This window comes from Roseovarius halotolerans (assembly GCF_900172255.1).
Lineage (GTDB): Bacteria > Pseudomonadota > Alphaproteobacteria > Rhodobacterales > Rhodobacteraceae > Roseovarius > Roseovarius halotolerans.
In genome coordinates this window covers 954596-1010410 of record NZ_FWFU01000001.1, presented here as the reverse complement: position 1 = coordinate 1010410, position 55815 = coordinate 954596, and the positions used below count along the sequence as shown (strand labels likewise).

The window sequence follows — 55815 nt, the reverse complement described above, 5'->3', positions numbered from 1 at the left end:
TACATCCGGAATTTCGCGCAGATTCTGGGCGAGAACGGCCAGATTCCGATATTGCTCGCCGCCTGGGCTCCGGCTGTGGCCTCTTTTTTGCTGGCATTCGGAATTTTGCTGCATATGGAGGAAGGATGAACCGTCTTGCGCTCCTGTTTGCCGCTGCTCTTGCGCTGATCGCCGCGCCGCTCGTTGCGCCGGTGGGCGCACGCGCACAAGGCGCCGAGGATTCCGGCGCCGCGCCGTCACGGGTTGCGGGCGGGGATGGCGCCTTCCTTGTCGCGGATGACGTGCGGCTGATGCCCGACGACGTGCTGGTCGCGACCGGGAATGTCGAGGTGATCCACGAGGGTCGGCGCCTTCAGGCCAACTCGATCACCTATGACGGCGAGACCGAACACCTGTCCATCGAGGGCCCGATCACCCTGCGCGAAGGCGAAACCACCCTGATCCTGGCCGATGACGCCGAGCTCGACCGAGACATGCGCAACGGCCTGCTGACCGGCGCGCGGGTGGTGCTGGCATCTCAGCTTCAGCTCGCCGCCAATGCCATGACGCGGGTCGAGGGCCGCTACTCGCAGCTTTACAAGACCGCCGTCAGTTCCTGCCGCATCTGCGAGACCGGACGTCCGCCGCTCTGGCAGATACGCTCCCGCCGCCTGATCCACGACGAAGAGGAACGCCAGCTCTATTTCCATGACGCCCAGCTTCGGGTGCTCGACGTGCCGGTGTTCTACCTGCCCCGCCTGCGGCTGCCCGACCCGACGCTTGAACGCGCCACCGGGTTCCTTTTCCCGACAATCTACAATTCCAGCCTGCTGGGGTTCGGCGTGAAGGTCCCTTACTTCATACGCATGGGCGATCACCGCGACCTCACACTGACGCCCTTCCTGACCACCAACACCCGAACGCTCGAATTCCGCTACCGGCAGGCTTTCGTGAATGGCGGCATCAGCATTCTCGGCGCGGTCTCGAACGATGAACTGACCAACGATGAGATACGCGGCTACATGTTCGCCGAGGGCTCATTCAACCTGCGCAACGATTTTAAGCTGACCTTCGACCTCGAGGTCGCCAGCGACGATTCATACCTTTACGACTATAACTATACCTTCAAGGATCGTCTCGACAGCGAGATCGCTCTCGAACGGGTCCGTCGTGACGAGTTCATCCGCGGTTCCGCCACCTATTTCCACGCCTTGCGGGCCCGCGACCCCAATCCGACCCTGGCCTCGCTGGTCGGCCGGGCCGATTATGAACGGCGCATCTATCCCGGCTTCGGCGGTGAGCTTCGCTTTTCGGCGCAGGCGCACAGCCACCGGCGCTCATCTGATCTCAATATCGACGGCCCCGATGCCGACCCCTGGGCCGATGGCCGCGATGTGACCCGCTTTTCCCTGAGTGCCGATTGGCTGCGCAACTGGACATTCGGGTCGGGCCTGCTGGCGGAATTCCGCGCAGGTCTTGCCGCCGACAGCTTCCATATCGCGCAATCCGGCGCTCTCAGCAGCTCCTCCGCCGCCCAGATCACGCCGTCGACCTCGATGCGGCTGCGCTGGCCGCTGCTCAAGAGAACCCAGACCGGTGTCACCCATCTGATCGAGCCCGTCGCACAGCTGTCCTGGGTCGGGGGATCGAACCTCGACATTCCCAATGACGAGAACACGCGCGTCGAGTTCGACGAAGGCAACCTGTTTGCCGTGTCGCGCTTCTCGGGGCCTGACCGGCGCGAACGCGGCCTCAATGCTGCCTATGGCATCCAGTGGACCCGGCTGGCCCCGAAAGGCTGGGAGACCGCGCTCGCTGTCGGCCAGGTGGTGCGCGACGAGCAGGAGCTCGAACCCACCGGCATTCCCAGCCTCAGCCGCAGTTCCGGCTTGCGCGATGAATTCTCGGACGTGCTGCTGGCGGGGCAGCTGCGCACGCCGGGCGGCTTCATCCTGACCGGGCGCGGCCTGTTCGACGAGAACTTCGAAGCCAACAAGGCCGAAGCGCGTGCCAGCTGGCGGAACTACCGTACGTCGCTGTCGGCCACCTACATCTGGTTGCGCAACGACCCGTTCGAGGAACGCAGCGGCGATCTCTCGGAGTGGTCGATCGACGGCAGCTATCGCTTCGCCCGACACTGGACCGCCGATGCCAACTGGCGCTACGATGTCGCACGCGATCTTCAGGTCAACAGCGGCATCGGCCTGACCTACACCAACGAATGCGTGGAAGTGGCGCTTTCGGCCTCGCGTCGTTTCACCAATTCCTCTAATGTCGAGCCGACAACCGATATCAGCCTGACGGTCGCGCTTCGGGGCTTTTCGACCACCACAAGCGAAAGTAGCTTCACAAGAGCATGCAGAAATTAAAAAGCAGTAAGAGAACCAGAATGCGCAAATTCCTCGCCGCAATTGCCCTTCCCGCCTTGGCGGTCTCCGTGCTGGTCGGCCCCGGCGCCGCTCCGGCGGCATCGCAGAACCTCTTCGCACCGGTGATCAAGGTCAACGACCAGGCCATCACCCGCTACGAGATCGAACAACGCGCCCGGATGCTGACCCTGTTCCGCGCCCCGGGCAACCCGCGCGAACTGGCCCGCGAGCAGCTGATCGAGGAACGCCTCAAGCTGGACGCCGCCCGCGCCAGCGGCATCGTGATCGAGGAAGAGGACATCCAGGCCGGCATGGAAGAGTTCGCCAGCCGGGCCAACATGAATGCCGAACAGTTCATCCGCGCCCTCGAAGGCGCAGGGGTTTCCGCCGAAAGCTACCGCGCCTTCGTCAGCGCCGGTCTGACTTGGCGCGAATTGGTCGGCGCGCGCTTTGCACCGCGCGTCTCGGTCTCCGAAGCGGATATCGAACGCGCCCGCGCCGCCGCCAGCGGTGAAACCGGTGTGCGTGTGCTACTGTCCGAAATCATCATGGCCGCGCCCCCCGAACAGGTCGAAGCGGTGCAGGAGCGCGCCCTGCGTATCTCCCAGATCGACACGATCCCCGCCTTCGCCGCCGAAGCGCGTCGCTCGTCGGCAGCCTCCACGCGCGACCGCGGCGGGCGGCTCGACTGGATGCCGATCACCAATCTGCCGCCGCAGTTGCGCCCTGTGATCCTCGGCCTCGCCCCCGGCGAAGTCAGCGATCCCTTGCCGCTGGACGGCGCGATCGCCCTCTTCCAGATGCGCGACATCGAAGAAACCGGCGCCGCCGAACCCGAATATGCCGCCATCGAATACGCCGCCTATTACATCGACGGCGGGCGCAGCGACCGCGCCCTTTCGCGCGCCGCGCGCATCGAAGCCGAAACCGATACCTGCGACGATCTCTATGGCGTCGCCAAGGGGCAGCCGCCCGAGGTGCTCGAACGCGACTCGCGCGCACCCGCCGAGATTCCGCAGGACATCGCCCTTGAACTGGCCAAGCTGGATCCGGGCGAGGTTTCGACCACGCTCACACGCGCCAATGGCGAGACGCTGGTGTTCCTGATGCTGTGCGGGCGCACGCCCGAACTGGGCGAGGATGGCCCCTCGACAGAGGATCTGACCAACCGGATCCGCAACCGGCGCCTTGATTCCTTCGCCAACGGCTATCTGGAACAGCTGCGCGCCGAGGCGCGAATCGTCGAACTGGAATGACCGCCCCCGTCGCACTCAGCTGCGGCGAACCGGCAGGGGTCGGCCCCGAACTGGCGCTTGCCGCATGGCGGGCGCTCGGGGCGGAACTGCCCTTCGTGCTGATCGGCGACCCGCGCCATCTGCCACCCGACAGTCCGATCGTGCAGATCGCCGACCCCTCCGAGGCAGCAGAGGCCGCGCGCCACGGGCTGCCGCTGCTGCGCCATGATTTCGACGGGCCGATGACCCCCGGCACCCCCAACCCGGCCCATGCGCAAGGCGTCATCGACGTGATCGCGCGCGGGGTCGATATGGTGCGCTCGGGTGCGGCCTGCGCCCTCTGCACCGCGCCCATCCACAAGAAAGCCCTCCAGGACGGCGCCGGCTTCGCCTATCCCGGCCATACCGAATATCTCGCCGCACTGGCCGGGGTCGAGCGGGTCGTGATGATGCTCGCAAGCGCCGCCCTGCGTGTCGTGCCCACCACCATCCACATCCCCCTCTCCGAGGTGCCGCGCGCCCTCACGGCCAAGCTTCTGACCGACACGCTGCACATCACCCATGCGGCCCTGATCCGCGATTTCGGCCTGCCCCGACCGCGCATCGCCGTCGCCGGGCTCAACCCCCATGCCGGCGAAGGCGGCGCGATGGGGCGCGAAGAGATCGACATGATCCTGCCGGTGATCGAAGCGCTGCGCGCCGAGGGCCTGGACCTTCACGGCCCGATGTCCGCCGACACCATGTTCCATGCCCGTGCCCGCGAAAGTTATGACGCCGCTTTCTGCATGTATCACGACCAGGCGCTGATCCCGATCAAGACTCTCGATTTCGACCGCGGCGTGAATGTCACCCTCGGCCTGCCCTTCGTGCGCACCTCGCCTGATCATGGCACCGCGATGGATATCGCCGGACGTGGCCTCGCCAATCCCGGCTCGATGATCGAGGCGCTGAAGATGGCCCATGACATGGGCAACGCGCGGGCGCGCGACGCAGGCCGGGGCAACCCCGGATGAGCACTATCGACGGATTGCCGCCCCTGCGTGAGGTGATCGCCAGCCACGGTCTCAGCGCACGCAAGTCGCTCGGGCAGAACTTCCTCCTCGACCTCAACCTGACCGCCAAGATCGCCCGCGCTGCGGGTGACCTTACCGGCGCCGACGTGCTGGAAATCGGCCCCGGCCCCGGCGGCCTGACCCGCGGGCTCCTCGCCGAAGGTGCGCGCCGAGTGCTGGCCGTGGAAAAGGACAGCCGTTGCCTGCCCGCGCTTGAGGCCATCGCCGCCGCCTGTCCGGGGCGGCTTGAGGTGCTGAATGCCGACGCGCTGGCGATCGATCCGCTCGACCACCTGACGCCACCGATCAAGATCGTGGCGAACCTGCCATATAACGTGGGCACCGAGCTGCTGATCCGCTGGCTCACGCCAAAGACCTGGCCGCCGGTATGGGACAGCCTGACGCTCATGTTCCAGCGCGAAGTCGCCGACCGCATCGTCGCGCGCCCCGGCTCCAAGGCCTATGGACGCCTCGCGCTGCTGGCGCAATGGCGTTGCGATGCACGCATCGTCATGCATCTGCCGCCCTCGGCCTTCACCCCGCCGCCCAAGGTCTCAAGCGCGGTGGTGCATATCACCGCCCTGCCCGCGCCGCGCTTCCCGGCCGATCCGGTCATCCTTGAACGCGTGGTCGCCAAGGCCTTCAACCAGCGCCGCAAGATGCTGCGCGCAGCGCTCAAGGGGCTGGCCCCCGATATCGAGGACCGCCTCATCGCCGCCGGCATCGCCCCGACAGACCGCGCCGAAACCGTGGACCTCGAAAGGTTTTGCGCCTTGGCACGCGGCTTTGAATCCTGACATCAGAAAGCCCGATACCCCGAACGCGAAACAGGGGGCCGTGGCCCCCTGCATTCCGTATTCTGAAGATATGTCGATCCCGCGAAGCGCGTCTATTCTGCGGCTTCCGGCGCGCCTGAACCCTGCGATCCGCCAGCGTCCCCGGACTTCGCCTCGCCATCGCTGTGCGGAGGCTTCTTGGGTCGCGGCTTGCGCGCGCGCTTGGGCTTGTCGGATTTCTGCGTCTCGGGCGTCTCGACGAGGCCGCTGTCATCCTGACGGTTCTCGATCAGATCCGGCTGATCTGAATCCGACGGACCGACCTCGCCGTTCGATTCCCGCTCCTGGCGCTTGGCGCGTTCACGATCACGTTCCGCCTGACGCTCGCGGTTCTCGCGTTCCTGCTGATCGCGGCGGGCATCCTGTTCCTTCTGAGCGCTGCCCAGCATCCGCAGGTAATGCTCCGCATGCTGCTGGAAGTTCTCGGCAGCGACACGATCGTTGCCCAGCTGGGCATCGCGCGTCAGCTGGTTGTACTTGTCGATGATCTGCTGGGGCGTGCCGCGCACTTTGCCCTCGGGGCCCGAACTCTCGAAGACCCGATTGACGATGTTCCCCATCGAGCGATTGCGGCCGGATTTGTTCCGCGAACGTGACTTGGATGATCTCATTGTATTAGCTGTTCAGCCCTGTGCTCAAAGCGTCGTTCGATCCGGTCGGTACCTTTTGCGGCCCTGTAGCAACCCGGATCCGACATGTATTGGCTTGATGTCAAGCGCAGCGCCACCGGGGCGTCCGATCAGCTTGACTACACCTCACTAAACATGCCGAACGCGTTGAGACAAGGGTAAACCGGAAATTTGCCGAAATTTGCGCGATTTTTTCCGGTTTTTCAGTGACTCAGCCCTGCCAAAGCCCGCTGACGACGCGGTCGCGCCCCTCCAGATCGGGCAGAATCACGAGGTCAGCGAATCCGGCCGCGCGCAGCAATGCCACTACCGCAGGCCCCTGTTTCCACCCGATTTCCACCATCAGCCGTCCACCCTTGCGCAGATGCGCCCCCGCCCCAGACGCCAGGATGCGATAGGCGCTCAACCCGTCGCCCTCATCGCTCAGGGCAACGCGCGGCTCGTGGCGCAGCTCCGGGTCGAGGTCAGCCATCTCGTGGACGGCGATATAGGGCGGGTTCGACACGATCAGATCGAACCGCCCCGCAACACCGTCGAACCAGTCCGACCTCAGCAGCCTGCAACGTGCAGCAACGCCGAGCGCCTCGGCATTCCGCGCCGCCACCGTAAGCGCTGCTTGCGACAGGTCCACCCCAACGCCCCGCGCCTCGGGCCGCTGCGCAAGCAGGCTCAAGAGGATACAGCCCGACCCCGTCCCAAGGTCCAGCACATCGGCGAAATCCGCCGCCAGCGCCGCCTCGACCAATGTCTCGGTATCGTCCCTCGGGTCGAGCACATCCGGCGTCACGATGAACCAGTGGCCATGAAACTTCCGTCCGCCCAGAACATGCGACAAGGGCCGCCGCGCTTCCCGCGCGCTGACCAGCGCCTCAAGCGCGGCCTCGGCTTCGCCGCTCATCTCGCCATGCAGATGCAACGTGATCCGCCCCGGCTCCACCCCGAGGCTCGCCGCCATGAGCCGTCGTGCCTCCCACTCGGCATTGTCGATTCCGGCCGCGGCCAGCCGCGCGCGCACGCGGCGCAGCGCCTGCGCCACGCCGCCCGCTGGGCTCACCCCTCCATCTCCGCCAGCAACGTCGCCTGCGCATCGGCACGCAGCGCGTCGATCACCTCGTCCAGGTCGCCCTGCATCACTTGGTCCAGCTTGTAGAGCGTCAGGTTGATGCGGTGATCGCTCATCCGCCCCTGCGGAAAGTTGTAGGTGCGAATGCGCTCGCTGCGATCGCCGCTGCCCACCTGCGCCGCGCGGCTGGCCGAACGCGCCTCCAGTGCGCGCCGCCGCTCCATGTCGTAAAGCCGCGTCTTCAGCACCTGCATCGCGATCTCGCGGTTGCGATGCTGGGATTTCTCGGAACTGGTCACCACCACGCCGGTCGGCAGATGGGTGATCCGCACGGCTGAATCCGTGGTGTTCACATGCTGCCCGCCCGCACCCGAAGAGCGCATCGTGTCGATCCTGAGATCATTGGGATCGATCTCGATATCCACATCCTCGGCCTCGGGCAGAACCGCCACCGTCGCCGCCGATGTGTGGATGCGCCCGCCGCTTTCCGTCTCAGGCACCCGCTGCACCCGATGCACACCCGATTCGAACTTGAGGCGCGCGAAGACATGATCGCCCGCCACCCGCGCGACCACCTCCTTGATGCCGCCCAGCTCGGTCTCGCTCAGCTCGATGATCTCGAAGGTCCAGCCCCGCGCCTCGGCATAGCGCTGATACATGCGCAACAGATCACCCGCGAAAAGCGCCGCCTCCTCGCCGCCTGTGCCGGGGCGGATCTCAAGGATCGCCGGGCGCGCATCGGCCTCATCCTTGGGCAGAAGCGCCAGCTGCAAACGCTCCTCAAGGCCAGGCAGCCGCGCCTCGAGATCACGCAGTTCTTCCTGCGCCAGATCGCGCATCTCGGGATCGTCCAGCATTGCCCTGGCCGCGTCGATATCCGCCAGAACCTGCTGATAGGCGCGGATTTCCTCGACCACCGGGCGCAATTCGGCATATTCGCGCCCGAGCCGGGCGATATCGCCGCCCCCGGCGGCCATCTGCGCCTCGAGATACTCGAAACGCTGCACGATCTCATTCAGTCTGTCCAAAGGCACCATATCCGCGCATCTGCCCCTTTGTCAGGGTTTGGTCAAGACCAAAGCCTGTGATACCCTTGTCCCATGCGCAGCCTGATTGCCCTCTCCCTGGCCCTGCTGGCCGCCCCGGCCGTCGCCGATCAAAACATCGGCGGCAAGACCGTGGATTGCTATTGCACCGACAGCAATGGCGGGCGCGTCGAACTGGGCGAGATGATCTGCCTTCATGTCGGCGGGCGCAGCTTCATGGCGCAATGCCAGATGTCGCTGAATGTGCCGATGTGGCGCGAGATTTCGCAGGGCTGCCTGTCATCCTCGCTGCGCCAGCGCCTCCAGCCAGCGATCAAGCCGCGCGGCGTTCACGCCAAGATCTGACTTGCCGAACCGTGCACGCGCATAAAGTTCAAGGCGCCCGTCCCTCTGCCGCAACGTCGTGTAATCGGGAAAACCGAAGATCCGCGAGCGGCTGATATAGGTGATTATCCCCTGCTCGACCGATCCTGCCAACGGCTCGCTGCGCGCCGTGTCGCGGATGATCCGATCGAGCCGCGCCAACCCGTCCTCGCCCGCGTCCACCACCCGGACCGCACCCTGACTGAAATCGCCTTCGCTCAGGTTGTCGGGCATCCGGTGCCAGCGCGCCGGATCGCTGGGTGCCAGGCGCACATAGGCCATCGCGCCAAGCGCCAACAGCACGACCATACAAAACCCGGCAAACAGTAATCTCACACCACACCCTTCATCTTGCCCGAAATACTCCCGCCGGAGGCATCAGCCCGCGCCGCAGGCACGAACGCAAGCCGGTTCATTCCGCGGCGGGGCGTTCGGCCTCGGCTTCCTCGGCCTCGATCTCGGCGGCGCGCGCCTCGACCTGTTCGACGATATGCTCGATCATCTCGGCATTGGACATCTTGTGACTGGCCTTGCCCGCCAGATAGACCATGCCGCTGCCCGCGCCGCCACCGGTAAAGCCCACATCGGTCATCAGCGCCTCGCCGGGGCCGTTCACGACGCATCCGATGATGCTCAGGCTCATCGGCGTCTTGATATGCTCCAGCCGCTCTTCCAGCGCCTCGACGGTCTTGATCACGTCGAACCCCTGGCGCGCGCAGCTCGGGCAGGAGATGATATTGACGCCGCGATGACGCAGGCCCAGCGACTTCAGGATCTCGTAACCGACCTTCACTTCCTCGACCGGATCGGCGCTCAGGCTGACGCGGATCGTGTCACCGATCCCCATCCACAACAGGTTCCCCAGCCCGATCGCCGATTTGATCGTGCCGCTGGTCAGTCCGCCGGCCTCGGTGATACCCAGGTGGATCGGCGCGTCGGTGGCGTCGGCGATCCCCTGATAGGCGGCGGCGGCCAGGAACACGTCGCTCGCCTTCACGCTGATCTTGTATTCGCGGAAATCATTGTCCTCGAGGATGCGGATATGCTCCATCCCGGATTCGACCATCGCCTCGGGGCATGGCTCGCCGTATTTCTCCAGCAGGTGCCGCTCCAGGCTGCCCGCATTGACCCCGATCCGCATCGAGCAGCCATGATCGCGCGCCGCCGCGATCACCTCGCGCACGCGCGCCTCGCTGCCGATATTGCCGGGGTTGATGCGCAGACAGGCCGCGCCCGCCTCGGCAGCCTCGATGCCCCGCTTGTAATGGAAATGGATGTCCGCGACGATCGGAACCGGGCTTTCGCGCACGATCTCCTTCAGGGCCTTCGCGCTGGCCTCGTCGGGCACCGAGACCCGCACGATATCGGCCCCCGCCTCGGCGGCGGCCTGCACCTGCGCCACCGTCGCGGCCACGTCGGTCGTCTCGGTATTGGTCATGGTCTGCACCGTGATCGGCGCGTCGCCCCCCACCGGCACATTGCCCACCATGATCTGGCGGCTTTGGCGGCGATGGATGTTGCGCCACGGGCGGATTGGGTTCAGCGACATGGAATATGGCCCCCGGAGGATTCGCGTGGATCAGTCCTTGGCCCATAGATAGGACGCATGGCGCTTCGCCGCAATCACCCCAGCCGGATCGGTTCGGATCAGCCCGCGGCGGTCAGTCCTGCACCACCGTCTCGGGGCGCAGTTCGGCCACGTAGCGCGACAGGTCCTCGTCACGCGCGAGATCCGCGACACTGTAGGACTCGGCCAGCGCGCTCGCCTCAAGTGCCAGATCGGCGGTCACCGCGCCGCGCTCACCGGCGGGGCCATAATGCTTGCCGTTCACGGCGAAATAGACAGCGCCCGATTCCCCGACGCGCAGCGTCGGCGGCTCTTCGGTGGCGGGCACGTCATAAGTGTCGCCGCCATTCATGATGCCTTCAAAGATCACGCTGCCATCGGCCGCGCGCACACGCACCCATGCCGGGCGCACCGCGACCACGCGCACACCCGGAAGCGCCTCTTCCACAACCTGCGGGCTGGGTACAGCCTCGGGCTTGGGCGCGCGGGCCTGGAAGCTGCTCGAGCGGTCCGCCTGCGGAAGGTCGGGACGCAGCGTGCCGACCTGCGCGGGGTCGAGCGTCGAGATCGGCGCATCGCGCGCCACCATAACCGGCACATCCAGCGCCTCGGGACGATAAAGCCGGTCCAGCCGCTCAAGATCGGGGGCGCGGAATTCACCCTCGGCCTGCGCCAGTTCCTCGCCGCCATTGGCGCCCGTGGCGCTGTCCAGCGGGTCAAGGTCGGCCAGAACGTCGGGCGTGTTCTCGACCGGCGCGAATTGCACGCGCTGCACTTCGTTCAACACCGCCCAACCGCCATAGCCGATCGCCGCGATCAGCGCGACCAGCACCATGACAGACCCGACCGCACCGGGCTCGATGCGCGCCAGGACCCCTTCCGATGCAGGGGCGAAAGGCGTGTTGGGGGACATCAAGGGGTCGGCATTGCGCGCGGGCTTGTCGCGTTTCGCGATACTGCTTGCGCCCATCGGCTTGCGGATCGACGAGGCTTCGGCCGACATGCCATGCGCGGTGGAAAACCCGCTCTCGCTGCAAAAGGCCTGAAAGGCGCGGTCAGGATCCATGCCAAGATAACGCGCATAAGAGCGGACATAGCCGGGAATGAAGCCCGGGGTGTCAAAGGCACCCGGATCGGCATTCTCGATCGCGGCCACGTAAGCCGCCTTGATGCGCAATTCGCGCTCAACATCCAGAAGGGATTTTCCAAGAGTTGCGCGTTCCCCGCGCATCAGGTCGCCAAGACGCAGATCGAAATCGTCGAACCCACGGGGTTCGACTTCCTGTTCTTCGGCCTTGCGCGAAAAACGGCGCCCTATCATGCAGCCTGCCCCTCGATACGTCTGGATGTTTCCGAACGTCCCGATTCGGAAACTCCACTCTTCTTTACACAAAACTAACACAACACAAGGGAGATTGCACCTGAGCTTGCGTCAGCCCGTCAAATCGGCACGATTCAGCGCGCAGTGACTCCAGAGCGCGTCCATCGCGTGAATCAAGGCGTCCATTTCCCTGGGGCCATGCACCGGCGAGGGCGTGAAACGCAGCCGCTCGGTGCCGCGCGGCACGGTCGGGAAGTTGATCGGCTGCACGTAGATCCCGTGACCGTCCAGCAGCATGTCGCTCAACTTCTTGGTGTGGACCGGATCGCCCACGATAACCGGAACGATATGGCTGCCATGATCGATCAGCGGCAGGCCCAGCCCCTTGAGGCGGGTCTTGAGGATCTTCGCCTGGGTCTGATGCTTTTCGCGCAAACCTTGGTCGCGCTTGAGATGCGCGACACTGGCCGCCGCACCCGCCGCCACCGCGGGCGGAAGCGATGTGGTAAAGATGAAGCCGGGCGCATAACTGCGCACCGCGTCGCACATTTTCGCCGACGCGGCGATATAGCCGCCCATCACGCCATAGGCCTTGGCCAGCGTCCCGTTGATGATGTCCAGACGATGCATCAGGCGGTCGCGCTCGGCCACACCTGCGCCGCGCGGCCCGTACATGCCAACCGCGTGCACCTCGTCGATATAGGTCAGCGCGCCGAATTCGTCGGCCAGATCGCAGATCGCCTCGATCGGGCCGAAATCGCCGTCCATCGAATAGACCGATTCAAACACGATCAGCTTGGGCGCGTCCGGATCGTCGGCCTCCAGCAGCTCGCGCAGGTGCTCGACGTCATTGTGGCGGAAAATGCGCTTGGCGCCGCCATTGCGGCGCACGCCTTCGATCATCGAGGCATGGTTCAGCGCGTCCGAATAGATGATGAGACCGGGAAACAGCTTGGGCAATGTGCTCAGCGTGGCGTCATTGGCGATATAGGCGCTGGTGAACAGCAGCGCCGCTTCCTTGCCATGCAGATCGGCCAGTTCGGCCTCGAGCCGCTTGTGATAGACGGTCGTGCCGGAAATGTTGCGCGTGCCGCCCGAACCGGCGCCGGTGGCGTCCAGCGCCTCGTGCATGGCGGCCAGAACATCGGGATGCTGACCCATGCCAAGATAGTCGTTGCCACACCAGACTGTGATCGGCTTTTCGCTGCCATCGGGCTTGCGCCAGATCGCATGCGGGAACTGACCCTTGCGGCGTTCGATGTCGATAAAGGTCCGGTAACGCCCTTCTTCGTGCAGGCGGTTGATCGCGTCATCCAGCTTGGCCGCGTAATTCACTGGCGTCCCCTCCTTGGTCAGTCACCGCCCCTGTTCCGGACGGATGTCGCGCTTCAGGCGACATATTCACTAAGTTCGATGCATATAGATCACACATCCCTCGCGCAACAGGCTACAAATTGCCGCCCCCCGCCGCCTTGACTTCGATCAAGCCCGCTGGACAGTCCGGCCTCACCTGATACCCTCGCGCCGACCCCATTTATGACGCAAGGAGCGACCATGTCCCTGGATGCCGTGCTGGCCCGTATCGACGAACACCTGCCCGAGGCCACATCGCGCCTTCTCGAGCTTTTGCGCATCCCCTCGATCTCGACTGACCCGGCCTATGCGGGCGATTGCGACGCGGCCGCCGACTGGCTGGTCGCGGACCTGCAAAGCCTTGGCATCAAGGCGGAAAAGCGCGCCACTCCCGGTCATCCGATGGTCGTGGGCCATGTCGAGGGCGACGGCCCGCACCTTCTGTTTTACGGCCATTACGACGTGCAGCCGGTCGATCCGCTCGAACTCTGGACCAACGATCCCTTCGATCCCCGCATCGAGGAAACGCCCAAGGGCAAGGTGATCCGTGGCCGCGGCAGTTCCGACGACAAGGGCCAGCTCATGACCTTCGTCGAGGCCTGCCGCGCCTGGAAAGCGGTGAACGGCACCCTGCCCTGCAAGATCACCTTCTTCTTCGAGGGCGAAGAAGAATCAGGCTCGCCCTCGCTCGTGCCCTTCATGAAGGAAAACGCCGATGAACTTGGCGCCGACATCGCCCTGATCTGCGACACCGGCATGTTCCAGTCGCGCACGCCCGCCATCGTCACCATGCTGCGCGGCATGGTGACCGAAGAGCTGACCATCAAAGGACCTGACGTGGACCTGCATTCGGGCTTCTTCGGCGGGCTGGCGATGAACCCGATCCGTGCGCTGGCGGGCATCCTGGCAGATCTGCATGACGACCACGGCCGCGTCGCCATCCCCGGATTCTATGACAATATCCCCGACCTGAGCGACGACGTGCGCGCCCAGTGGGAAGGGCTGGATTTCGACTGGCAGGGCTTCCTTGGCGCGGTCGGGCTCAGCGTGCCCGCCGGCGAACAGGACCGCATGCCGCTTGAAATGATCTGGTCACGCCCCACCGCCGAGGTGAACGGCATCTGGGGCGGCTATACCGGCGAAGGCTTCAAGACGGTGCTGCCCGCCAAGGCCCATGCCAAGATCAGCTTCCGCCTCGTGGCCGGACAGGACCCTGACTCAATCCGCGACAATTTCCGCGCCTTCGTGCGCGACCGCCTGCCCGAAGATTGCAGCGTCGAGTTCAAGGCGCATGGCGGCTCGGCGGCTTCGGTCATGTCCACCGAAGACCCGGCCTTCGAATTCGCCCGTCAGGCGCTCTCGGATGAATGGCCCGAAACGGCGGCCTATGTGGGCTGTGGCGGCTCGATCCCCATCGCCGGGCATTTCCGCCAGATTCTCGGCATGAACGCCATGCTGATCGGCTTTGGCAAGGATGACGACGCGATCCATTCCCCGAACGAGAAATACGATCTGGAAAGCTTCCATAAGGGCACGCGCAGCTGGGCACGCATCCTCGATGCGCTGAGCAGCGCGCAGTGACGATCCCCGGCTTTCGCGACCAAGGCGCGCGCCTCAACGATGTCGATCTGGCGTTCTCCGTGGGCGGCGACGGGCCGCCGCTGCTGTTGCTGCACGGCTTTCCCCAGACCCGCGCCATGTGGGCGCGCATCGCGCCCGCACTGGCCGCGCGCTACCGGGTTGTCTGCCCGGATCTGCGCGGCTATGGCGCCTCGGGGAAACCGGCAGAGGTCAGCGATTACAGCTTTCGCGCGATGGCCCGCGACGCCGGCGCGCTGATGGCGCATCTGGGGTATGACCGTTTTGCCGTTGCAGGCCACGACCGCGGCGCGCGGGTGGCCCACCGGCTCGCGCTCGACGCACCGCAAGCGGTCGAGCGGCTCTGCGTGATGGATATCGTGCCCACACACACGCTCCTCGACCGGCTCGATGCGAAGGTGGCGCAATGCTATTATCACTGGTTCTTCCTGGCGCAGCCCGCCCCCTTTCCCGAAACCATGATCGGCCACGATCCCGACGCCTATTTTGAAAGCTGCCTTCTGGGTTGGGGCGCCTCGCAGCTGAAGGATTTCGACCCGGATCAGCTCGCCGCCTATCGCGCCGCATGGCGCGACCCCGACACGATCCGGGGCATGTGCAACGACTACCGCGCCGCACTGGCCCATGATTTCGCCGACGATTGCGCCGATCTCAATCAGCGCATCGCCTGCCCGGCTCTGGTCCTTTACGGGGCCGACGGCGCGATGGCGCGCCATTACGACATGGCCGCCACATGGCGCGGAAAATGCCTTGAGATGCAAAGCCGCGCCATTCCCGGCGGGCATTTCTTTCCCGACACCGCCCCGCTCGCCACGATCGAGGCGCTCAGCGCGTTCCTCGCCTGAGCACAGCGCGCCCCAGCTTGGCCAACAGCAGGATCCACGGCAGGCCATGCAATGCCAGGTCGAACCAGTCGATCATCGCCAGCGGCGCGCCCGCGCGCAACATCATGAGCTTTTGCCAGACATGCGGCTCGGGCACATAGGGCGACAGGCCCAGCGTGGCGCAAAGCGCGACCACCAGCAGCCATGAAACCTGATCCAGAAGATGACCCATCGGCGTGTCGGCCTTGTCTTGAACTTCGGGAAAACGGGGGGAAAGTGGCGCGGTTGACGGGGCTCGAACCCGCGACCTCCGGCGTGACAGGCCGGCACTCTAACCAACTGAGCTACAACCGCGCATGCACGATGAAACGATCCGATGGGGGCAGCGGTGGCGCGGTTGACGGGGCTCGAACCCGCGACCTCCGGCGTGACAGGCCGGCACTCTAACCAACTGAGCTACAACCGCTCACTGCCCGCCCGATCGCTCAGGCGTGATGCGCTTCTTAGGGGCAGCGCCGCGCGCCGTCAAGCGCCCGTTTGGTGAAAATGCGCATTCCTGCAAACGCACTGCCAAGCCTGCCTTGGCGGGCGCCAACGCGACAGGTCCTCGCCGCCTCTATCGGAAGAATGGTGGGTCGTGAGAGGCTCGAACTCCCGACATCTTCGGTGTAAACGAAGCGCTCTACCAACTGAGCTAACGACCCGTCCCGCGCCTCATAGCCAAGCCGCCCGCTCCATGCAAGACCCTGCTGGCGCCGCGTCAGCCAGAAAGCCGGTGACCGAGCCTGCGCCACATCAGACGCGATAGCGCCCCCAACCGCATGACATACCCCCGAAACGACAACGGCGCACCCGGTTCCGGGCACGCCGCTGCGTGTTCATGGTGGGTGATAAGAGATTCGAACTCCTGACATCTTCGATGTGAACGAAGCGCTCTACCACTGAGCTAATCACCCGTTGGCGCGCTATGTAGCGTCACTCGTCAGGCTCTGCAACACTCTCTTTCGCTTTATCGAGAGCCGGCCCGGCGGATTTGCTCTGGCGTATCTTGGCGACCGTGACGGTGGCGTTTCCGGTCTCCTTGCGGCGCTGGTGCTTGAGCTTGCCAAGGGGTTGCAGGTTCAGCCCGCGCCCCTCGGATATCGCCTCGCCCAGGATGTCGATCATCGCCTCGACCACCGGCTTGGCGTTGCGCTTGCGCACGCCCGAACGCTCGACCACCTTGTCGATCAGCTCGCGTTTCTTGAGATCGGCACCCGCCACCTCGACACTCGTGTCGCGCACCAGTTCCGGCTTCGCGGTCACCGCGGCGGGCGCGGGGCGCACCGATGCGGTCTTGGCTTTGGTTTGACTGGCCGGGGTTTTCGCCCCCGTGTCCGCAGCTTTCGATGCGGTGCTGGGTTTCGTCTTGCGGCGCGTGCTCATATGAGGCCTCGTTTACTGCTGCTCTGGCGCAAGACTACGTCGATTGCGTCGCCAATGCCAGTGCCGCGTGCAGGCCGCCTCGTCGCCATCCCACGCGAAACCCCCGCCGGCGCGAGCCGACGGGGGTCTCGATCTTGTCAGCGGCCCCGCTCATGGGGCGCGCGGGGCAAGGCTCAGTGCGCCGTGGCGCCCTCGCCCTTGTCGCCGGCCTTGAGAGCGGCTTCGGCGGCGGCGGCCTCTTCGGCCTCCTCGTCCCATTCCACCGGCTCGGGCGTGCGCACCAGCGCCAGCTTGAGAACGTCGCGCACGTGATCGACGGGGATGATATCCAGCCCCTCCTTCACGTTGTCGGGGATCTCGGTCAGATCCTTTTCGTTCTCACGCGGGATCAGGACCGTCTTGATGCCGCCACGCAGCGCCGCCAGCAGCTTCTCCTTGAGGCCGCCGATCGGCAGCGCGTTGCCGCGCAGCGTCACCTCGCCGGTCATCGCGATATCCTTGCGCACCGGAATCCCGGTCAGCACCGACACGATCGACGTGACCATCGCCAGACCGGCCGACGGCCCGTCCTTGGGGGTCGCGCCCTCGGGAACGTGAACGTGGATGTCCCACTTCTCGAAGCGCGGCGGCTTCACCCCGATCTCGGGCGCGATCGAGCGGACATAGGAGCTGGCCGCATCGATCGATTCCTTCATCACGTCGCCCAGCGTGCCGGTGGTCTTCATCCGGCCCTTGCCCGGCAGGCGCAGCGCCTCGATGTTCAGAAGCTCGCCGCCAACCGACGTATAGGCCAGCCCGGTGACCACACCGACCTGGTCCTTCTCTTCGGCCAGACCGTATTTGAACTTCTTCACGCCGAGGAACTCGTCGATATTCTCGGCCGTGACCGTCACCGATTTCGCCTCGCCCTTGATGATCTTGGTCACCGCCTTGCGCGCCACCTTGGCGATCTCGCGCTCAAGGTTCCGCACCCCGGCTTCGCGGGTGTAATGGCGGATGATCGAGGTCAGCGCATCGTCACTCAGCTCGAACTCGCCCTTTTTCAGACCGTGGTTCTTGACCTGCTTGGCCAGCAGGTGCTGCTTGGCGATCTCTCGCTTCTCATCTTCGGTGTAACCGGCAAGCGGAATGATCTCCATCCGGTCCAGAAGCGGCCCCGGCATGTTGTAGGAGTTCGCCGTGGTCAGGAACATCACGTTGCTCAGGTCGTATTCCACCTCGAGATAGTGGTCGACGAAAGAGCCGTTCTGTTCAGGGTCCAGCACCTCCAGCATCGCGCTGGCCGGGTCGCCCCGGAAATCCTGGCCCATCTTGTCGATCTCATCGAGCAGGATCAGCGGATTGGTGGTTTTCGCCTTCTTCAGCGCCTGGATGATCTTGCCCGGCATAGAGCCGATATAGGTGCGGCGATGGCCCCGGATCTCGGATTCGTCGCGCACGCCGCCCAGGCTGATGCGGATGAACTCGCGCCCCGTTGCGCGGGCCACGGATTCGCCAAGGCTGGTCTTGCCCACGCCCGGCGGGCCGACAAGGCACATGATCGGCCCCTTCAGCTTTTTCGAGCGCTGCTGCACCGCCAGGTATTCGACGATCCGTTCCTTGACCTTCTCCAGACCATAGTGATCCCTCTCCAGGATCCGCTCGGCGCGGCCCAGGTCCTTCTTGACGCGGGATTTCACGCCCCACGGGATCGACAGCATCCAGTCGAGATAGTTGCGCACAACCGTCGCCTCGGCGCTCATCGGGCTCATGTTCTTGAGCTTCTTGAGTTCCGCCTCGGCCTTGTCACGCGCCTCTTTCGAGAGCTTGGTCGCGGCGATCTTCTCTTCCAGCTCGGCGATTTCGCCTTCGCCATCCTCGCCGTCGCCCAGCTCCTTCTGGATCGCCTTCATCTGTTCGTTCAGATAGTATTCGCGCTGCGTGCGCTCCATCTGCGACTTGACGCGGGTCTTGATCTTCTTCTCGACCTGCAGGACGCTCATTTCGCCCTGCATCATCCCATAGACCTTTTCCAGCCGCTCGCTGACCGAAAGCGTCTCCAGCATTTCCTGCTTCTGCGGCACGTCGATGCCCAGATGCCCGGCCACGAGGTCCGCCAGCCTTGCGGGCTCCTCGGTCTCGCTGACGGCGGCCAGCGCCTCTTCGGGGATGTTCTTCTTCACCTTGGCATAGCGCTCGAACTCATCGCTCACCGTGCGCAAGAGCGCCTCGATGGTAGCGCTGTCACCCGGCATCTCGGTCAGGTATTCGGCGCGCGCCTCGAAGAAATTGTCATTCTCCAGGTATTCGACGATCCGCACCCGCGCGACACCCTCGACCAGCACCTTGACGGTGCCGTCGGGCAGCTTCAGCAGTTGCAGCACATTGGCCAGCACGCCGGTCTTGTAGATGCCATCGGCGCTGGGATCGTCGACGCTGGCGTCGATCTGGCTCGACAGCAGAATCTGCTTGTCGTCCTGCATCACCTCTTCCAGCGCGCGCACGGATTTCTCGCGCCCGACGAACAGCGGCACGATCATGTGGGGGAAAACCACGATATCGCGCAGCGGCAGCACTGGGTAGGATGCGTTGAGAGGCTCTTGCATGCTCGTTTCCTTGTTCTGGGCAGATGATCCGGGCCCCTCGATCAGGCAGCCACGTCCATCTCCGCGTTTCCTGCGGTTTAACTTGGGGCGCGTGCGCCCCCGTTTCAACCGATTTGACGCAGTTTGCCCCTCCCTTGCGGCCTTCACAAGGCCTGTTTGCCCGTTCCTGCCCGCCTTGCATGAAACGCTTCGGCGCAAGGCGCCTTTAGCGGGCCTTCTCAGCGGGCGTCTCTTCAGACCGCGGCGCTTCGCTCGCGCAGCAACACCTTCACCGCCTGCTCGATCCGCTCGAGGGCCGCGCTCACCTCATCGTGAAACTGATCGAGCTGCCCCAGAATGGATTGCAGCCCCGCCAGCCGCTCGCGCAGGATTCCCGCCTCGACCCGCAACACGACCCGAACCATTGCGAGGCCGGTAATCATGCGGCGGATCATTTCGACATCCTGGGCCAGCTGGCGCACTGCGCGATAGCTGTCCTGCGTCGCGCGATCCGCCTCGCCGCGATACCGGTCGCGCAACGCGCCCAGCACCTGCATCTCGGCAGCCAGGTCCACATGATCCGCCCCGGCCGCCTCCCTGCTGAAACAGCTGTCCATCTCGGCCATGAGCTCGGCGACAACGATCATGAACAGCGACCTTGCCTCGTCGCTCATGTCCCATGTTCCGCGATCATTCCGCAGGGTCTGGATGACGCGTGGGTGATTGCGGATTTCTCGCATCGTCAGTTCGTAGTTCTTGGCAATCTCGTTGACCGGCCCCCTGTCGGACCCGAGCTTGCAGGCCTGAATCTTCATGTTCGTGGTGATCAGCTCGGCATCCTTCAGATTGTCGCAAAGCACCCGCAATTCCTGATCAATGGCCCGCTTCACATCCAGAAGATGCCCACAATCCGCCAGCGCGGGCACCGTCGCAATGCCGCGTGCCGCGTCGCGCACAGAATGCTCCCGGCGCAATGCCTCGACCTGAAAGAGACCATAGCTGGGAAAGCCCGCAGCCATCAGATCGGCTTCGATCGCCCGTGCGCTTTCTTCCGGCGTCAGCCCGTCGCGTTGCTCGCGCTCAAGAGCCAGCGGATAGACCGCCTTCACACTTGCCAGAAGCGGGCTCGTAGGCTTCAGACGAACCGACAGATAGCCGCCCTCGACCGGCGAGACCACCGCAAAGACCCAGTAGAATCGCCCATCGCTTGCCCGGTTCTTCACATAGGCGCCAACCGAATGACCCCGTTTCAGCCCGTCCCACAACAGCCAGAAAACGCCCTTTGGCATGTCCGGGTGCCGGATCAGCCGGTGCGGTGCACCTGCCAGTTGATCCGCTGAATAATTCGCGACGCGCATGAACACGCGATTGAACGCCCGGATCACGCCGCGCTCATCGGTGCGCGAGAAGAACAGCTCGTCAATCGCAAAGGGGGATTCCCTGTCGACAAGGGCAACATCGGCCCTCGGGCCGGATCTGGACTCGGTTATCTTCATCGGTTCCTCTGGCCGCATTGAATGTCTCTCGGCAACACAACCGGAAGAATCCCCACCCGCGCGGCATCAGCCGCCCCTCGGCGGCCCGAACGCATGACAAGACCCATCTGCCAACTACACACGCTCCCCCTGCAGGAACCATGCCAGGGGTCGCCGTTCGGATCTGACCGGGAAAAGCCGCCTCAGAGCGGCGCGATATCGCCCTCTGCGCGCATCTCGTGAAACGCCGCCTCCCAGGCGTCAAAGCGGCCCTCGGCAATCGCCTGCCGCATCGCCTCCATGATCTCCTGGTAGTAATGCAGATTGTGCCAGGTCAGCAGCATCGAGGAAATGATCTCCTGGCTGCGGAACACGTGATGCAGATAGGCGCGGCTGTAATTGCGGCAGGCCGGACAGGTGCAATCCTCGTCCAGGGGCCGCGGGTCGTCCTGGTGGCGCGCGTTCTTGATGTTGATCTGCCCGCGCCGCGTGAACACCTGCCCGGTGCGCCCCGAACGCGACGGCAACACGCAATCCATCATGTCGATGCCCCGCTTGACGGCGCCCACGATATCGTCGGGCTTGCCCACCCCCATCAGGTAACGGGGTTTGTCCTCGGGCAGGAAACCCGGCGCATAATCCAGCACATCGAACATCGCCGCCTGCCCCTCGCCCACCGCAAGGCCGCCCACGGCATAGCCGTCAAACCCGATATTCACCAGCGCCTCGGCGCTTTCCTCGCGCAGGTCGCGATTGACCCCGCCCTGCATGATGCCGAACAGCGCATGACCGGGGCGATCGCCGAATGCCTCCTTCGAGCGCGCCGCCCAACGCATCGACAGCCGCATCGCCCGCGCCACCTCGTCGTCGCTGGCAGGCAGCGCCGGACATTCATCGAAACACATCACGATGTCGCTGCCCAGAAGCCGCTGGATCTCCATCGACCGCTCGGGCGTCAGCTCATGGCGCGAGCCATCCACATGGCTCTTGAAGGTCACGCCGTGCTCGCTCAGCTTGCGCAGCCCCGCAAGACTCATCACCTGGAACCCGCCGCTATCGGTCAGGATCGGGCGCTCCCAGTTCATGAACCGATGCAATCCCCCCAGCCGCGCGATGCGCTCGGCGCCGGGGCGCAGCATCAGATGATAGGTATTGCCCAGCAGGATATCGGCGCCCGTCTGACGCACACTGTTGGGCATCATCGCCTTCACTGTCGCCGCCGTGCCCACCGGCATGAAGGCCGGTGTGCGCACATCGCCCCGCGTCGTGCGGATCACGCCCGTCCGCGCCGCTCCGTCCCGCGCCGTCAACTCGAAACTGACTGTCACCTGAATTTCCCGCAATTGCCGTCTTTCGGCTTCCCTTAATGCGGTTTAACCTGACTTGCAAAACGCCGCGTGACGCGCGTGGCCCTTTTTCGCGAGTGAGAGTGACATGACCGAAGACCAAATCCTGAGCCTGCTTCGCTCGAACCTCGTCTGGATCCTGATTGCGGTCCTGATCTTCGTGGTAATCTTCAAGGGCATCCAGATCGTTCCGCAATCCGAACAATACGTGGTCGAACGCTTCGGCCGCCTGCGTGCGGTGCTCGGGCCGGGGATCAACCTGATCGTGCCGTTTCTCGATGTGGTGCGCCACCGCATCTCGATCCTCGAACGCCAGCTGCCCAATGCCAGCCAGGACGCGATCACCCGCGACAACGTGCTGGTCGAGGTGGAAACCTCTGTCTTCTACCGCATCGTCCAGCCCGAAAAGACGGTCTACCGCATCCGTGACGCCGACGCCGCCATCGCCACCACCGTCGCCGGGATCGTGCGCGCCGAGATCGGCAAGATGGACCTCGACGATGTGCAGGCCAACCGCTCGGCGCTGATCGCCACCATCAAGGAAGCGGTCGAGGACGCGGTCGAGAACTGGGGCATCGAAGTCACCCGCGCCGAGCTTCTTGATGTGAATCTCGATGAAGCCACCCGCGCCGCCATGCTTCAGCAGCTCAACGCCGAACGCGCCCGGCGCGCCCATGTGACCGAGGCCGAAGGCAAGAAACGCGCCGTCGAACTCCATGCCGACGCCGAGCTCTACGCCGCCGACCAGGCCGCCAAGGCCCGCCGCATCCAGGCCGACGCCGAAGCCTACGCCACCGAGGTCGTCGCCCGCGCCATCGCCGATAACGGGGTCGAGGCCGCGCAATACCAGGTCGCCCTGAAACAGGTCGAGGCGCTCAATGCGCTGGGCAACGGCCCGTCCTCGCAAACCATCCTCGTGCCGGCCCACGCTCTCGAAGCCTTCGGCAACGCCTTCAACATGCTCAAGGGGACCAAGGCATGAGCGGCATCTGGACGCTCTGGTGGGTCTGGCTGGGCGGCGCCCTGGCGCTGGCGATCCTCGAAACGCTCATTCCGGGCTACGTGTTTCTGGGCATTGCGCTCGGGGCCGCCAGCATGGCATTGATCGTCGCGCTGCCGATCACCCTCGCGCCAGCGGCGATGATCGCGATCTTCGCATTTCTGTCACTTCTTGCATGGATCATTCTGCGTCGGGTCTTTCAGGCCCGTAACGACCAGAGCCGCGTGATTCACGACGACATCAACAAGTAACCCCTCGGGGCAACTTTGCTTACAGGCTGCGATCACGCTATGGTCGCCAGCTACGAGCCTTGATTTTGAATGCGAAGGAACTGCCCATGACCAACACGCCCGATGAGACGCAACAACTGCAATTCGGGTGGGAAGAATGGGTCTCCTTACCCGATCTCGGTGTTCCCGCGATACGGGCCAAGGTCGATACCGGCGCGCGCACATCCGCGCTTCATGCCTTCGACATCGAGACCTTTGGCCCCTCCTCCAAACCCAAGGTCCGCTTTACCATCCACCCGATACCGGGGCGCGACGATTTCGTGATCCCCTGCTCGGCCCCGATCATCGACCGCCGCGAAGTGACCTCCTCGAATGGCGAGAAAGAGCTGCGCTACGTCATCGAGAGCACGCTCACCGTCAATGGCGACAGCTGGCCGGTGGAACTCACGCTGACCAACCGTTCAACCATGCAGTCGCGGATGCTGCTGGGGCGTCAGGCGCTCAAGGACCATATCACCATCGTGGCGACGGACCGCTTCATGCAGCCCGAACTCAGCTATGATGTCTATCATACCGCCAAGATGCGCCATCAGGCGCCCGCCCGCGCCCTGCGCATCTGCGTGCTGTCGCGCGAAGACAACTATTCCACCCGCCGCCTTGTCGAAGAGGGCGAGAAACGCGGCCACTCGGTCGAGGTGATCAACACCACCCGCTGTTACATGGCCATCAACGCAATGGCCCCCGAAGTGCATTACGACGGCAAGCGCCTGCCGCGCTTCGATGCGGTCATCCCGCGGATCGGCGCCTCGATCACGCCCTACGGCACCGCCATCATCCGCCAGTTCGAGACCATCGGCACCTATTGCGTGAACCCCTCCGCCGGGATCACCTCCAGCCGCGACAAGCTCTATGCCCATCAACTGATGGCGCGCGCCAAGATCGGTATGCCCAATACCGCCTTCGCCGCGTCGCCCAAGGACACCAACAACCTGATCGGTCTCGTCGGCACCGCGCCGCTGATCGTCAAGCTGCTGGAATCCACCCAGGGCAAGGGCGTCGTGCTGGCCGAGACCAAGAAGGCCGCCGAATCGGTGATCGACGCCTTTCGCGGTCTCAAGGCGAATTTCCTCGTGCAGGATTTCGTCAAGGAAGCCGCGGGCGAGGATATCCGCTGCCTGGTGATCGGCGGCAAGGTCGTCGCCTCGATGAAGCGCACAGGCGCCGAGGGCGATTTCCGCTCCAACCTTCATCGCGGCGGCTCCGCCAAATCCGTGCGCATCACCAAGCAGGAGCGCGAAACCGCGATCCGCGCCGCGCGCGCCTTCGATCTCAACATGGCCGGAGTCGACCTGTTGCGCTCAGAAGGCGGCCCCAAGGTGCTCGAGGTGAATTCCTCCCCCGGCTTCGAGGGGATCGAACGCTCGACCGGCAAGAACATCGTCGGGCGGCTCTATGACCAGATCGAAAGCCGCGTGCGCCCTGCCCCGATCCGTCGCCGCAAGAGCGGTGCAAAAAAATCCGCCGAGTGAGTTTTGGCCCCGATCACGGGTTTTGTACCAACCCTTTCTGGCCGTGGGCGATTTCTGTACGAAACGCGCGTACAAACCGGACGTTTTGTACCGACCCGCCCCTCTGGACGGCGGCGGCGATAAATCTTATATCTTCGCTCAGGAACAGCGCAGGATTCAGCCATGACCCATAGCCCAGACCCCGTCGAAGGCGCGCCACTGATCGCGCCATCGAGCACCGAACACCCGCTCTACGATCAATTGGTCGAGGCCTGCCGGTCTGTCTATGACCCTGAAATTCCAGTGAATATCTACGACCTGGGCCTGATCTACACGATCGAGATCGACAGCGAGAACGCCGTGCGGGTGATCATGACCCTGACCGCGCCCGGCTGCCCCGTTGCCGGTGAAATGCCCGGCTGGGTCGCCGAAGCCATTGAACCCGTCCCCGGCGTCAAACAGGTCGATGTCGAACTCGTCTGGGATCCCCCCTGGGGCATGGACATGATGAGCGACGAAGCGCGCCTTGAGTTAGGATTCATGTAAGGCAAGCAATATCGCTTGTCATTTTGACAAGTTAATTTACTTGCCTTTTCTTAATGCAAGCATTATAACTTGCGGATCATGAACCCGTTCTGCGTCCTCTCAGGTGACCTTGTCGACTCCAGCGCACTCAGCGCCGAAGAGGTCGATTCCGCCCTGCAGGCGCTCGAATCCGCTGCCGATGACATCTCGCGGTGGGCACCCGGTCTGGTTACCGGATTCGCGCGAAGTGGCGGGGATGGATGGCAATTTGCCCTATCCGAACAAAGGTTTGCGCTACGATCTTCGCTTTATTTCCGGGCCGCGATCCGGCGTCTTGGCAAGGCGTTTTCCACCCGGATCGCCCTTGCCTGCGGCGATGGTCACCTCCCCGACAACCGCGACCCCAATGCCGCTTCCGGCCCCGCCTTCACCGCCTCGGGCCGCCTGCTCACCACCTTGGGGGGGCCGCATATCACCATGGGTCACGCCTCAGGTGGCGCTCTCAACGCATTGATTTTGCTTGCGGATCACATCTCTCAAGGCTGGACACCGGCGCAGGCCCGCGCGGTGTTCACCATGCTGCCCCCCGGCGCCACCACCCATGCTGACGCCGCCGCACGCCTCGGGATTTCCCGTCAAGCCGTCGATCAGGCCCTGACTGCTGCAGGGTATCACGGTATTTCGGATGCAATTCAATCTGTTGAGGCCGATTCTTCACCCACAGATCACCCGCCGGAGTGACCCCGATGCTTGAAACCATCGTCGCCCTGATCTTTGCCCACGCGATGGCCGATTTCACCCTGCAAACAAACTGGATCAACGCCAACAAGGCCCGCCCGCATGTCATGGCGCTCCATGGGATCATCGTGTGGATCACCGCCCATCTCGCCCTCGGGCAGCTATATGCCCCGGCGCTGGCGCTGCTGACGCTTGCCCACATCCTGATCGATGCCGCGAAAACATATAGCAAGATCAATAACCTACCTGCCTTTCTTCTGGACCAGGGTGCGCATCTCGTCACCATTCTCGCTGTCGGTTTCTGCGCTCCCGGCCTCTGGCAGACCGGTCTCTGGTCCGCCCACCCCGTCCTCTTGCCGCTCATGGCGCTCGCTGCGGGGCTGATCCTCTGCCTCACTGCCGGGCAATACGCCATCGGCCTCCTGATGCGCCCCCACAGCATGCGCCTGCGCAACGTCGGTCTGCGCGATGGCGGCCGTCAGATCGGCCTGCTTGAACGTGGCCTGATCTTCCTTCTGGTGCTGGCAAACCAACCCATCGGTATCGGCTTCCTGATCGCCGCCAAATCCATCCTGCGCTATGGCACCGCCAACCGCGACCAGCGCAGTGCCGAATACGTGATCATCGGCACGCTGGCCTCCTTTGGTTGGGCCATCGCCGTCGCTCTTGCGACGCAATCCCTTCTATCTGCGTTGCCCCCGCTTGAGATCGCGCCCTGAACGCCCTAGATTCCCCCTAGACACATGAGGAGGCACAATGTTCGGCATCCCCGGTAAACAAGCCGTTACCATGACGCCCGCCGCGGCGATCCGGATCGCGAAACTGATGGACAAGGACGGCCATCAGGGTTTGCGCATCGGGGTCAAGAAAGGCGGATGCGCGGGCATGGAATACACGATGGACTACGTGACCGAGGTCGACCCCAACGATGAGGTGGTCGAGCAGGATGGCGCACGGGTGATGATCGCGCCGATGGCGCAGATGTTCCTGTTCGGCACCGAGATCGACTATCGCACCTCGCTTCTGGAATCCGGTTTCGTGTTCAACAACCCCAATGTGACCGAGGCTTGCGGCTGCGGTGAGTCGATCAAGTTCGAGAACATGTAAGCCGCCTACCCCATCAACATAACAATAAAAACAAAAGGTTGACCCGGAATGATGCGCAAACTCGCTGCCGGAAACTGGAAGATGAACGGCACTCGTGAGTCGCTTGACGCGTTGCAGGCCATTGCCTCCGCCCATCCCGAACCGGGTGTCGACATCCTGATCTGCCCGCCCGCGACCCTGCTCTTGCAGGCCGCCGCGCTCAGCGCCGACAGCCCGCTTTCGATCGGGGCGCAGGATTGCCACAGCGCCGCGTCGGGCGCGCATACCGGCGACATCTCGGCGCCCATGATCGCCGATGCGGGGGCGCAGGCGGTGATCGTCGGCCATTCCGAACGCCGCCTCGATCACCACGAAACCGATGCAGATGTGCGCGCCAAGGCCGAGGCGGCCCATGCTGCGGGCCTTCTTGCGATCATCTGCCTCGGCGAAACCCTGGCCGAACGTGACGCGGGCAGCACCCTTGATGTGATTGGCGCGCAGCTTGAGGGCTCGACGCCCGACAGCGGTGATTCCGCCAATACCGTCATCGCCTACGAACCTGTCTGGGCTATCGGCACCGGCAAGGTGCCCGACATCGCGCAAATTGCGGAAGTGCATGATTTCATTCGTGACCGCCTGACAGCGCGCTTCGGGTCAACAGCCTCTGATATCCGCCTCCTCTATGGCGGTTCGGTGAAACCCGCCAACGCCGCCGAAATTTTCGCCGTCAGAAACGTCGACGGTGCCCTGGTCGGCGGCGCCAGCCTCAACGCGGCGGATTTCTCGCCGATCATCGCCGCGCTCGAGTCCGCGACCTGAGCATTCAAAGCGGCAGCATGGTGGTCGATTTGATCTCTTCCATCGACAACAGCGCCGTCACGTTATGCACCTTCACTTCGGAAATCAGCGCCTGATAAAAGGTGTCATAGGCGCGGGCATTGGCGACGCGAACCTTCAGGATATAGTCGATATCCCCCGCTAGCCGGTGCGCCTCCTGCACCTCAGGGCGGTCACGCAGGGCTTGCAGGAACGTCGCCTGCCAGCTTGCATCATGCTCTGATGTGCGGATCAGGACAAAGAAGCAAGCCTCGAATCCGAGCGCCTCGGCATCCAGCAGAAAGGTCTGCTGCTTGATGATCCCGCCTTCGCGCATCTTGCGAATCCGGTTCCACACCGGGGTCTTGGAACTGCCCACGATCTTGGCGATTTCATCCAGCGATTGCCCGCCGTCCTTCTGCAGCTGCACAAGGATTTTCCGATCCAGTTCATCGAGGCGAACAGCCATTTTCCGATTTCCTTTCTTCATGGAACGCTTCGGCTCAATCTGATGCGAACAGGAACAAACGTCCTTATTCGGGCCAGCCTATGGCGCGTACCCGGGAATATTTCCTATATTTCGGGGCAAGTCAAACAGAACGCCGAGGCCCTCCACATGAAACATTTTCCGGTTTTCCTGTCCGTCGAGGGCCGTCGCATCGTCCTTTCGGGCGGTGGCGAGGCCGCGCTGGCCAAGCTGCGCCTGATCCTCAAGACCGAAGCGCGCATCGAGGTCTTTGCCCCGGCCCCTGCCCCCGAGATCGTCGCCTGGTCCGAAGAGAACCGCCTGACCCTCCATCGCCGTGCGCTCGCCGCCGGGGATGTGCGCGGCGCGGTTCTGTTCTATGCGGCTGACGAGGACAGCGCCGAAGACGCCCGCACCGCCGCCATCGCCGAGTCCGAAGGCGTGCTGGTCAATATCGTCGACAACCTCGAGGACAGCCGCTTCATCACACCGGCCATCGTCGACCGCGACCCCGTCACCGTCGCCATCGGCACCGAAGGCGCGGCACCCGTCCTGGCCCGCGCGATCAAGGCCGACCTCGAAGCACGCCTGCCCGCCACGCTTGGCCCGCTCGCCCGGATCGGCAAGGCCTTCCGCGCCGTGGCGGACATCCTGCCGATGGGCCGCACGCGGCGCGATTTCTGGAGCGAGTATTATTTCGACACCGGCCCGCGCGCCATATCCGAAGGCGGCGAACATGGCGTCAGACCCGCGCTCGAAGCCCTGCTTGCACGCCATCGCGCGGCACCCGGCAACCGCCCTGGCCATGTCGCGTTCGTCGGCGCCGGTCCCGGCGATCCTGACCTTCTGACATTGAAGGCACGCAAGGCGCTCGATACGGCTGACGTGGTGATCCATGACCGCCTGGTGACCCAAGGGATCCTTGAGCTGGCCCGCCGCGAAGCGATCCTGATCGACGCGGGCAAACAGGGTTTCGGTCCCTCCATGTCGCAAGGCGAGATCGACGCGTTGATCGTCGCCCACGCAAAGAAAGGCGCGCAGGTCGTGCGCCTCAAGGGCGGCGACCCGACGATGTTCGGGCGTCTGGACGAAGAGATCGACGCCGTCGAGAACGCCGGGATCGCATGGCATATCGTGCCCGGCATCACCGCCGCCTCGGCCAGTGTCGCCGCCATCGGCCAGAGTCTGACAAAGCGTCAGCGCAACGGCGCGGTCCGCTTCCTCACGGGGCATGACATGAAGGGCTTTGCCGATCACGACTGGCGCGCCCTCGCCCGCCCCGGCGAAGTCGCCGCGGTCTACATGGGCAAGGCGGCCGCGCGGTTCATCCAGGGCCGCCTGCTGATGCATGGCGCAGATCGCGCCACCCCGGTCACGGTGATCGAGAACGCCTCGCGCCCCGATCAGCGCATCCTTTCCACGACGCTTGGCCAATTGCCGGGCGATCTGGCGCAGGGCATCTCGGATGGTCCCGCGCTCACCTTTTACGGGCTCGCCCCGCGCGCCGCGCAGGCCGCCCTTTCCCAGGTCGAACAGGAGCTTGCCTGACATGCCCCGTGCTTTCACCCCCAAGGTCGTCACCGCCAATGCCCTGATCGAGGGCGACGTGGTTTATCTCACCGCCGATGATCGCTGGACGCGCGATCTCGCGCAGGCCGAGATCATTACCGACGAGGCCCATGCACAGCTGCGTCAGCTCATGGCCGAAGCCCAGCCCGATCAGGTGGTCGGCGTCTATCTCGCCGATGTCACCGCAGGGACGAACGGCCCCGAACCGACCCATTTTCGCGAGGATTTCCGGCGCAGCGGCCCCTCGAACTACCGCCACGGCAAACAAGCGGAGCTTTCCGATGTATGATTACAGCGAATTCGACGCGGCCTTCGTCGCCGAGCGCAACCGTCAGTTCCGCCAGCAGGTGGAGCGCCGCGTCAGTGGCGCGCTGACCGAGGACGAGTTCAAGCCGCTGCGCCTGATGAACGGGCTTTACCTGCAGCTGCATGCCTACATGCTGCGTGTCGCCATTCCCTATGGCACACTCGACAGCGCCAAGATGCGCCAGCTGGCCTATATCGCGGAACGCTGGGACAAGGGCTATGGCCACTTCACCACCCGCCAGAACATCCAGTTCAACTGGCCCAAACTGCCAGATGTGCCCGACATTCTGGACGCTCTCGCCGAGGTGGGGATGCATGCCATCCAGACCAGCGGCAACACCATCCGAAATGTCACCGCCGACCATTTCGCCGGTGCTGCGCAGGACGAGATCGCCGATCCCCGCCCGGTCGCCGAACTGATCCGGCAATGGTCCACGGACCACCCGGAATTCCAGTTCCTGCCGCGCAAGTTCAAGATCGCCGTCACCGGCAGCCCCAATGACCGTGCCGTCATCAAGGCGCATGACATCGGACTTCAGATCGTCACCCGCGGCACCGAACAAGGCTATCGCGTGATTGTCGGCGGCGGCCTTGGCCGCACGCCCATGATCGGCAAGGTGCTGAGCGATTTCGTCACGCAGGAGGATCTTCTGCCCTATCTGGAATCCGTCGTCAGCGTCTGGAACCAGATCGGGCGGCGCGACAACAAGTACAAGAGCCGGATCAAGATCACCGTCCATGAACACGGCATCGACGATATCCGCGCCCGCATCGCCGAGCGGTTCAAGCTGGTGCGCCCCGCCTTCAGCGGCGTCGATCTTGCGCTGTTTGACGAAATCAAGGCCGCCTTCGCCCCACCCGCCTTTCGCAAGGCCGGCACCGAGAGCTTTGACAAGGCCTACAGCGCCGACCCGGTCTTCCGCGCCTGGGCCGATACGAACCTCGCGACGCATCGCGCGCCCGGCTATGCCATCGTCCAGATCAGCCTCAAGGCGCATGGCGCGACCCCCGGCGACGCCACGGCCGAGCAGATGCGCGTGATGGCCGACCTCGCCCAGTTCTACGGCCATGACGAGCTGCGCATCAGCCACGAGCAGAACGTGATCCTGCCCCATGTGCATGTATCCGACCTGCCCGCGATGCATGCGATCCTGAAACGGCACGGGCTGGCCACCGCCAATATCGGCCTCATTTCGGATATCATCGCCTGCCCCGGCATGGATTACTGCGCCCTCGCCACTGCGCGCTCGATCCCCATCGCGCAGGAAATCGCCACCCGTTTCGACGAACTGAAGCTGGAACACGAGATCGGCGAGCTGAAGATCAAGATATCGGGCTGCATCAATGCCTGCGGGCATCACCATGTCGGCCAGATCGGCATTCTCGGGCTCGATCGCGCCGGGGTCGAGAACTATCAGATCACCCTTGGCGGCGATCACACGCAGGATGCGGCCCTTGGGCAGCGCACCGGGCCGGGTTTCTCGGCAGACGAAATCGTGCCCGCCATCGAGCGCATCATCGAGACCTATCTCGATTATCGCCAGGACCGGCAGGAACCTTTCCTGCAGACCTATCGCCGCATCGGGATCGAGCCCTTCAAGTCCGCGCTTTACGAAAAGGCCCGCGCCCATGCAGCCGAGTGATACCGCATCGCGCGTGGCCGCGCTCAATGCGCGCTATCGCCATCATTCGGCAAGCGACGTGCTGCGCGCCGCGCTCAACGACCCCGAGGCCGGGGATCTGGCGCTCGTCTCCAGCTTCGGAGCCGAATCCGTGGTGCTTTTGCACATGGTGGCACTGGCGCGTCGCGAGACGCCGGTCATCTTCATCGACACGCAGATGCTTTTTGCCGAGACTCTGACCTACCAGCAGGAACTGGCCGAGCGATTGGACCTGCGCGACATGCGCATCATCCGCGCCGATGCCGCCGATCTCGCTGCGCGCGACCCCGATGGCGCCCTGCACCGCACCGCACCCGATGCCTGCTGCACGCTGCGCAAGACCGCGCCGCTGCAGCGCGCGCTTCAGGGGTTCGACGGCTGGATCACCGGGCGCAAGCGCTATCAGGGCCAGACCCGCGCCAGCCTCGCCTTCTTCGAGGCCGAACCCGGCACCGGACGCATCAAGGTCAATCCCCTGGCCCACTGGGCGCCCGAGGACATCCGCACCTACATGGAGGAAAACCGCCTGCCCCGGCATCCGCTGGTGGCGCGCGGCTATCCGTCGATCGGCTGCATGCCCTGCACCAGCCGCGTCGGCAATGGCGAAGATCCCCGCGCAGGCCGTTGGCGCGGGCAGGACAAGACCGAATGCGGCATTCACTTCGTAAACGGAAAAATCGTGCGACAAGGAGAAAACGCATGAGCATCATCGTCGATGACAATGGCTTTCACAGCGATGACTGGACCCTTCCGCTCAGGGCGCTCGAGGACGCGCGCAGCGGTTACGGCATCGACCTGCCCTCCAGCGCCGACCCGATGGAACTGGCCGGGCGCCTGCCGGAAATACCGCTGATCCGGGTGGATTTTCCCAGCTTTTCGGACGGTCGAGGCTTTACCATCGCGCGCCAGCTCCGGCTGATGGGCTACAAGGGGCGCCTGCGCGCGCGCGGCCATGTGATCGCGGATCAATACGCGATGGCACGGCGCGCCGGTTTCGACGAGATCGAAATCCCCGAGGACCTGGCCGCGCGTCAACCCGAGGATCAATGGCAGTTCCGCGCCGATTGGCGTGCACATGACTACCAGGCCCGCATGCGCGGGTAAGCGGCCTTTCATCTGACCTGAATCAAAGATTAGTCACAGGTGTCGGTTTAACCATCGCGCCAGTGACGTTATGAATGAGAGTGGTATCGTGGCCACAGCAACCTCAGATGCATGCCTGCATCCGCACGAGCGAAGCCCCGCAAGATGCACCGGTCGTGCTGCGCTGGCTGGATCGCCGGACGCGAGCGCAAAAAGGGCGACACCCACTCGGATCTCGATGTCTTTGATTTCGCGCCGGAAACCGGGCGCATCAAGGTCAGCCCGTTGTGCGAAGCGGACATTCGAGATGAGCAACATCATCACCCACCGGGGTCCCGTTCCCGGCACCGGGCACCTGCCCGACCGCCCGTGGCTTTCCGCCACGGCCCGCAATGCGCACGCGAAACGTCTGCGCATGGGTGGAGAAACCACCCTTCACCTGACCTGAATCAAAGATTAGTTATAGGTGTCGGTTTAACCAGACCGGCAAGTTGGAGCAATGAACGAGATCAATACCGTGACAGAAGCAGCCGCGAAGGCCGTCAAGAAACCCGCCATGCCCGACGCCCAGACCGTCACCGAGGTGACCCACTGGACCGACCGGCTTTTTTCGTTCCGTATCACGCGGCCGGCCACCCTGCGCTTTCGCTCGGGCGAATTCGTGATGATCGGCCTCATGCAGACCGACGAGAAAACCGGCAAGGAAAAGCCGCTTCTGCGGGCCTATTCCATCGCCTCGCCCTCCTGGGACGACGAGTTGGAATTCTACTCGATCAAGGTGCAGGACGGTCCGCTGACCAGCCGCCTTCAGCATATCCAGCCGGGCGACCAGATCATCATGCGTCCCAAGCCCGTGGGCACCCTGGTGCATGACGCATTGCTGCCCGGCAAGCGGCTCTGGTTCTTCGCCACCGGCACCGGCATCGCGCCCTTTGCCTCGCTTCTGCGCGATCCCCAGACCTACACCGATTACGAGGAAATCATCCTCACCCATACCTGCCGTGAGGTGGGTGAACTGGAATATGGCCGCCAGTTGATCGCCAACATCCGCAATGACGAGATGCTCGAAGAACTGATCGGCGAAGGGTTCCACGAGAAGCTGCGCTACTATCCAACCACCACGCGCGAAGAAAGCCCCAAGATGGGCCGTATCACCGACCTGATGCGCGCGGACGAGGTGTTCGAGGATCTGGGCGTTGCGCCGCTCTGCCCGCAAAACGACCGCGCGATGGTCTGCGGCAATCTCGCCTTCAATATCGAGCTCAAGGGCATGCTTGAGGAATACGGGCTGCGTGAGGGGGCGAATTCGGACCCCGCAGAATACGTGGTCGAGAAAGCTTTCCTCGACTGACGCGCTTGCCGCACGCTCAGAAATGAAAACCCCGCGCCGGTCGACGACGCGGGGTCTTTTTTGGGTCAATGACCGCGGCTTAGATATTCAGCGCCTTGCGGACATTCTCGAGTGCCGATTTCAGCAGATCGGGATTGTTGCGGGCCTGTTCCAGCGCGCCTTTGAGCATCGCTTTCTGAGTGCCGCCCAGATCTGAATTATCGATCATTTCGGCCACTTTATCCATGTCGAAACCATCGACGGTCAGCGCCTCCTGCACCTCGTCACCTGCGGCGGCGGCGCCTTCGGCAGCTTCCTGGCTGGCGGATTCGGCGCCTTCGGCGGCCTCGGTTGCCATGTCGGCGCTGCTGTCGGTTGCGGCATCGGCAGCCTCGGTCGCGGTCGCTTCGGCGTCGCTGGCGCTGTCGGCCATAGTATCCGCAGCGCCCTGCGCCGCGTCGGTTGCGGTGTTAGCTGCGGCATCGGCAGCCTCGGTTGCCGTATCGACTGCGGCATCGGCCGCCTCGGTGGCGCTGTCGGCAGCCGCCTGCGCGGCCTCGGTTGCCGTGTCGACTGCGGTATCGGCGGCACCTTGTGCGCTTTCAACCGCCGCATCGACGGCGCTTTCGGTCGCCGTCACGGCATCCTCGGCAGTCGAGGCAGCACTGTCAGCGGCGTCGCTCGCAGCACCCTCTGCCGTATCGGCAGCCGCGCCCGCCGCATCCGTAGCGGCATCAACCGCTTCGCCAGCGGCCTCTGTCGTGGCTTCGGCGGCCTCGCCGACCGCTTCGGCCGTATCGGATGCCGCTTCAGTGACGGCATCACCCGCCGCGCTGGCGGCATCCTCAAGCGCCTCGGGCATTTCGACCGTTCCGCTCAGGTCTTCGCTGATCTCGGTCACGGTCTTGCCGGTGAACAACATGTACCCGCCGGCCAGAACCAGCAGCGCGATCACGACCCATAGAAGATTTCTCATATTTGCATTCCCCTGAAACTTTACTCCCGGCATTCTGCCGGAACATTGCAACGACCTGATCACAGATGATTACGCCAAAGGAAAGCCGCAAGGGGAAAATAGCCGATTTTCGGCTCATAACGGCCTATTTTGCCGCTTGAATCACGCTACGAGCGCGGTTACTTTCCGACTTCAGATTTCGCCAATAACCGAAGGAACAAAGCCATAGCCCGCAGACCGCACAACGCGCCTCCAACGCGCGACACAGGCCCCCGAGTCAACGACAAGATCCGCGCCAACGAAATTCGCCTGATCGGCGCAGAGGGGGAAAACGTCGGCGTCGTGACGCCGGAGCGCGCTATGGAAATGGCCGAGGAAGCCGGCTTGGACCTCGTCGAGATCTCGCCCAATGCAAATCCGCCGGTCTGCAAGATCATGGATTTCGGCAAATACAAGTACGAACAGCAGAAACGCGAGGCCGAGGCCCGCAAGAAGCAGAAGATCATCGAGGTCAAAGAGGTCAAGTTCCGGCCCAACACCGATACGCATGACTATGACGTCAAGATGCGTAACGTGCTGAAATTCCTTGAAAAGGGTGACAAGGTCAAGGTCACGCTGCGGTTTCGCGGCCGCGAGATGGCGCATCAGGACCTGGGTCGCGAACTTCTCCACCGCGTCGCCGAGGACGTCAAGGAAGTCGGCAAGGTCGAGAACATGCCCAAGATGGAAGGCCGCCAGATGATCATGATCATCGGCCCCGCCGCCCGCTAGCGACTGCCGCACAGAGAACCGAACCGGCCCCTCCCGCCCCTGGCGTGGGGGGCTTTTTCATAAGCCCGCTCGCGCAGCGCGCGGCCCGAACCGAAAGGCCCGATCATGTGGGAAGAACGCTTTTCGACAGCCGAATACGTCTTTGGCCGCGAACCGGCTGCCTTTCTTCAGGATCACGCCGATCTGCTGACGCCGGGTGCAACCGCGCTCTCGGTCGCCGATGGCGAAGGGCGCAATTCGGTCTTCATGGCCGAACGCGGCATGCGCGTCACCGCGCTGGAATTCTCCCCCTCGGCCATCGCCAAGGCCCGCGCGCTGGCCGCCGACAAGGGCCAGAGCGTCACCTTTCACGAGGTCGACGTGCTGGCACATGACTGGCCGGATCAATACGATCTGGTCGCCGGGATCTTCATCCAGTTCGTCGGCCCTTCAGAACGCGCCGGCCTGTTCGCGGGCATGAAACGCAGCGTCGCCCCCGGCGGGTTGATCCTGCTGCATGGCTACACACCCAAACAGGTGGAATACGGCACCGGCGGCCCGCCCGACCCTGCGAACATGTATACCGAAGACCTGCTGCGCGACAGTTTCGCCGGATGGGAGATCGTCCTCTGCCAGGCCTATGAGCGCGACATCCGCGAGGGTAGCGGCCATGCCGGGCGCTCGGCGCTGATCGACTTCGCGGCGCGGCGCCCGATCGGGGCCTGAGCCACGGCAAGCACTCAGGGCGCGGCGGGCTCCAGCACGGTAATTCCCACCGCCGCCGCCCGCGCCAGCGCGGGATCAAGCGACATCGGAATATACTCGCCCCGCCGCCAGAGCTGCGCCAGATCATCGTAATGACGTGACAGGAAATGTCCCGACTGCCCGGTCGAAATGATGAAGACGCTGCTGTCGGGATCGGCGAAATCATAAACCCCCCGATAGCCCGCACCATGCACGTTCTGGAACGGATCGGGCCCGCTGCCGCGCGTGCGCCCCCGCAGCAGGGTGTTGTCGCCCCCCGAGGTCGATTGCCGGATATTCACGAAGTAGCGCAACAGCGGTACCTCGCCCAAAACCTGGTGATCATGGGTCGCCTGATGCGCATCGCCCCAACGCAGGCTTTCCAACGCCGTGCCGTAATTCTCGTTGATCCAGACCAGCGCATCATCCAATGCCATGCGTGCAATATCGGTGCAGGTTTCGACCGGCGAGGATTGCTTGACATCGCACCAAGCGGCGGCGCCGTCGACATCGCGGTAGACCCGCTCGATGAAGACCGGATCGGGATGCGCGAATTCGCGCGCCAGCGGCCCCAGATCGTCGCGGATCAACCTGTCCTGCAGCGCACGCAGCCAGGCGGCGTAGATCAGCGGCTCGGGCAGATGCTCGTTCATCTCGCCATTCCAGTCCGACAACAGCGTCAGCGCACGTTGACGCTGGCGTTCAGGTGTGCCCTCGGGCGCGGCCTCGCCGGTGAACCACAGGTTCGCGCCGATCAGCGGCAACAGCGAGCGCGCGGTGAAGCTGACCGTATCCAGCTGCGCTTCGATGAAACTGTCGCGGGTATGGACCTCGCGGTTCTGCATCAGGCGCCGCCAGCGATGAACCCGCTGCGTATCGCCCCAAAGAAAGCTCACATGCAACGGAAAGGGACGGTCCACGGTCTTGTTGTTGGTATTCCCCAAAACGCCCCCCGCGGGGGCGATGAATTCGGGATTGGCCGAATAGGGGCTGATCCCCTGCCAGCGGTTCTGGCGCACCCAGCCCCGTGACGGCATCCGGCCCTCGCTTTCATGGCTGGCGTTGCGGCGCGGCATCGCGCCCAGCGTCTTCATGGCGATGCTGTCGCTGTCCACCAGCGTCAGGTTCTGTGACGGCGCGACATAGAGCCTTCCGGCATCCAGCGCCTCCTCGACGCTCGAGGCGCGCATCACCGCCATAGCCGCACTCATGGTGGTATCGTCGCCGGCGAGGGCGGTCCAGGCCAGCGCCGCGACATGACCTTCGGGCGTCACGCTGGCCAGATCGTAATGCGACCCCGGCAGCACCGGGCCATTATCCGTCCAGCGCAGGGTCATGGTGACCGGATCGGCATCCTTGATGCGAATGATGGATTTCTGCGTGCGGAAGGGCTTGTAGCCTTCGGGCGTCAGGTAACGGGTGGAATTGTCGGGATCGAGCTTTTCGATATAGAGGTCCTGATCATCCATATAGGACGAGGTCAGCCCCCATCCCAGATCGCCGCTGCGCCCGGTCAGCACTGCGGGCAGACCCGGAATCGTCCCCCCGATCACCCCGCCCGTTTGCAGCTCCAGCCGCGCCAGATACCAGATCGCCGGAGCACTGAAACCCAGATGCGGGTCATTCGCCAACAGCGTCCCCCCCGCTGCCGAACGCGACGGCGCCGCTGCCCAGGCATTTGAAGCCCCCGCAAAGGCGCGCTCGTTGAAGGGCGAGAGCGGATCGCGCGGGCGCTCGGGCAAGGCCGCATAGCGCAACGTCTCGGTCCCAGGCACCAGCGCTGCGTAATCGGGCAGCGCCGCGATGCCGCTGCCGGGCGCAAGCGGCATGATGTCCTGAAGCCGTGCTTCCTCCTCCAGCGCCAGCGAGGCGCGCGCATAAAGCACCTCGTTCTCCAGATGCGACGAAAGCTGTACCGCCATCAGCTTGAGGATCGCCACTGAATCGGCGGGCTGCCAAGGCGCGATCGGCGCGTTGAACATGAACATCTCCGGCGCGCCGCGCCCAAGGGCCGATTCGTTGATCTCGTTCAGGCGCGCGTTCACGCCCCGCGCATAGGCATCGAGCGCATTGCGCGTGTCCTCGTCCTGCGCCTCGACCGAACTGCGCGCCAGCGCGTAAAGATCGAACCGGCGCATCAGCTTGTCGATCTCGACCGTGCGCGCGCCGAACACTTCCGAGAGCCGCCCCTGCGCGGTGCGCCGCAGCGTCACCATCTGCCACAGCCGGTCCTGCGCATGGGCATACCCCAGCCCGAAAAATGCATCCGCGTCGCTTGTGCCGAAGATATGGGGCACATTGGCATGATCGCGCACGATTTCGACCGGCGCCAAGACCCCGGACACGGCAAGCTGCTTGTCGTATTCCGGCAAGGAGCGCGACAGCAGGAAATAAAGGCCCACAACCACCAGAAGCGCCAGCACGATCGCACCGCCCGTCAGCCGAAGAAGCCATTTGAAGATCGACGCCATGCCCTTACCCGGTTTCACCTTGCATCCGGGCATGGGATAGTCAGAAATCCGCGACGAGACAATGGAAAGGAAGCGACGATGACGAAACTGGCATTTCTCGGGCTTGGCGTGATGGGTTTCCCGATGGCGGGCCACCTTCAGGCGGCGGGCCACGACGTCTGCGTCTACAACCGCAGCCCGGCCAAGGCCGAAGACTGGGTTTCAAAGCATGGCGGGCGAAGCGCCCCTACCCCGCGCGACGCCGCCAGCGGCGCGGATTTCGTGATGGCCTGCGTGGGCAATGACGACGACCTGCGCAGCGTCTGCCTCGGCCCCGACGGGGCGTTCGCGGGGATGAAGGAGGGCGCCATCTTCGTCGATCACACGACGGTTTCGGCCAAGGTGACCGAAGAGCTTTACGGCAAGGCGCGCGACGGCGGGCTGAGTTTTGTGGACGCACCGATCTCGGGCGGACAGGCGGGGGCGGAAAACGGCCAGCTCTCGATCATGTGCGGCGGCGATCAGGCCGCCTATGACGCGGCCGAACCGGTGATGAACACCTACGCAAAGCTCTGCAGGCGCATCGGCGTGTCCGGTGCCGGGCAGATGACCAAGATGTGCAACCAGATTGCCATCGCGGGCCTTGTGCAGGGGCTCTCCGAGGCGCTGCACTTCGCCGAGGAGGCAGGACTTGACGGGCGCTCCGTAGTCGAGGTGATCAGCCAGGGCGCCGCGGGAAGCTGGCAGATGTCGAACCGCTATGAAACCATGCTGGACGATGCGTTCGAGCACGGGTTCGCGGTCGACTGGATGCGCAAGGATCTGGGGATCTGCCTCGCCACCGCCGAAGAGACCGGCGCCAGCCTGCCGGTCACGGCGCTGGTCGATCAGTTCTACAAGGACGTGCAGAACATGGGCGGCGGGCGCTGGGACACGTCGAGCCTGTTCAAGCGGCTGCGCAAGGTGAAGGGCTAGGACAGGAAGGGGGGGCCTCGGCCCCCTCTTGGCCTCTGGCCAATTCACCCCCGAGGATATTTCACGAACAGAAGAAGGCCCGCGCATGTCATGAGCGCGGGCCTTTGTCATGTCAGGTTGCCGTCCGCGATCAGCCCGCGGCGGCGACGGCGCGTTTCGTCATGACGCCTACCAGGTGAGCGCGGTAATCGCCCGAGCCATGCAGGTCCGAGATCATCCCGTCTCCCGAAAGGCTGAGCCCTTCCACCGCCCCGGCCGAGAAATCGGATGCCAGCGCCGCCTCAGCCTCGCTCCAGCGGAACACGCCCTCTTCCGAGGCGCCGGTCACGGCCACGCGCACGCCATCGGCATATTTGGCGACGAACACCCCCACCAGCGCGAAACGCGAGGCGGGCTGCTCGAACTTCATGTAGGCGGCCTTTTGCGGCACAGGGAATTTCACCTCGGTGATAATCTCTCCTTCCTCGAGCGCGGTGGCGAACATGCCCTCGAAGTAATCGTCGGCAGGGATCTCGCGCTTGTCGGTCACGATGGTCGCGCCCGATCCGAGCGCCGCGGCCGGATAGCAGGCCGAGGGGTCGTTATTGGCCAGGCTCCCGCCGATCGTGCCACGGTTTCGCACCGCCGGGTCGCCGATATTGCCCGCAAGCGCCGCCAGCGCCGGATAGGCGGTTGCGCCGGCCGCAACCTCCGCATGGGTCGTGGCCGCGCCGATGCAGATCCGCCCCGCATCGTCCTCGCAGATGCCCCGGATCTCGTCGATGCCGGTCAGGCTGATGAGCTTCTCGGGGCTGGCAAGGCGCTGCTTGAGGGTCGGGATCAGGGTCTGGCCGCCGCCAAGCGCCTGGTTCTCTTCCGAGGCGGCCATATGTTTCACGGCCTCGGCCAACGTGGTCGGGCGTTCGATGTCGAATGCATACATGTCTCTTCTCCTCAGCCCTTGTTCATCGCGTCCCACACCCGCGACGGCGAGAGCGGCATGTCGATATGGGTCACGTCCCGGCCCGCGCGCTGCAGCGCGTCGATCACGGCGTTGACCACCGCGGGCGGGCTGCCGATGGCCCCCGCTTCGCCACAGCCCTTCACCCCCAGCGGGTTATGCGTGCAGGGCGTCTGGCAGGAATGATCGACCCGATAGAAGGGCACATCGTCGGCGCGCGGCATGGCGTAGTCCATGTAGCTCGCCGACAGAAGCTGGCCGTCCTCGTCATAGGCGCAGTTCTCCAGCAGCGCCTGGCCGATCCCCTGCGCCAGCCCGCCATGCACCTGCCCCTCGACGATCATCGGGTTCACCACATTGCCGAAATCGTCGGCGGCGGCGAAGCCCTCGATCGTGACCTTGCCGGTATCCGGGTCGACCTCCACCTCGCAGGCATAGGCACCCGCCGGGTAGGTGAAGTTCGACGGATCGTAGAAGGCGGTTTCCTCAAGCCCCGGTTCAAGATCCTCGAGCGGGTAGTTATGCGGCACATAAGCCGCCAGCGTGACATCGCCCCAGGCAACGGACTTGTCGGTGCCCGCAACGCTGAACTGGCCGTTCTTCAACTCGATATCGGCCTCGGAGGCCTCCATCAGGTGGGCCGCGATCTTGCGCGCCTTGGCGATGATCTTCTCGGTGGCGCGCACCATGGCCGAGCCACCCACCGCAAGGCTGCGCGAGCCATAGGTGCCCATGCCCATCGGCGTGTTGGCAGTGTCGCCATGAACGATCTCGACCATGTTCTCGTCGATGCCGATCATGTCGGCGACCACCTGCGCGAAAGACGTCTCGTGCCCCTGCCCGTGGCTGTGGCTGCCGGTCATCACCACCAGCCCGCCGGTGGCATTGACCCGCACCGTGGCCGATTCATAGAGCCCGGCGCGCGCGCCAAGCTGGCCGACCAGATGCGAGGGCGCGATGCCGCAGGCCTCGATATAGCAATTGACGCCCAGACCCCGCAGCTTGCCGTTCTTCTTGGACTCCGCAAGCCGCGCCTCGAAACCGGCCAGATCGGCGATCTCCAGCAGCTTGTCGAGCGTGGCATTGTAATCGCCGGTATCGTATTCCACCGCAACCGGTGTGGCATAGGGGAACTCGGTGATGAAATTCTGCCGCCGCAGCTCAACCGGATCAACGCCCAGTTCCCGCGCGGCCTTGTCGATCACGCGCTCAAGCTGAAAGGTCGCCTCGGGGCGCCCGGCGCCGCGATAGGCATCGACCGGCACGGTATTGGTGAACACCGCCTTCACGTTCACGTAGATCAGCGGCGTCTTGTAATTGCCGGCCATCAGCGTGCCGTGCAGCCATGTCGGCACCGAAGGCGCGAAGGTCGACAGATACGCACCCATATTCGCGTGGGTCTCGGTGCGCAGCGCGACGAAATTGTTGTCCTTGTCGAGCGCCAGTTCGATCTTGGTCACATGATCGCGCCCATGCGCGTCGGTGATGAAGGCCTCCGAGCGCGACGAGGTCCATTTCACCGGCCGGTTGAGCGCCTTGGCGGCAAAGGTGCAGAAGGCCTCTTCGGCGTAATGGAAGATCTTCGAGCCGAACCCCCCGCCCACATCTGGCGCCACCACACGCAGCTTGTGTTCGGGTATTCCCAGCACGAAGGCGCCCATCAAGAGGCGGATCACATGCGGGTTCTGGCTTGTGGTGTAGAGCGTCGACTCGCCGGTCGAGCGGCTGTAATCGCCGACCGCCACGCGCGGCTCCATCGGGTTGGCCACAAGCCGGTTGTTCTTGAGTTCGAGCGTGGTCACATGGGCGGCGGATTTGATCGCCGCATCCACCGCCTCGCGGTTCTCCTCGACGAAGCCCCAGTCATAGCAAAGGTTGCTGGTCAGGTCGTCATGGACCTTGGGCGCGCCGTCCTTCAGCGCCGCCTTCATGTCGACAACGGCGGGCAGATCCTCGATCTCGACCTCGATCGCCTCGGCGGCGTCACGGGCCTGTTCGCGTGTCTCGGCCACCACGGCGGCGATCGGGTCGCCCACATGGCGCACCTTTCCCTGCGCCAGCACCGGATGCGCGGGTTCCTGCATCGGGTTACCCTCACGGTCGGTGATCTGCCAGCCGCAGGGCAGCCCGCCCACCTCGGCGAAGTCAGCGCCGGTGAACACGCACACAACGCCCGGCATTCCCTCGGCGGCGCTGGTGTCAACGTTCTTCAGAATGCCATGCGCCACATCCGAGCGCAGGAAATGCACATAGGCCTGACCGCGCAGGTCGATGTCGTCGGTGTAGTGTCCGGCTCCGGTCAGGAACCGCACATCCTCGCGCCGCTTGCTGCTGGCGCCGATGCCTGAATCCTTGGGCATTGGTAGTCTCCTCCCTCTGGGGGGCGGGTGGCCCCGCCGGTCGTCCTATTCAGCGGCGATCGTGCTCACATCCTGCCCGGAAGCGGCCATGATCGCCTTGACGATGTTGTGATAGCCGGTGCAGCGGCAGATATTCCCTTCCAGGTAGTCGCGGATCTCGGCCTCGCTGGGCGTCGGGTTCTCGGCCAGAAGGGCGCGCGCCGACATCACCATGCCCGGCGTGCAAAAGCCGCATTGCAGCCCGTGATGCTCCTGAAAGGCCTGTTGCACCGCGTCCATCGTGCCATCGGGCGCGGCGACGCCTTCGATGGTCAGCACCTCTGCGCCCTCGGCCTCGGCAGCGAACATGGTGCAGGATTTCACCGCCTTGCCGTCCACATGCACGACGCAGGCACCGCATTGGCTGGTATCGCAGCCCACATGCGTGCCGGTCAGGCCCAGGTTTTCGCGCAGGAATTCGACAAGCAGCGTGCGGCCTTCGACCTCACCGGATGCGGGCTTGCCATTCACGGTCATTTTGACCTGTGGCATCGTTTCCTCCCATTTGGCTTTCGTATTGGCTGATGGGAGTTAAGCACGGGCCTTGCCACTTGAGAACCCGGTTTTTCAGTTTGTCCCATCCGTGCGCGGCGCGCGGCCCGCCCCGGGCTGGCGGGGTTGCGGGCGCGTCGGGATCTCCTTGAGCAGGCCGCCCACCCCCATCGCGGCCATCGCGGCACTGTCGAGCGCCACGCCGCAGGCGACGCGCGCCAGCACCCAGTCCGCCCCGTGCAGCACCGGCGAGCGCGCGCTGCCCGGCAGGCCGATCACCGGCCGTCCGCCGATATCGCCCAGAAACAACAGGTTTCCCGGATCGACCGGAAGGCCGAACCGCTCGATCCGTCCGCCCGCGCGGATCAGCGCGCCTGGCGCGGTGTCATGCGGGTCCGAGGTGGCCGAGGCGGTCAGGATCAGCACCACGTCACCTTGTGCCTGCCCGATGGCCTCGGCCAGCGCGGCTTCGTCATGCGCGCAGCGCAGGGTTTCGCACAGGCGCATGCCAAGACCCTTCAGGCGGTTCTCCACCGCATCGATGCCCTTGTCGCCCGGCCCGCCGGGAATTTCCGTCAGGATCAGGCTGGCGCTGCCATACACCGGCCCCGCGAACCGAATCGCACCATGCGCATGGTCCGCCGCTGCGTTCAGCGCCGTGCCCGACACACCATAGGCGATGATCTTGACCGTCGCCGCCATACCCCCGGCCTGCAACTGGTGGAACGGCGCCACCGTCGCCACGGTGATCATCGGGTCCACGGCATTGGCCGCATCGATGCGCGCCGCGTCGATCAGCACCACTCCGGGGCCATCCGCGATCAGGTTCACCCGCCCGGTGAAGGGCGCCGTGCAATGGATGCTCCCCGCGCCTTCACACAGGGCTTTTGCCAGCACCTGCGCGGCTTCGTCTTCGTGGATATCCCCGCTCTCCAGCCGCGCGACACTCACCTCGCTGATACCCGCATCGCGCAGGGTCGCGATATGCTCGGCATTCAGCACAACGCCCTTGCGCAGCCGGCCATCGCCAAGACGCAGCGAATGGGCCAGGATCGCGCCTTCGGCCTCGGTCACGGGCGCGGCCCCGAATTTCATGCCCCGCGCCTCAGCACACGGGTCACTTCTGCCAGGATGCTGAGCGCGATCTCGGCCGGTCCCGCCGCACCGATATCCAGCCCCACAGGGCCATGAATGCGGGCGATGGCCGCATCTCCATGCCCCCTCTCGCGCAGCCGCTCGACCCGCTTCGCATGGGTCCGGGTCGAGCCAAGCGCACCGATATAGAAGACGTCGCTGCTCAGCGCCTGTTCCAGCGCCGGATCATCAAGCTTAGGATCATGCGTCAGAAGGACCAGCGCGGTGCGCGCATCAAGACCAAAGGCGCGCACGCCCTCATCGGGCCAGTCATGCCGGATGGTTTCGCCCGGGAACCGCTCGGCGCTCGCGAAACTCTCGCGCGGGTCGATCAGCAGCGGGTCATAGCCCGCGATCCGCGCCATCGGCACCAGCGCCTGCGCGATATGCACGGCCCCCACGATGATCATCCGCAAGGGCGGGTTGTGGATGCCCACGAAGGTCTCGCCATCGGGCTCGAAACCCGAGCGGTCCATGCGGAACCTTTCGTCAAAGCCGTCGCGCGCAAGGCGCGGCTTGGCTGTCATGCCGGTGACATAGGCGACGGGCTCGCGCGCCGCGCGCGCCGCAACCAGTTCCTCCAGCAGGGCCACCGGCATCACCGGGCCGACCGGCTCGACCATGACGCGGATCGTGCCGCCACAGGCCAGCCCCACGGCAAAGGCATCGCCGTCGCTCACCCCGTATTCCAGCATCACCGGCTTGCCGTCCTCGATCGCGTCCATGGCCTCGGCCACCACCGCACCCTCGACGCAGCCGCCCGAGACAGACCCCTCGATATCGCCTTGGCCGGAAATGGCCAGCTGGCTGCCCACACGTCGCGGGGCGCTGCCCCATGTCTCAACCACCGTGGCCAGCGCCGCGCCCTTGCCTGCGCGATGCCACGCAAGCGCGATTTCCGGGATCCTGTCGAACCTGTCCATCTGGCGCCTCCCTCGCCCGGCAATATGGGATGCGCTGCCCGGTTCTACAAACGAAAAAACCCGCCCCCGGCGTTGCGCAGGGGGCGGGCGATGTGGCGCACAAATGACGCCAAGCGTTACTCGGCCGGGGCGACGGCCTCGCCGCCGCCGCGCAGGCGTTCGGGCAAGGCGATGGCGATCACCACGAACCCCGCACCGATGACGATGCCCAGGATATCTCCCGGCAAGGTGCTGACCGCGTCATAGCCCGCGCCGGGAACCACCCCCAGCGTCAGCTTGCCGCCATCCAGCAGCCCCGCCGACTTCCAGGCCGGATAGGTCATCATGTAGGCGGCCGCGCCCAGCAGCCCCCCGGCGATGAAGAACAGCGCATCCTTGCGCCCCGAGGCCGCAGCGCAGATTCCGGTGCCGGGGCAATAGCCCGCCGCGGCCCAGCCCGCGCCCAGCATCAGCCCGCCGATGAACACGCCCGCATAAGCCGCCTTGACGCTCATGTGGCCGACATCGACAAGGCCCGCCATCTGGCCTGCGAACATCAGGATCGACCCGGTGCCGATAGCCAGCAGGATGGCCTTCATCAGGTGCAGGTTGGTCAGGCTCAGCATCTTGCCGATCCAGTTGGGATTGGTGGCGCCGATCCGGTCCAGAACAGCGCCGAACGCGGCGCCGATCACGATGGCCAATATGATGGTTGTCATGGCTCAGCCCTCCTGCTTGTACATCATGATGGCGACGGGCAGCGCCGCGGCGAAGGCACCAGCGGCAAAGACATAGCCCGACACGGCGGTCTGCATCATCCCCGACATCATGTGTCCCGAGGTGCAGCCCCCCGCCAGGCGCGCACCGTAAAGCACGATGAAACCGCCCAGAAACGCCACGGCATAGCGCTTGATTGGCGTGTCGCCGTAATTGGCATACCAGATCGCCGGGAGCTTGCGCTCATCCGCGCCCACACCGCCACGCGCCATCGCCGACAGGAACGCACCCAAAGCCATCGCCAGCACGAAAACAAAGCTGTAATTCAGAGGGTTGGCAGCGTTCTTCGCATAGGCCCCGCCCGATTTCGCAAGGTAAGCATTGGTCGAGCTGTAGCCGTCTTCGGTCTGAGTGATCAGATCGGGGTTCACCGCGTCGGCGATGATCGCGTCCAGGATGACGAATTGCGTGGAAACGCCGATCGGCTTTACCAGCAACACCGCCAGGAAGAACACGAGCCCCAGAAGCACCCCACCGGTTTTCCAGTTGAGGACCATTCGGATTTCCTTCCATCAATTACATTCTGATTGTTGAATATATCAACGGAAACGGAAACGCAATGATCTATCGCAACGCGCGCGCTCAGGGCGCGGCGTCCATCGCCGCCATCAGGCGCGCCTTTTCGCCCGCATCGCCGGGGCGGGAAATCGCCTCGGCCAGCGCCTCGAGCGTGGCGATGGAATGGCCCGCGCGAAAGGCATCGACATGCGGCAGCATGGCGCGAATCCCGCTGGCACGCGGCGCGAAGCCTTCCCAACGGAGCAGCGGGTTGAGCCAGATCAGGCGGCGTGCGCTCAGATGCAGGCGCTCGATCTCGCGCTCCAGCGCCTCCGCATCGCCCCGGTCCAGACCGTCGGTGATCAGCAGCACCACCGCGCCCTGCCCCATCACCCGGCGCGACCAGTCGCGGTTGAAGGCATGGAGGCAATCACCGATCCGGGTGCCGCCCTCCCAGTCCTGCGCCTCCTGCCCGGCTGCGGCCAGCGCGCTGTCGACGTCGCGCCGGTCCAGGTGACGGGTGATATTGGTCAGCCGTGTGCCGAAGGTGAAGGCATGGACCCGAGCCCAGCCAGCACCTTTCTCATTGGCCACCGCATGAAGGAAATGCAGCACCATGCGGCTGTATTGGCTCATCGAGCCGGAAATGTCGCACAAGACGACCAGATTGGGCCAGCGCGAGCGCGGCTTCTGCATGTGGATGCGACGCAGCTCGCCCCCTCGGCGCATGGCGGCGCGCAGCGTGGCGCGCGCATCGACCCGCGTGCCCTGCGCGCTGGCCATCGCGCGGCGCGATTTCAGGGGCTTCACCGGCAGGCTGAGCCGCGCCAGCATCCGCTTGGCCGCAGCGATCTCGTCGGTGCTCATCTGCTCGAAATCAAGTTGGCGCAGCCGTTCTTCGGCGGACATCGTGGCCGAGGCGTCGATCTCGATCTCGATTTCGTCGTCCTTGCCCTCCTCGCGCCCCTGGGCGGGCGTCTCGGGTTCGATCCCGTCAAGCAACGCCTCGGCAGCGCGCTTCTCGGCGGCCTGCGCCGCGCGCTCGTCCTGGACGCCCCGGATGGCGGGCAGCATCATCGCCATCATGTGTTCCATGTAGCGCGGGTCACGCCAGTAGAGACGGAAGATCTGGGCAAAGACCGCGCGATGCTCGGGGCGCGTGACCAGACAGGCGCGCAGCGTGTAGAAAAAATCAGTCTTCGAGGTGAACCCCGCCGCCTCGACGGCGCGGATCGCGTCGATCACCCGCCCCGTGCCCACCGGCAGCCCCGCCTTGCGCAGCGCGCGGGCGAAATGGATGACGTTCTGGGTCAGCCGGGGATTTTCCGGCAGGTCGAGTGCGGGATAGTCAACCATGGCGCCGCTTGGGGGCCAGCCCCCAAACCCCCGGAGTATTTCCGGCAAGATGAAGCATCAGTCCGGGCCGAGGCTGGCTTTGGCCTCGTCCAGCAGGCGCTTGGCCTCGGAACCCTGAAGGCGCTGGATATCGTCCTGGTATTTCAGGATCGCGCCGATCGTGTCGGCGATCACCTCGGGACTGAGGGTTATGACATCGAGCGCCAGCAGGCACTTGGCCCAGTCGATGGTTTCGGCAACGCCGGGTTTCTTGAACAGGTCCTCGCCGCGCAGCCGCTGGACGAAGGCCACGACCTCGCGGCTGAGGCTTTCAGCGGCTTCGGGGGCACGTGCATGGAGGATCTCCATCTCGCGGTCGAAATCCGGGTAGTCGACCCAGTGATAGAGGCAGCGCCGCTTGAGTGCGTCATGCACTTCGCGGGTGCGGTTCGAGGTCAGGATGACGATCGGCGGCGCCGGGGCCACGATGGTGCCGAGTTCGGGGATCGTCACCTGGAAATCGCTGAGCGCCTCGAGCAGGAAGGCCTCGAAAGGTTCATCGGTGCGGTCGAGTTCGTCGATCAGCAGCACCGGCGGCCCGCCATCCTGCGGGCGCATGGCCTGAAGGAGCGGGCGTTCGATCAGGTATTGCTCGGTGAACAGCTCGTCCTTCAAGGCATCGCGATCCGCGCCGGCGCCCTCGAACCCCATCGCCTCGGCGGTGCGGATGGCGATCATCTGTTCTGCGAAGTTCCACTCGTAGACGGCGCTCGCCGCATCCAGCCCCTCGTAGCATTGCAGCCGGATCAGCCGCCGCCCGAGCCCGGCGGCGATGGCCTTGGCGATCTCGGTCTTGCCCACCCCCGCCTCGCCTTCGAGGAACAGCGGCCGCCCCAGCCTGAGCGCGAGAAACACCACCGTTCCAAGCGCCCGGTCGCAGACATAGCCCTCTTCGGCGAGCATCGCCTGCACCTCGTCGATCGACCCCGGTATCGTCTTCATCCGCGCCTCCCTTGGCCATGCGCCAAGAAGTGCATGCGCGCGCGCCCAGCGTCAAGCGTCACGGGTTCGGAACCGGCCCCGCCCAAGGCACCAGAAAGCCCTTGGATTTTCCCAATTTTCGCCCAGATTGACCCCTATTCCGGTGGCGTCGAAGCCGTTACAAGCGGCCGCTGCGCAAGGACGCAGGAAAAGGATCAGAGCAGAATGCAGGACAGCCCCAATACCTATGACGCGCCGCTCGGCGGGCTTGACTGGTCGGCATGGCTGGACGCTGCCGAGGGGATCGTCGACGAGGACGGCTATGTCGAACGTCTCGGGCGGCGGCACGCGGCGATATTCCTCGAGGAGAAGCCGACGCTACTGGTCACCTTCGAGACCAGACAGGTCATCATCGAACAATCGCAGAACGCACATCCTCTGGGCTGGACGATGGTCAAGGCGCTCGGCTGGTCGCATCTCTGCGTGGTCTGCAATGGCGACAGCTGGTTTCGCGACCGCCATGTCTATGGCTATTTCGACCGCCTGGTCGATGACGGGTTCTTCGACGAGTTCGAGCAGGTCATCTTCTACGGCGAGGGCGCCTGCGGCTATGCGGCGGCGGCGTTCTCGGTGGCGGCTCCCGGCGCGCGGGTAGTGGCACTGCGCCCGCAGGCCACGCTGGACCCGCGTATCACCGAATGGGACGACCGCTACACCGCGATGCGGCGCACCGCCTTCGACGACCGCTACGGCTATGCGCCCGACATGCTGGACGCTGCCGAACACGCCTTTGTCCTCTATGATCCCGAGATCAAGCTGGACGCGATGCATTCGGCGCTCTTTACCCGGCCCAACGTCACCCGCTTCAGGCTGCGCTTCATGGGCACGCGGCTTCAGCAATCGCTTCTGGGGATGGACATCCTGCTGCGCATCCTCGCCCAGGTCAGCGCCGGCCGCCTCACCAGCCGGAGCCTCGCGCTGATGATGCGCGCGCGCCGCACCCATGTCCCCTACCTCAAGCGCGTCCTGGCGCGTCTCGAACATGAAAAGCGACATTTCCTGGTGGCGCTCTGGTGTCGCCGCATCATGCGCGACACACCCGGCCCGCGGTTCCGCCGCGCGCTGCGCTCGGCCTATCAGACCGCCGAGACCAAGGGGCTCGCCATGCCCGAGCGCGAAGCGGACTGAACCGCGCCCGAACGCGCCGCAGCGATGCCGTGGTATCTGGCGGTGCGCTGCATGTTTGTGTAAAGGCTCGGACCCATGAGCCAGAGCCTGACACTCCCCCGCCCCGACGACTGGCACCTGCATCTGCGCGACGGCGCGATGCTGCGCGCCGTCCTGCCCGAAAGCGCGCGCGATTTCGCCCGCGCCATCATCATGCCCAACCTCGTGCCTCCCGTGGTCACCGGGGCCGATGCCCGCGCCTATCGCGACCGGATCATGGCCGCCCTGCCCGCAGGCGCGGATTTCACGCCGCTCATGACCCTCTACCTGACCGAGGCGACCGATCCGGCCGACGTGGCGCGCGCCCACGCCGAAGGGCTCATCACAGCTGTCAAGCTCTACCCGGCGGGGGCCACCACCAATTCCGCCAGCGGCGTGCGCGATTTCGACCGCGTGCGCGGCGTGCTCGAGGCCATGGCCGAATCCGGCTGCCCGCTTTGCGTGCATGGCGAAGTGACCGATCCCGAGATCGACATCTTCGACCGCGAGGCGGTGTTCATCGACCGCGTGCTCGACCCGCTGCGCCGCGCCGTGCCGAAGCTCAGGGTGGTGATGGAGCATGTCACGACACGCGACGGCATCGATTACATCAAATCCGCCGAGAGCGGCCTTGCAGGCACGATCACGACCCATCACCTGATCATCAACCGCAACCATATCTTGGTCGGCGGGATCAAGCCGCATTACTACTGCCTGCCCGTGGCCAAGCGCGAATCCCATCGCCTCGCGCTGCGCGGCGCCGCCACCTCGGGCGATGCGCGCTTCTTCCTCGGCACCGACAGTGCCCCGCATCTCGACGATGCCAAGGAAAGCGCCTGCGGCTGCGCGGGATGCTTCACCGCCACCAACACGATGCCATTGCTGGCGCATGTCTTCGAGGAAGAGGGCGCGCTCGAGCGGCTCGAAGGTTTCGCCTCGCGCCACGGCCCCGGCTTTTACGGCCTGCCGGTCAATGACGCGACACTGACGCTGGTAAAGGGCAACGCGCCCACCCGCTTCCCGGCGCATATCGAAACCGGCGACGGCCCCGTCACCGTCTTCGATCCCGGTTTTCCCGTCCACTGGTCCGTCGCCGACTGAGCGCCGCCCGCCGTCTTCTACAGGAGCACATCGATGATCCCCACCGCCTACCCGCCGCGCGACGAGATCGCCCGCCTCACCGCCCGCATGCTGCTCGAGATCGAAGCCGTGCATTTCAACGCGGCAGAGCCCTTTACCCTGGCCTCCGGCCTGCCCTCGCCCACCTATATCGACTGCCGCAAGCTGATCTCCTTTCCCCGCATCCGCGCCACGCTGATGGATTTCCTCACTGTGACCGTAATGCGCGACGCCGGGTTTGAAGCCTTCGACAACATTGCCGGGGGCGAGACCGCAGGCATCCCCTTTGCCGCGCTGGTGGCCGAACGCATGGCGCTGCCGATGACCTATGTGCGCAAGAAGCCCAAGGGCTACGGGCGCAACGCCCGCATCGAGGGCGTGATGACCGAAGGCGACCGGGTGCTGCTGGTCGAGGACCTGACCACCGATGGCGGCTCCAAACTGAGCTTCGTCGATGCGATCCGTGACACCGGCGCGACCTGCGCACATACGGCGGTGATCTTCTATTACGGCATCTTCCCCGAAACCGAGAAGACCCTCGGCGATCATGGCGTGGCGCTGCATTACCTCTGCACCTGGCGCGACGTTCTGGCCGAGGCCCGCGCCCAGGGCAGCTTCGACGCCGCGACGCTCGACGGGGTCGAATCGTTTCTGGATGATCCGCGCGCCTGGCAGGCGGCGCGCGGCTGAACGAATCGTGACTGCCGGACAGTGACCTGTGTGCCTCGGCATTCAGAAAAAAGCGGGTTGCGGCGAATTCGCCACGTCGGCGGCGTCGCGCCTCGGTGAACACACTACATGTTGACGGATACCCCTCTCAGGCGGCAATATGGGGCACCCGAGGATATCCACAGATCATCCACAGAGTTGTTCCACGTTGTCCACCCCTGCGCACGGGCGCTATGAGCGGTGATCCAGCAGGAACGGGGGAGATCATGAACGAAGTCGCGAGCTTCAACGCCACCGGCACCGAGATCCAGGATGCGCAGACCATGCCGCATTCCATCGAGGCCGAGCAGCAATTGCTGGGCGCCCTGCTGACCAATAACGAGGTCTATGACCGCGTCGCCTCGATCATAAAGCCGCATCATTTCTACGATCCCGTCCATCAGCGCATCTACGAGACCGCCGTGGCGCGGATCGGCAAGGGCAACCTCGCCTCGCCGGTCACGCTGAAAGCGTTCCTCGAGGATGACGAGGGCCTCAAGGAACTCGGCGGCCCGGCTTACCTCGCGCGACTCGCAGGGGCGGCGATCAGCGCCTTCGCCGTGCGTGACTATGCCCAGATGATCCATGACATGGCGATCCGGCGCGAGTTGATCGCGCTTGGCCATGACATCGTCGGCAAGGCCGCGCGTGCCGAAGTCGAAAGCGAACCGCGCGACCAGATCGTCGAGGCCGAGCAGAAGCTCTACCAGCTCTCCGAACAGGGCCAGACCGAAAGCGGCTTTCAGAGCTTCCTGCGCGCCGTGACCGATGCGGTCAATGTCGCCAATGCCGCCTATCAGCGCGATGGCGGGCTGGCGGGCATCTCGACCGGTCTGATCGACATGGACCGCAAACTCGGCGGGCTGCACAAGTCCGACCTTCTGATCCTGGCCGGGCGCCCTTCGATGGGCAAGACCTCGCTGGCCACGAACATCGCCTACAACATCGCCAAGGCCTATCGCATGGGCGAGCGTCCCGACGGCACCCAGGGCGCCATCGAGGGCGGCGTCGTGGGCTTCTACAGTCTCGAGATGAGCGCCGAACAGCTCGCCGCAAGGATCCTTTCGGAGGCCGCCGAAGTCCCCTCCGAACAGATCCGGCGCGGCGACATGACGGAACCGGAATTCCGCCGCTTCGTGGATGCCGCCAAGGCGCTCGAATCCTGCCCGCTCTTCATCGACGACACGCCCGCCCTGCCGATCAGCCAGCTCGCCGCGCGGGCGCGACGCCTCAAGCGCACCCACGGGCTCGACGTGCTGATCGTGGACTACCTGCAACTTGTGCGCCCGGCATCGGCCAAGGACAGCCGCGTCAACGAAGTGAGCGAGATTACCCAAGGGCTCAAGGCCATCGCCAAGGAACTCGACATCCCCGTGATCGCCCTCAGCCAGCTCTCGCGCCAGGTCGAATCGCGCGAGGACAAGCGCCCGCAGCTCTCGGACCTGCGCGAATCCGGCTCGATCGAACAGGACGCGGATGTCGTCATGTTCGTCTTCCGCGAAGAGTATTATGCCGAGCGCGAAAAACCCTCCGATGACCGGCTCGATGAAATGGCCGCCTGGCAGGAACGCATGGAACGCCTGCACGGCAAGGCCGAAGTGGTCATCGGCAAGCAACGCCACGGCCCCATCGGCACCATCGAACTCAGCTTCGAGGGCCAGTTCACCCGCTTTGGAAACCTCGTGAAACCCTGGCAGCAGGACGGCGCGGGCGAGCGCGAATTCTGACCGCGCCCGCCTCTTGCGCCCCCAGGGCTTCTTCTGTTCACAAATATCCCGGGGGAGTCGCCGCTTGCGGCGGCGGGGGCAGCGCCCCCCCGCAACAGCGCCATATGCGCGCCGCCGCCGCTTTCCCCTTGACCCCGACCCTCACCGTGGCAAAACCCTCTCCCATGAGCACAGGCACGCTGACCATCGACCTTGACGCGATCCTCGCCAACTGGCGCGCGCTCGACGCCATGAGCGCGGGTGAAACCGCCGCCGTCGTCAAATCCGACGCCTATGGGCTCGGGACCGCGCGCGTCGCGCGCAGCCTGGCCCATGCCGGCGCGCGTAGCTTCTTCGTCGCCGTCGCCGAGGAAGGCGCGGCCCTGCGCGCCACGCTGGGGCCTTCGCCCGCGATCTACGTCTTTTCCGGGCATATGCCGGGGGATGCCGACATGATCGGCGATACCGGCCTCATCCCGATGCTCAACTCGCTCGACCAGATGATCCGCCACGCCGAGGCGCTGCCCGGCCATCCCTTCGGCATCCAGCTCGACACCGGCATGAACCGGCTCGGAATGGAGCCCGGCGAATGGGCGGCGGTGCGCGACGTGGCCCTCGGCCAGTCCCCGGCGCTGCTCATCAGCCACCTCGCCTGCGCCGACCTGCCAGACCACCCGATGAACCGCCAGCAGCTTCATGCCTTTCACGAGATGACCGATGGGCTCGACGTGCCCCGCTGCCTTGCCAATACCGGCGGCGTGCTCATGGGGCCGGACTACCATTTCGACATGTGCCGCCCCGGCATCGGCGTCTATGGCGGGCGCCCCTTTGCCGATGCGCGCCCGGTCGTGACGCTCGACCTTCCCGTGATCCAGTGCCGAGACCTCGATCCGGGCGAAACCGTCGGCTATGCCAATGCCTTCACCGCCCACCGCCCGACCCGCATCGCCACCGTCGCCGCGGGCTATGGCGACGGCATCCTGCGCGCGCTCGGGCCGCAGAGCTCGCTTCTGGCCGAGGACGGCACAGCCTGCCCGATTGCCGGACGGATCTCGATGGACCTGATCGGCGTCGATGTCACCGATCTCGACCACGATCCGAAATCGCTGCAACTGCTCGGCACCGAACAGGGCGTCGACGACCTCGCCGACAATGCCGGGACGATCGGTTACGAGATCCTCACCTCGCTCGGGGCGCGCTACCTGCGCCGCTATATCGGCGGATGAAACTCATCACCGCCCTTCTCGGCCGGCTCGGCCGCCAGACGCTGCTGATCATGGCGGTAATCGGGCGCATCGCGCTCTTTGCCGCCGCCACCGTCACCCATCTTCTGCGCCCGCCCTTCTATGCGCGCGAATTCGGCCATGCGCTGATCCAGAT

56 protein-coding genes and 4 tRNA genes (2 of these 60 only partly in view) are annotated in these 55815 nt (G+C 64.7%); 32 read left to right on the top strand and 28 right to left on the bottom strand.

Annotated elements, in window-relative coordinates; translation table 11 throughout:
* The 5 genes in view from lptG to rsmA are tightly spaced (at most 20 nt apart) and all read left to right on the top strand, a layout consistent with a single transcriptional unit that may run on beyond the window.
* Positions 1–129 carry the final stretch of an LPS export ABC transporter permease LptG gene (lptG, locus tag ROH8110_RS04950; RefSeq protein ID WP_085816582.1) on the top strand. It extends 963 nt beyond the left edge of the window, so the window shows 129 of its 1092 coding nt (coding positions 964–1092); the start codon falls outside the window, past its left edge; the stop codon is at positions 127–129.
* Positions 126–2348 carry an LPS-assembly protein LptD gene (locus ROH8110_RS04945; protein ID WP_085816581.1) on the top strand — a complete coding sequence of 741 codons (2223 nt, stop codon included), beginning with the start codon at positions 126–128 and terminating at the stop codon, positions 2346–2348. The genes lptG and ROH8110_RS04945 overlap by 4 nt, the downstream gene beginning before the upstream one ends.
* Before the next feature lie 20 nt (positions 2349–2368).
* The gene (locus tag ROH8110_RS04940; protein ID WP_085816580.1) at positions 2369–3604 is read left to right on the top strand and encodes a peptidylprolyl isomerase; all 1236 of its coding nucleotides are present in this window, start codon (positions 2369–2371) and stop codon (positions 3602–3604) included.
* The gene (pdxA, locus tag ROH8110_RS04935) at positions 3601–4596 is read left to right on the top strand and encodes a 4-hydroxythreonine-4-phosphate dehydrogenase PdxA (protein ID WP_085816579.1); all 996 of its coding nucleotides are present in this window, start codon (positions 3601–3603) and stop codon (positions 4594–4596) included. The genes ROH8110_RS04940 and pdxA overlap by 4 nt, the downstream gene beginning before the upstream one ends.
* Complete coding sequence (gene rsmA, locus ROH8110_RS04930; protein WP_085816578.1) at positions 4593–5432, top strand: 16S rRNA (adenine(1518)-N(6)/adenine(1519)-N(6))-dimethyltransferase RsmA; 840 nt, start codon at positions 4593–4595, stop codon at positions 5430–5432. The genes pdxA and rsmA overlap by 4 nt, the downstream gene beginning before the upstream one ends.
* Positions 5433–5524: 92 nt before the next feature.
* Here rsmA and ROH8110_RS04925 read toward each other — a convergent pair whose 3' ends face one another.
* The 3 genes from ROH8110_RS04925 to prfA form a co-directional block, all read right to left on the bottom strand.
* A complete protein-coding gene (locus ROH8110_RS04925; protein WP_085816577.1) occupies positions 5525–6082 on the bottom strand; it encodes a DUF4167 domain-containing protein in 558 nt (185 codons plus the stop codon).
* 229 nt (positions 6083–6311) lie between these two features.
* Positions 6312–7154 carry a peptide chain release factor N(5)-glutamine methyltransferase gene (gene prmC, locus ROH8110_RS04920; protein WP_245962748.1) on the bottom strand — a complete coding sequence of 281 codons (843 nt, stop codon included), beginning with the start codon at positions 7152–7154 and terminating at the stop codon, positions 6312–6314.
* On the bottom strand, positions 7151–8200 hold the full coding sequence (gene prfA / locus ROH8110_RS04915; RefSeq protein ID WP_085816575.1) for a peptide chain release factor 1: 1050 nt from the start codon (positions 8198–8200) through the stop codon (positions 7151–7153). Before prfA ends, prmC begins: the two co-directional genes overlap by 4 nt.
* 63 nt (positions 8201–8263) lie before the next feature.
* On the opposite strand from prfA, the gene ROH8110_RS04910 reads away from it, so the two are divergent.
* Positions 8264–8554 (top strand): hypothetical protein, encoded by a 291-nt coding sequence (locus tag ROH8110_RS04910; protein WP_085816574.1) that lies wholly within the window; start codon positions 8264–8266, stop codon positions 8552–8554.
* Here the strand turns inward: ROH8110_RS04910 and ROH8110_RS04905 are convergent.
* From ROH8110_RS04905 to hemA, 4 genes are all read right to left on the bottom strand, one after another.
* Positions 8489–8908 carry a DUF1499 domain-containing protein gene (locus ROH8110_RS04905; protein ID WP_254903703.1) on the bottom strand — a complete coding sequence of 140 codons (420 nt, stop codon included), beginning with the start codon at positions 8906–8908 and terminating at the stop codon, positions 8489–8491. The genes ROH8110_RS04910 and ROH8110_RS04905 overlap by 66 nt on opposite strands.
* A gap of 76 nt (positions 8909–8984) precedes the next feature.
* Positions 8985–10121, bottom strand: a complete 1137-nt coding sequence (gene ispG / locus ROH8110_RS04900; RefSeq protein ID WP_085816572.1) for a flavodoxin-dependent (E)-4-hydroxy-3-methylbut-2-enyl-diphosphate synthase — start codon at positions 10119–10121, stop codon at positions 8985–8987.
* Positions 10122–10233: 112 nt separating this feature from the next.
* Positions 10234–11460 carry a helix-turn-helix domain-containing protein gene (locus tag ROH8110_RS04895; protein WP_085816571.1) on the bottom strand — a complete coding sequence of 409 codons (1227 nt, stop codon included), beginning with the start codon at positions 11458–11460 and terminating at the stop codon, positions 10234–10236.
* 111 nt (positions 11461–11571) lie between these two features.
* The gene (hemA, locus tag ROH8110_RS04890) at positions 11572–12795 is read right to left on the bottom strand and encodes a 5-aminolevulinate synthase (protein ID WP_085816570.1); all 1224 of its coding nucleotides are present in this window, start codon (positions 12793–12795) and stop codon (positions 11572–11574) included.
* 219 nt (positions 12796–13014) lie between these two features.
* Here hemA and ROH8110_RS04885 point away from each other — a divergent pair, with 219 nt between their 5' ends.
* Positions 13015–14394 carry a M20/M25/M40 family metallo-hydrolase gene (locus tag ROH8110_RS04885; RefSeq protein WP_085816569.1) on the top strand — a complete coding sequence of 460 codons (1380 nt, stop codon included), beginning with the start codon at positions 13015–13017 and terminating at the stop codon, positions 14392–14394.
* A 2-nt stretch (positions 14395–14396) separates the two neighbouring features.
* Positions 14397–15257 carry an alpha/beta fold hydrolase gene (locus tag ROH8110_RS04880; RefSeq protein WP_085817012.1) on the top strand — a complete coding sequence of 287 codons (861 nt, stop codon included), beginning with the start codon at positions 14397–14399 and terminating at the stop codon, positions 15255–15257.
* Here ROH8110_RS04880 and ROH8110_RS04875 read toward each other — a convergent pair.
* The 9 genes from ROH8110_RS04875 to tgt all read right to left on the bottom strand — a co-directional run bounded on the left by ROH8110_RS04875 (position 15238) and on the right by tgt (position 22028).
* Positions 15238–15468 carry an RND transporter gene (locus ROH8110_RS04875; protein WP_085816568.1) on the bottom strand — a complete coding sequence of 77 codons (231 nt, stop codon included), beginning with the start codon at positions 15466–15468 and terminating at the stop codon, positions 15238–15240. The genes ROH8110_RS04880 and ROH8110_RS04875 overlap by 20 nt on opposite strands.
* Positions 15469–15513: 45 nt before the next feature.
* Positions 15514–15590, bottom strand: a tRNA-Asp gene (locus ROH8110_RS04870).
* A gap of 35 nt (positions 15591–15625) precedes the next feature.
* A tRNA-Asp gene (locus ROH8110_RS04865) sits at positions 15626–15702 on the bottom strand.
* A 162-nt stretch (positions 15703–15864) separates the two neighbouring features.
* A tRNA-Val gene (locus ROH8110_RS04860) sits at positions 15865–15940 on the bottom strand.
* A gap of 177 nt (positions 15941–16117) precedes the next feature.
* A tRNA-Val gene (locus ROH8110_RS04855) sits at positions 16118–16192 on the bottom strand.
* 19 nt (positions 16193–16211) lie between these two features.
* On the bottom strand, positions 16212–16661 hold the full coding sequence (locus tag ROH8110_RS04850) for an HU family DNA-binding protein (RefSeq protein WP_085816567.1): 450 nt from the start codon (positions 16659–16661) through the stop codon (positions 16212–16214).
* Positions 16662–16834: 173 nt separating this feature from the next.
* Positions 16835–19246 (bottom strand): endopeptidase La, encoded by a 2412-nt coding sequence (gene lon, locus ROH8110_RS04845; protein ID WP_085816566.1) that lies wholly within the window; start codon positions 19244–19246, stop codon positions 16835–16837.
* A gap of 233 nt (positions 19247–19479) precedes the next feature.
* Positions 19480–20721 (bottom strand): PAS domain-containing protein, encoded by a 1242-nt coding sequence (locus tag ROH8110_RS04840; protein WP_085816565.1) that lies wholly within the window; start codon positions 20719–20721, stop codon positions 19480–19482.
* A 182-nt stretch (positions 20722–20903) separates the two neighbouring features.
* On the bottom strand, positions 20904–22028 hold the full coding sequence (gene tgt / locus ROH8110_RS04835) for a tRNA guanosine(34) transglycosylase Tgt (protein WP_370738109.1): 1125 nt from the start codon (positions 22026–22028) through the stop codon (positions 20904–20906).
* 106 nt (positions 22029–22134) lie between these two features.
* Between tgt and ROH8110_RS04830 the strand changes: the two genes are divergently transcribed.
* From ROH8110_RS04830 to tpiA, 8 genes are all read left to right on the top strand, one after another.
* On the top strand, positions 22135–23028 hold the full coding sequence (locus tag ROH8110_RS04830; RefSeq protein ID WP_085816564.1) for an SPFH domain-containing protein: 894 nt from the start codon (positions 22135–22137) through the stop codon (positions 23026–23028).
* Entirely contained in the window at positions 23025–23297 is a 273-nt protein-coding gene (locus ROH8110_RS04825; RefSeq protein ID WP_085816563.1) for an NfeD family protein, read from the top strand. Before ROH8110_RS04830 ends, ROH8110_RS04825 begins: the two co-directional genes overlap by 4 nt.
* Positions 23298–23383: 86 nt before the next feature.
* The gene (gene rimK, locus ROH8110_RS04820) at positions 23384–24805 is read left to right on the top strand and encodes a 30S ribosomal protein S6--L-glutamate ligase (protein WP_085817010.1); all 1422 of its coding nucleotides are present in this window, start codon (positions 23384–23386) and stop codon (positions 24803–24805) included.
* Positions 24806–24967: 162 nt separating this feature from the next.
* A complete protein-coding gene (locus ROH8110_RS04815) occupies positions 24968–25330 on the top strand; it encodes an SUF system Fe-S cluster assembly protein (RefSeq protein ID WP_085816562.1) in 363 nt (120 codons plus the stop codon).
* A 78-nt stretch (positions 25331–25408) separates the two neighbouring features.
* A complete protein-coding gene (locus ROH8110_RS04810) occupies positions 25409–26050 on the top strand; it encodes a hypothetical protein (RefSeq protein WP_085816561.1) in 642 nt (213 codons plus the stop codon).
* 5 nt (positions 26051–26055) lie between these two features.
* Complete coding sequence (locus ROH8110_RS04805) at positions 26056–26766, top strand: DUF3307 domain-containing protein (RefSeq protein ID WP_085816560.1); 711 nt, start codon at positions 26056–26058, stop codon at positions 26764–26766.
* Positions 26767–26803: 37 nt separating this feature from the next.
* Positions 26804–27154: a HesB/IscA family protein gene (locus ROH8110_RS04800; RefSeq protein WP_085816559.1), complete on the top strand. Its 351-nt coding sequence runs from the start codon at positions 26804–26806 to the stop codon at positions 27152–27154.
* Between the two features lie 51 nt (positions 27155–27205).
* Complete coding sequence (tpiA, locus tag ROH8110_RS04795; RefSeq protein ID WP_085817009.1) at positions 27206–27952, top strand: triose-phosphate isomerase; 747 nt, start codon at positions 27206–27208, stop codon at positions 27950–27952.
* A 4-nt stretch (positions 27953–27956) separates the two neighbouring features.
* Here the strand turns inward: tpiA and ROH8110_RS04790 are convergent, their stop codons facing one another.
* The gene (locus ROH8110_RS04790; RefSeq protein ID WP_085816558.1) at positions 27957–28418 is read right to left on the bottom strand and encodes an Lrp/AsnC family transcriptional regulator; all 462 of its coding nucleotides are present in this window, start codon (positions 28416–28418) and stop codon (positions 27957–27959) included.
* A 147-nt stretch (positions 28419–28565) separates the two neighbouring features.
* Here ROH8110_RS04790 and cysG point away from each other — a divergent pair, with 147 nt between their 5' ends.
* The 7 genes from cysG (at position 28566) to ROH8110_RS04760 (ending at position 34385) form a co-directional block, all read left to right on the top strand.
* A complete protein-coding gene (gene cysG / locus ROH8110_RS04785) occupies positions 28566–29963 on the top strand; it encodes a siroheme synthase CysG (protein ID WP_085816557.1) in 1398 nt (465 codons plus the stop codon).
* Between the two features lies 1 nt (position 29964).
* Entirely contained in the window at positions 29965–30273 is a 309-nt protein-coding gene (locus ROH8110_RS04780) for a DUF2849 domain-containing protein (RefSeq protein WP_085816556.1), read from the top strand.
* Positions 30266–31933 (top strand): nitrite/sulfite reductase, encoded by a 1668-nt coding sequence (locus ROH8110_RS04775; protein WP_085816555.1) that lies wholly within the window; start codon positions 30266–30268, stop codon positions 31931–31933. Before ROH8110_RS04780 ends, ROH8110_RS04775 begins: the two co-directional genes overlap by 8 nt.
* Complete coding sequence (locus tag ROH8110_RS04770) at positions 31920–32654, top strand: phosphoadenylyl-sulfate reductase (protein ID WP_085816554.1); 735 nt, start codon at positions 31920–31922, stop codon at positions 32652–32654. Before ROH8110_RS04775 ends, ROH8110_RS04770 begins: the two co-directional genes overlap by 14 nt.
* Positions 32651–33055: a DUF934 domain-containing protein gene (locus ROH8110_RS04765; protein ID WP_085816553.1), complete on the top strand. Its 405-nt coding sequence runs from the start codon at positions 32651–32653 to the stop codon at positions 33053–33055. The genes ROH8110_RS04770 and ROH8110_RS04765 overlap by 4 nt, the downstream gene beginning before the upstream one ends.
* Before the next feature lie 286 nt (positions 33056–33341).
* Positions 33342–33482 carry a hypothetical protein gene (locus ROH8110_RS18655; protein WP_170156440.1) on the top strand — a complete coding sequence of 47 codons (141 nt, stop codon included), beginning with the start codon at positions 33342–33344 and terminating at the stop codon, positions 33480–33482.
* A 51-nt stretch (positions 33483–33533) separates the two neighbouring features.
* On the top strand, positions 33534–34385 hold the full coding sequence (locus tag ROH8110_RS04760; protein WP_085816552.1) for a ferredoxin--NADP reductase: 852 nt from the start codon (positions 33534–33536) through the stop codon (positions 34383–34385).
* A gap of 79 nt (positions 34386–34464) precedes the next feature.
* Here ROH8110_RS04760 and ROH8110_RS04755 read toward each other — a convergent pair whose 3' ends face one another.
* A complete protein-coding gene (locus ROH8110_RS04755; protein ID WP_085816551.1) occupies positions 34465–35340 on the bottom strand; it encodes a hypothetical protein in 876 nt (291 codons plus the stop codon).
* 129 nt (positions 35341–35469) lie between these two features.
* Between ROH8110_RS04755 and infC the strand changes: the two genes are divergently transcribed.
* A complete protein-coding gene (gene infC, locus ROH8110_RS04750; protein ID WP_425466426.1) occupies positions 35470–36090 on the top strand; it encodes a translation initiation factor IF-3 in 621 nt (206 codons plus the stop codon).
* A gap of 105 nt (positions 36091–36195) precedes the next feature.
* A complete protein-coding gene (locus tag ROH8110_RS04745; protein WP_085816550.1) occupies positions 36196–36795 on the top strand; it encodes an SAM-dependent methyltransferase in 600 nt (199 codons plus the stop codon).
* Between the two features lie 14 nt (positions 36796–36809).
* Here the strand turns inward: ROH8110_RS04745 and ROH8110_RS04740 are convergent, their stop codons facing one another.
* Entirely contained in the window at positions 36810–39284 is a 2475-nt protein-coding gene (locus ROH8110_RS04740) for a penicillin acylase family protein (RefSeq protein WP_085817007.1), read from the bottom strand.
* Here ROH8110_RS04740 and ROH8110_RS04735 point away from each other — a divergent pair.
* A complete protein-coding gene (locus tag ROH8110_RS04735) occupies positions 39165–40238 on the top strand; it encodes an NAD(P)-dependent oxidoreductase (RefSeq protein WP_254903736.1) in 1074 nt (357 codons plus the stop codon). The genes ROH8110_RS04740 and ROH8110_RS04735 overlap by 120 nt on opposite strands.
* Before the next feature lie 130 nt (positions 40239–40368).
* On the opposite strand, the gene ROH8110_RS04730 is transcribed toward ROH8110_RS04735, so the two are convergent.
* From ROH8110_RS04730 to ROH8110_RS04690, 9 genes are all read right to left on the bottom strand, one after another.
* Positions 40369–41160 (bottom strand): FAD binding domain-containing protein, encoded by a 792-nt coding sequence (locus tag ROH8110_RS04730; protein WP_085816548.1) that lies wholly within the window; start codon positions 41158–41160, stop codon positions 40369–40371.
* 11 nt (positions 41161–41171) lie between these two features.
* The gene (locus ROH8110_RS04725; protein ID WP_085816547.1) at positions 41172–43538 is read right to left on the bottom strand and encodes a xanthine dehydrogenase family protein molybdopterin-binding subunit; all 2367 of its coding nucleotides are present in this window, start codon (positions 43536–43538) and stop codon (positions 41172–41174) included.
* A 45-nt stretch (positions 43539–43583) separates the two neighbouring features.
* The gene (locus ROH8110_RS04720) at positions 43584–44069 is read right to left on the bottom strand and encodes a (2Fe-2S)-binding protein (protein ID WP_085816546.1); all 486 of its coding nucleotides are present in this window, start codon (positions 44067–44069) and stop codon (positions 43584–43586) included.
* Positions 44070–44144: 75 nt separating this feature from the next.
* Positions 44145–45164, bottom strand: coding sequence for a molybdopterin-binding protein (locus ROH8110_RS04715; RefSeq protein ID WP_085816545.1), 1020 nt, complete (start codon positions 45162–45164; stop codon positions 44145–44147).
* The gene (locus ROH8110_RS04710; protein WP_085816544.1) at positions 45161–46126 is read right to left on the bottom strand and encodes an XdhC family protein; all 966 of its coding nucleotides are present in this window, start codon (positions 46124–46126) and stop codon (positions 45161–45163) included. Before ROH8110_RS04710 ends, ROH8110_RS04715 begins: the two co-directional genes overlap by 4 nt.
* A gap of 116 nt (positions 46127–46242) precedes the next feature.
* Positions 46243–46824 carry a YeeE/YedE thiosulfate transporter family protein gene (locus ROH8110_RS04705; RefSeq protein WP_085816543.1) on the bottom strand — a complete coding sequence of 194 codons (582 nt, stop codon included), beginning with the start codon at positions 46822–46824 and terminating at the stop codon, positions 46243–46245.
* 3 nt (positions 46825–46827) lie between these two features.
* The gene (locus tag ROH8110_RS04700) at positions 46828–47379 is read right to left on the bottom strand and encodes a YeeE/YedE thiosulfate transporter family protein (protein WP_085816542.1); all 552 of its coding nucleotides are present in this window, start codon (positions 47377–47379) and stop codon (positions 46828–46830) included.
* Positions 47380–47464: 85 nt separating this feature from the next.
* On the bottom strand, positions 47465–48736 hold the full coding sequence (locus tag ROH8110_RS04695) for a vWA domain-containing protein (protein WP_085816541.1): 1272 nt from the start codon (positions 48734–48736) through the stop codon (positions 47465–47467).
* A gap of 57 nt (positions 48737–48793) precedes the next feature.
* On the bottom strand, positions 48794–49717 hold the full coding sequence (locus ROH8110_RS04690; RefSeq protein ID WP_085816540.1) for an AAA family ATPase: 924 nt from the start codon (positions 49715–49717) through the stop codon (positions 48794–48796).
* Between the two features lie 204 nt (positions 49718–49921).
* On the opposite strand from ROH8110_RS04690, the gene ROH8110_RS04685 reads away from it, so the two are divergent.
* From ROH8110_RS04685 to ROH8110_RS04660, 6 genes are all read left to right on the top strand, one after another.
* Positions 49922–50884: a phosphoadenosine phosphosulfate reductase gene (locus ROH8110_RS04685; RefSeq protein ID WP_085816539.1), complete on the top strand. Its 963-nt coding sequence runs from the start codon at positions 49922–49924 to the stop codon at positions 50882–50884.
* Positions 50885–50959: 75 nt separating this feature from the next.
* Positions 50960–52003, top strand: coding sequence for a dihydroorotase (gene pyrC / locus ROH8110_RS04680; protein ID WP_085816538.1), 1044 nt, complete (start codon positions 50960–50962; stop codon positions 52001–52003).
* Positions 52004–52036: 33 nt separating this feature from the next.
* Positions 52037–52711 carry an orotate phosphoribosyltransferase gene (locus ROH8110_RS04675; protein WP_085816537.1) on the top strand — a complete coding sequence of 225 codons (675 nt, stop codon included), beginning with the start codon at positions 52037–52039 and terminating at the stop codon, positions 52709–52711.
* A gap of 245 nt (positions 52712–52956) precedes the next feature.
* Positions 52957–54456: a replicative DNA helicase gene (locus ROH8110_RS04670; RefSeq protein WP_085816536.1), complete on the top strand. Its 1500-nt coding sequence runs from the start codon at positions 52957–52959 to the stop codon at positions 54454–54456.
* Between the two features lie 164 nt (positions 54457–54620).
* Positions 54621–55661, top strand: coding sequence for an alanine racemase (alr, locus tag ROH8110_RS04665; protein WP_085816535.1), 1041 nt, complete (start codon positions 54621–54623; stop codon positions 55659–55661).
* Positions 55658–55815 carry the 5' end (the start) of an MlaE family ABC transporter permease gene (locus tag ROH8110_RS04660; protein WP_085816534.1) on the top strand. 628 nt of this gene lie beyond the right edge of the window, so 158 of the gene's 786 nt are visible here — the first part of the coding sequence; it begins with the start codon at positions 55658–55660; its stop codon lies off the right edge, out of view. The genes alr and ROH8110_RS04660 overlap by 4 nt, the downstream gene beginning before the upstream one ends.

Excerpts from the sequence above, each read along its gene's own strand:
- ROH8110_RS04945 (WP_085816581.1), top strand. The coding sequence starts at position 126 with ATGAACCGTCTTGCGCTCCTGTTTGCCGCTGCTCTTGCGCTGATCGCC.
- ROH8110_RS04940 (WP_085816580.1), top strand. The coding sequence starts at position 2,369 with ATGCGCAAATTCCTCGCCGCAATTGCCCTTCCCGCCTTGGCGGTCTCC.
- pdxA (WP_085816579.1), top strand. The coding sequence starts at position 3,601 with ATGACCGCCCCCGTCGCACTCAGCTGCGGCGAACCGGCAGGGGTCGGC.
- rsmA (WP_085816578.1), top strand. The coding sequence starts at position 4,593 with ATGAGCACTATCGACGGATTGCCGCCCCTGCGTGAGGTGATCGCCAGC.
- ROH8110_RS04925 (WP_085816577.1), bottom strand. The coding sequence starts at position 6,082 with ATGAGATCATCCAAGTCACGTTCGCGGAACAAATCCGGCCGCAATCGC.
- prfA (WP_085816575.1), bottom strand. The coding sequence starts at position 8,200 with ATGGTGCCTTTGGACAGACTGAATGAGATCGTGCAGCGTTTCGAGTAT.
- ROH8110_RS04910 (WP_085816574.1), top strand. The coding sequence starts at position 8,264 with ATGCGCAGCCTGATTGCCCTCTCCCTGGCCCTGCTGGCCGCCCCGGCC.
- ispG (WP_085816572.1), bottom strand. The coding sequence starts at position 10,121 with ATGTCGCTGAACCCAATCCGCCCGTGGCGCAACATCCATCGCCGCCAA.
- ROH8110_RS04895 (WP_085816571.1), bottom strand. The coding sequence starts at position 11,460 with ATGATAGGGCGCCGTTTTTCGCGCAAGGCCGAAGAACAGGAAGTCGAA.
- ROH8110_RS04885 (WP_085816569.1), top strand. The coding sequence starts at position 13,015 with ATGTCCCTGGATGCCGTGCTGGCCCGTATCGACGAACACCTGCCCGAG.
- ROH8110_RS04875 (WP_085816568.1), bottom strand. The coding sequence starts at position 15,468 with ATGGGTCATCTTCTGGATCAGGTTTCATGGCTGCTGGTGGTCGCGCTT.
- ROH8110_RS04850 (WP_085816567.1), bottom strand. The coding sequence starts at position 16,661 with ATGAGCACGCGCCGCAAGACGAAACCCAGCACCGCATCGAAAGCTGCG.
- lon (WP_085816566.1), bottom strand. The coding sequence starts at position 19,246 with ATGCAAGAGCCTCTCAACGCATCCTACCCAGTGCTGCCGCTGCGCGAT.
- ROH8110_RS04840 (WP_085816565.1), bottom strand. The coding sequence starts at position 20,721 with ATGAAGATAACCGAGTCCAGATCCGGCCCGAGGGCCGATGTTGCCCTT.
- ROH8110_RS04830 (WP_085816564.1), top strand. The coding sequence starts at position 22,135 with ATGACCGAAGACCAAATCCTGAGCCTGCTTCGCTCGAACCTCGTCTGG.
- ROH8110_RS04825 (WP_085816563.1), top strand. The coding sequence starts at position 23,025 with ATGAGCGGCATCTGGACGCTCTGGTGGGTCTGGCTGGGCGGCGCCCTG.
- rimK (WP_085817010.1), top strand. The coding sequence starts at position 23,384 with ATGACCAACACGCCCGATGAGACGCAACAACTGCAATTCGGGTGGGAA.
- ROH8110_RS04815 (WP_085816562.1), top strand. The coding sequence starts at position 24,968 with ATGACCCATAGCCCAGACCCCGTCGAAGGCGCGCCACTGATCGCGCCA.
- ROH8110_RS04810 (WP_085816561.1), top strand. The coding sequence starts at position 25,409 with ATGAACCCGTTCTGCGTCCTCTCAGGTGACCTTGTCGACTCCAGCGCA.
- ROH8110_RS04805 (WP_085816560.1), top strand. The coding sequence starts at position 26,056 with ATGCTTGAAACCATCGTCGCCCTGATCTTTGCCCACGCGATGGCCGAT.
- ROH8110_RS04800 (WP_085816559.1), top strand. The coding sequence starts at position 26,804 with ATGTTCGGCATCCCCGGTAAACAAGCCGTTACCATGACGCCCGCCGCG.
- tpiA (WP_085817009.1), top strand. The coding sequence starts at position 27,206 with ATGCGCAAACTCGCTGCCGGAAACTGGAAGATGAACGGCACTCGTGAG.
- ROH8110_RS04790 (WP_085816558.1), bottom strand. The coding sequence starts at position 28,418 with ATGGCTGTTCGCCTCGATGAACTGGATCGGAAAATCCTTGTGCAGCTG.
- cysG (WP_085816557.1), top strand. The coding sequence starts at position 28,566 with ATGAAACATTTTCCGGTTTTCCTGTCCGTCGAGGGCCGTCGCATCGTC.
- ROH8110_RS04780 (WP_085816556.1), top strand. The coding sequence starts at position 29,965 with ATGCCCCGTGCTTTCACCCCCAAGGTCGTCACCGCCAATGCCCTGATC.
- ROH8110_RS04775 (WP_085816555.1), top strand. The coding sequence starts at position 30,266 with ATGTATGATTACAGCGAATTCGACGCGGCCTTCGTCGCCGAGCGCAAC.
- ROH8110_RS04770 (WP_085816554.1), top strand. The coding sequence starts at position 31,920 with ATGCAGCCGAGTGATACCGCATCGCGCGTGGCCGCGCTCAATGCGCGC.
- ROH8110_RS04765 (WP_085816553.1), top strand. The coding sequence starts at position 32,651 with ATGAGCATCATCGTCGATGACAATGGCTTTCACAGCGATGACTGGACC.
- ROH8110_RS18655 (WP_170156440.1), top strand. The coding sequence starts at position 33,342 with ATGAGCAACATCATCACCCACCGGGGTCCCGTTCCCGGCACCGGGCAC.
- ROH8110_RS04760 (WP_085816552.1), top strand. The coding sequence starts at position 33,534 with ATGAACGAGATCAATACCGTGACAGAAGCAGCCGCGAAGGCCGTCAAG.
- ROH8110_RS04755 (WP_085816551.1), bottom strand. The coding sequence starts at position 35,340 with ATGAGAAATCTTCTATGGGTCGTGATCGCGCTGCTGGTTCTGGCCGGC.
- ROH8110_RS04745 (WP_085816550.1), top strand. The coding sequence starts at position 36,196 with ATGTGGGAAGAACGCTTTTCGACAGCCGAATACGTCTTTGGCCGCGAA.
- ROH8110_RS04740 (WP_085817007.1), bottom strand. The coding sequence starts at position 39,284 with ATGGCGTCGATCTTCAAATGGCTTCTTCGGCTGACGGGCGGTGCGATC.
- ROH8110_RS04730 (WP_085816548.1), bottom strand. The coding sequence starts at position 41,160 with ATGTATGCATTCGACATCGAACGCCCGACCACGTTGGCCGAGGCCGTG.
- ROH8110_RS04725 (WP_085816547.1), bottom strand. The coding sequence starts at position 43,538 with ATGCCCAAGGATTCAGGCATCGGCGCCAGCAGCAAGCGGCGCGAGGAT.
- ROH8110_RS04720 (WP_085816546.1), bottom strand. The coding sequence starts at position 44,069 with ATGCCACAGGTCAAAATGACCGTGAATGGCAAGCCCGCATCCGGTGAG.
- ROH8110_RS04715 (WP_085816545.1), bottom strand. The coding sequence starts at position 45,164 with ATGAAATTCGGGGCCGCGCCCGTGACCGAGGCCGAAGGCGCGATCCTG.
- ROH8110_RS04710 (WP_085816544.1), bottom strand. The coding sequence starts at position 46,126 with ATGGACAGGTTCGACAGGATCCCGGAAATCGCGCTTGCGTGGCATCGC.
- ROH8110_RS04705 (WP_085816543.1), bottom strand. The coding sequence starts at position 46,824 with ATGACAACCATCATATTGGCCATCGTGATCGGCGCCGCGTTCGGCGCT.
- ROH8110_RS04700 (WP_085816542.1), bottom strand. The coding sequence starts at position 47,379 with ATGGTCCTCAACTGGAAAACCGGTGGGGTGCTTCTGGGGCTCGTGTTC.
- ROH8110_RS04695 (WP_085816541.1), bottom strand. The coding sequence starts at position 48,736 with ATGGTTGACTATCCCGCACTCGACCTGCCGGAAAATCCCCGGCTGACC.
- ROH8110_RS04690 (WP_085816540.1), bottom strand. The coding sequence starts at position 49,717 with ATGAAGACGATACCGGGGTCGATCGACGAGGTGCAGGCGATGCTCGCC.
- ROH8110_RS04685 (WP_085816539.1), top strand. The coding sequence starts at position 49,922 with ATGCAGGACAGCCCCAATACCTATGACGCGCCGCTCGGCGGGCTTGAC.
- pyrC (WP_085816538.1), top strand. The coding sequence starts at position 50,960 with ATGAGCCAGAGCCTGACACTCCCCCGCCCCGACGACTGGCACCTGCAT.
- ROH8110_RS04675 (WP_085816537.1), top strand. The coding sequence starts at position 52,037 with ATGATCCCCACCGCCTACCCGCCGCGCGACGAGATCGCCCGCCTCACC.
- ROH8110_RS04670 (WP_085816536.1), top strand. The coding sequence starts at position 52,957 with ATGAACGAAGTCGCGAGCTTCAACGCCACCGGCACCGAGATCCAGGAT.
- alr (WP_085816535.1), top strand. The coding sequence starts at position 54,621 with ATGAGCACAGGCACGCTGACCATCGACCTTGACGCGATCCTCGCCAAC.